The organism is Bradyrhizobium sp. CCBAU 11434 (assembly GCF_028128895.1).
Classification (GTDB): domain Bacteria; phylum Pseudomonadota; class Alphaproteobacteria; order Rhizobiales; family Xanthobacteraceae; genus Bradyrhizobium; species Bradyrhizobium zhengyangense.
The window spans coordinates 226,321-282,678 of sequence record NZ_LBJX01000103.1 but is presented as its reverse complement, the minus strand read 5'-3'; the positions used below and the strand labels follow the sequence as shown (position 1 = coordinate 282,678).

Annotated in this window: 57 protein-coding genes and 1 pseudogene (1 of these 58 only partly in view); 31 read left to right on the top strand and 27 right to left on the bottom strand. The window is 63.5% G+C overall.

Annotated features, from left to right (window positions below; genetic code table 11):
- Positions 1-107 carry the end of an ABC transporter ATP-binding protein gene (locus XI06_RS41460; protein ID WP_237863124.1) on the top strand. The gene continues 1,531 nt to the left of window position 1, outside the view, so the window shows 107 of its 1,638 coding nt (coding positions 1,532-1,638); its start codon lies beyond the left edge, outside the window; the stop codon is at positions 105-107.
- Positions 108-117: 10 nt separating this feature from the next.
- Here XI06_RS41460 and XI06_RS41455 read toward each other — a convergent pair whose 3' ends face one another.
- Positions 118-642 carry a hypothetical protein gene (locus XI06_RS41455; RefSeq protein ID WP_237863123.1) on the bottom strand — a complete coding sequence of 175 codons (525 nt, stop codon included), beginning with the start codon at positions 640-642 and terminating at the stop codon, positions 118-120.
- A gap of 61 nt (positions 643-703) precedes the next feature.
- Positions 704-1,474: an alpha/beta fold hydrolase gene (locus XI06_RS41450; protein WP_237863122.1), complete on the bottom strand. Its 771-nt coding sequence runs from the start codon at positions 1,472-1,474 to the stop codon at positions 704-706.
- A 215-nt stretch (positions 1,475-1,689) separates the two neighbouring features.
- Between XI06_RS41450 and XI06_RS41445 the strand changes: the two genes are divergently transcribed.
- From XI06_RS41445 to XI06_RS41425, 4 genes are all read left to right on the top strand, one after another.
- Positions 1,690-2,652, top strand: a complete 963-nt coding sequence (locus XI06_RS41445; protein ID WP_271608083.1) for an AraC family transcriptional regulator — start codon at positions 1,690-1,692, stop codon at positions 2,650-2,652.
- Between the two features lie 76 nt (positions 2,653-2,728).
- Positions 2,729-4,348 carry an MASE4 domain-containing protein gene (locus XI06_RS41440; RefSeq protein ID WP_237890274.1) on the top strand — a complete coding sequence of 540 codons (1,620 nt, stop codon included), beginning with the start codon at positions 2,729-2,731 and terminating at the stop codon, positions 4,346-4,348.
- 1,637 nt (positions 4,349-5,985) lie between these two features.
- A complete protein-coding gene (locus tag XI06_RS41430) occupies positions 5,986-6,228 on the top strand; it encodes a DUF6894 family protein (protein WP_271607910.1) in 243 nt (80 codons plus the stop codon).
- Between the two features lie 80 nt (positions 6,229-6,308).
- On the top strand, positions 6,309-6,488 hold the full coding sequence (locus tag XI06_RS41425) for a hypothetical protein (RefSeq protein ID WP_237863118.1): 180 nt from the start codon (positions 6,309-6,311) through the stop codon (positions 6,486-6,488).
- A gap of 83 nt (positions 6,489-6,571) precedes the next feature.
- Here XI06_RS41425 and XI06_RS41420 read toward each other — a convergent pair whose 3' ends face one another.
- Both XI06_RS41420 and XI06_RS41415 read right to left on the bottom strand, forming a co-directional pair.
- Positions 6,572-7,414: a C40 family peptidase gene (locus tag XI06_RS41420; protein ID WP_271607909.1), complete on the bottom strand. Its 843-nt coding sequence runs from the start codon at positions 7,412-7,414 to the stop codon at positions 6,572-6,574.
- Positions 7,407-8,780, bottom strand: coding sequence for a leucyl aminopeptidase family protein (locus XI06_RS41415; protein ID WP_271607908.1), 1,374 nt, complete (start codon positions 8,778-8,780; stop codon positions 7,407-7,409). Before XI06_RS41415 ends, XI06_RS41420 begins: the two co-directional genes overlap by 8 nt.
- Before the next feature lie 200 nt (positions 8,781-8,980).
- Here XI06_RS41415 and XI06_RS41410 point away from each other — a divergent pair, with 200 nt between their 5' ends.
- The 3 genes from XI06_RS41410 to XI06_RS41400 all read left to right on the top strand — a co-directional run bounded on the left by XI06_RS41410 (position 8,981) and on the right by XI06_RS41400 (position 11,853).
- Positions 8,981-9,184: a hypothetical protein gene (locus tag XI06_RS41410; RefSeq protein WP_237863115.1), complete on the top strand. Its 204-nt coding sequence runs from the start codon at positions 8,981-8,983 to the stop codon at positions 9,182-9,184.
- Between the two features lie 276 nt (positions 9,185-9,460).
- A complete protein-coding gene (locus XI06_RS41405) occupies positions 9,461-10,966 on the top strand; it encodes a metallophosphoesterase family protein (RefSeq protein ID WP_271607907.1) in 1,506 nt (501 codons plus the stop codon).
- A gap of 71 nt (positions 10,967-11,037) precedes the next feature.
- Positions 11,038-11,853: a tetratricopeptide repeat protein gene (locus XI06_RS41400; RefSeq protein ID WP_237863113.1), complete on the top strand. Its 816-nt coding sequence runs from the start codon at positions 11,038-11,040 to the stop codon at positions 11,851-11,853.
- Positions 11,854-11,983: 130 nt separating this feature from the next.
- Here XI06_RS41400 and XI06_RS41395 read toward each other — a convergent pair whose 3' ends face one another.
- From XI06_RS41395 to XI06_RS41350, 10 genes are all read right to left on the bottom strand, one after another.
- Positions 11,984-12,958, bottom strand: a complete 975-nt coding sequence (locus XI06_RS41395; RefSeq protein WP_237863112.1) for a type II secretion system F family protein — start codon at positions 12,956-12,958, stop codon at positions 11,984-11,986.
- A gap of 9 nt (positions 12,959-12,967) precedes the next feature.
- Positions 12,968-13,945: a type II secretion system F family protein gene (locus tag XI06_RS41390; RefSeq protein ID WP_237863111.1), complete on the bottom strand. Its 978-nt coding sequence runs from the start codon at positions 13,943-13,945 to the stop codon at positions 12,968-12,970.
- 16 nt (positions 13,946-13,961) lie between these two features.
- Positions 13,962-15,425: a CpaF family protein gene (locus XI06_RS41385; RefSeq protein ID WP_237863110.1), complete on the bottom strand. Its 1,464-nt coding sequence runs from the start codon at positions 15,423-15,425 to the stop codon at positions 13,962-13,964.
- 21 nt (positions 15,426-15,446) lie between these two features.
- Positions 15,447-16,712 carry an AAA family ATPase gene (locus XI06_RS41380; protein ID WP_237863109.1) on the bottom strand — a complete coding sequence of 422 codons (1,266 nt, stop codon included), beginning with the start codon at positions 16,710-16,712 and terminating at the stop codon, positions 15,447-15,449.
- Positions 16,709-17,443 carry a CpaD family pilus assembly protein gene (locus XI06_RS41375; RefSeq protein WP_237863108.1) on the bottom strand — a complete coding sequence of 245 codons (735 nt, stop codon included), beginning with the start codon at positions 17,441-17,443 and terminating at the stop codon, positions 16,709-16,711. The genes XI06_RS41380 and XI06_RS41375 overlap by 4 nt, the downstream gene beginning before the upstream one ends.
- 21 nt (positions 17,444-17,464) lie before the next feature.
- Positions 17,465-18,940, bottom strand: coding sequence for a type II and III secretion system protein family protein (locus XI06_RS41370; RefSeq protein WP_237863107.1), 1,476 nt, complete (start codon positions 18,938-18,940; stop codon positions 17,465-17,467).
- A gap of 11 nt (positions 18,941-18,951) precedes the next feature.
- Positions 18,952-19,743, bottom strand: coding sequence for a Flp pilus assembly protein CpaB (gene cpaB / locus XI06_RS41365; protein WP_237863106.1), 792 nt, complete (start codon positions 19,741-19,743; stop codon positions 18,952-18,954).
- Between the two features lie 125 nt (positions 19,744-19,868).
- Entirely contained in the window at positions 19,869-20,393 is a 525-nt protein-coding gene (locus XI06_RS41360) for an A24 family peptidase (protein ID WP_237863105.1), read from the bottom strand.
- Positions 20,394-20,515: 122 nt separating this feature from the next.
- Complete coding sequence (locus XI06_RS41355) at positions 20,516-20,656, bottom strand: hypothetical protein (RefSeq protein ID WP_237863370.1); 141 nt, start codon at positions 20,654-20,656, stop codon at positions 20,516-20,518.
- 78 nt (positions 20,657-20,734) lie between these two features.
- On the bottom strand, positions 20,735-20,899 hold the full coding sequence (locus tag XI06_RS41350; protein ID WP_129274995.1) for a Flp family type IVb pilin: 165 nt from the start codon (positions 20,897-20,899) through the stop codon (positions 20,735-20,737).
- 256 nt (positions 20,900-21,155) lie between these two features.
- On the opposite strand from XI06_RS41350, the gene XI06_RS41345 reads away from it, so the two are divergent.
- The 4 genes and pseudogenes from XI06_RS41345 (at position 21,156) to XI06_RS41330 (ending at position 24,029) form a co-directional block, all read left to right on the top strand.
- Complete coding sequence (locus tag XI06_RS41345; protein WP_237890279.1) at positions 21,156-21,983, top strand: sterol desaturase family protein; 828 nt, start codon at positions 21,156-21,158, stop codon at positions 21,981-21,983.
- Between the two features lie 143 nt (positions 21,984-22,126).
- The gene (locus XI06_RS41340; protein ID WP_237863103.1) at positions 22,127-22,630 is read left to right on the top strand and encodes a pilus assembly protein N-terminal domain-containing protein; all 504 of its coding nucleotides are present in this window, start codon (positions 22,127-22,129) and stop codon (positions 22,628-22,630) included.
- 224 nt (positions 22,631-22,854) lie between these two features.
- Positions 22,855-23,432 (top strand): annotated as a pseudogene (locus tag XI06_RS41335) (TadE/TadG family type IV pilus assembly protein).
- A 21-nt stretch (positions 23,433-23,453) separates the two neighbouring features.
- Entirely contained in the window at positions 23,454-24,029 is a 576-nt protein-coding gene (locus XI06_RS41330; RefSeq protein WP_237863102.1) for a TadE/TadG family type IV pilus assembly protein, read from the top strand.
- Between the two features lie 114 nt (positions 24,030-24,143).
- On the opposite strand, the gene XI06_RS41325 is transcribed toward XI06_RS41330, so the two are convergent.
- The 3 genes from XI06_RS41325 to XI06_RS41315 form a co-directional block, all read right to left on the bottom strand.
- Positions 24,144-24,356: a cold-shock protein gene (locus XI06_RS41325; RefSeq protein WP_057759442.1), complete on the bottom strand. Its 213-nt coding sequence runs from the start codon at positions 24,354-24,356 to the stop codon at positions 24,144-24,146.
- 268 nt (positions 24,357-24,624) lie between these two features.
- The gene (infA, locus tag XI06_RS41320) at positions 24,625-24,915 is read right to left on the bottom strand and encodes a translation initiation factor IF-1 (protein WP_008546913.1); all 291 of its coding nucleotides are present in this window, start codon (positions 24,913-24,915) and stop codon (positions 24,625-24,627) included.
- Positions 24,916-24,938: 23 nt separating this feature from the next.
- Entirely contained in the window at positions 24,939-26,492 is a 1,554-nt protein-coding gene (locus XI06_RS41315) for a DEAD/DEAH box helicase (protein WP_237863101.1), read from the bottom strand.
- 505 nt (positions 26,493-26,997) lie between these two features.
- Here XI06_RS41315 and urtA point away from each other — a divergent pair.
- The 16 genes from urtA (at position 26,998) to XI06_RS41235 (ending at position 42,314) form a co-directional block, all read left to right on the top strand.
- Positions 26,998-28,320, top strand: a complete 1,323-nt coding sequence (urtA, locus tag XI06_RS41310) for an urea ABC transporter substrate-binding protein (RefSeq protein WP_237863100.1) — start codon at positions 26,998-27,000, stop codon at positions 28,318-28,320.
- An 82-nt stretch (positions 28,321-28,402) separates the two neighbouring features.
- Positions 28,403-30,013, top strand: coding sequence for an urea ABC transporter permease subunit UrtB (urtB, locus tag XI06_RS41305; RefSeq protein ID WP_271607906.1), 1,611 nt, complete (start codon positions 28,403-28,405; stop codon positions 30,011-30,013).
- Positions 30,010-31,179, top strand: coding sequence for an urea ABC transporter permease subunit UrtC (gene urtC / locus XI06_RS41300; RefSeq protein ID WP_237863098.1), 1,170 nt, complete (start codon positions 30,010-30,012; stop codon positions 31,177-31,179). Before urtB ends, urtC begins: the two co-directional genes overlap by 4 nt.
- A 5-nt stretch (positions 31,180-31,184) precedes the next feature.
- Complete coding sequence (urtD, locus tag XI06_RS41295; protein ID WP_014498216.1) at positions 31,185-31,946, top strand: urea ABC transporter ATP-binding protein UrtD; 762 nt, start codon at positions 31,185-31,187, stop codon at positions 31,944-31,946.
- Positions 31,947-31,949: 3 nt separating this feature from the next.
- On the top strand, positions 31,950-32,645 hold the full coding sequence (urtE, locus tag XI06_RS41290; protein ID WP_237863097.1) for an urea ABC transporter ATP-binding subunit UrtE: 696 nt from the start codon (positions 31,950-31,952) through the stop codon (positions 32,643-32,645).
- 53 nt (positions 32,646-32,698) lie between these two features.
- On the top strand, positions 32,699-33,541 hold the full coding sequence (locus tag XI06_RS41285) for an urease accessory protein UreD (protein ID WP_237863096.1): 843 nt from the start codon (positions 32,699-32,701) through the stop codon (positions 33,539-33,541).
- Between the two features lie 40 nt (positions 33,542-33,581).
- A complete protein-coding gene (locus tag XI06_RS41280; protein WP_007605424.1) occupies positions 33,582-33,884 on the top strand; it encodes an urease subunit gamma in 303 nt (100 codons plus the stop codon).
- A gap of 113 nt (positions 33,885-33,997) precedes the next feature.
- Complete coding sequence (locus XI06_RS41275; RefSeq protein ID WP_237863094.1) at positions 33,998-34,303, top strand: urease subunit beta; 306 nt, start codon at positions 33,998-34,000, stop codon at positions 34,301-34,303.
- A gap of 26 nt (positions 34,304-34,329) precedes the next feature.
- On the top strand, positions 34,330-35,451 hold the full coding sequence (locus XI06_RS41270; protein ID WP_271607905.1) for a patatin-like phospholipase family protein: 1,122 nt from the start codon (positions 34,330-34,332) through the stop codon (positions 35,449-35,451).
- Positions 35,452-35,465: 14 nt separating this feature from the next.
- Positions 35,466-36,005 carry an HD domain-containing protein gene (locus tag XI06_RS41265; RefSeq protein ID WP_271607904.1) on the top strand — a complete coding sequence of 180 codons (540 nt, stop codon included), beginning with the start codon at positions 35,466-35,468 and terminating at the stop codon, positions 36,003-36,005.
- A gap of 37 nt (positions 36,006-36,042) precedes the next feature.
- Positions 36,043-37,758: an urease subunit alpha gene (gene ureC / locus XI06_RS41260; RefSeq protein WP_237863091.1), complete on the top strand. Its 1,716-nt coding sequence runs from the start codon at positions 36,043-36,045 to the stop codon at positions 37,756-37,758.
- Positions 37,759-37,898: 140 nt separating this feature from the next.
- A complete protein-coding gene (locus XI06_RS41255) occupies positions 37,899-38,198 on the top strand; it encodes a putative quinol monooxygenase (protein ID WP_271607903.1) in 300 nt (99 codons plus the stop codon).
- A 6-nt stretch (positions 38,199-38,204) separates the two neighbouring features.
- Positions 38,205-38,849: an urease accessory protein UreE gene (locus tag XI06_RS41250; RefSeq protein WP_237863090.1), complete on the top strand. Its 645-nt coding sequence runs from the start codon at positions 38,205-38,207 to the stop codon at positions 38,847-38,849.
- A complete protein-coding gene (locus XI06_RS41245) occupies positions 38,830-39,558 on the top strand; it encodes an urease accessory protein UreF (RefSeq protein WP_271608082.1) in 729 nt (242 codons plus the stop codon). Before XI06_RS41250 ends, XI06_RS41245 begins: the two co-directional genes overlap by 20 nt.
- 154 nt (positions 39,559-39,712) lie before the next feature.
- Complete coding sequence (gene ureG, locus XI06_RS41240; protein WP_237863089.1) at positions 39,713-40,336, top strand: urease accessory protein UreG; 624 nt, start codon at positions 39,713-39,715, stop codon at positions 40,334-40,336.
- 313 nt (positions 40,337-40,649) lie between these two features.
- Positions 40,650-42,314, top strand: a complete 1,665-nt coding sequence (locus XI06_RS41235; RefSeq protein WP_237890286.1) for a CHASE domain-containing protein — start codon at positions 40,650-40,652, stop codon at positions 42,312-42,314.
- Between the two features lie 21 nt (positions 42,315-42,335).
- Here the strand turns inward: XI06_RS41235 and XI06_RS41230 are convergent, their stop codons facing one another.
- The 6 genes from XI06_RS41230 to XI06_RS41205 all read right to left on the bottom strand — a co-directional run bounded on the left by XI06_RS41230 (position 42,336) and on the right by XI06_RS41205 (position 46,897).
- A complete protein-coding gene (locus XI06_RS41230) occupies positions 42,336-42,695 on the bottom strand; it encodes a RidA family protein (protein WP_237863087.1) in 360 nt (119 codons plus the stop codon).
- A gap of 56 nt (positions 42,696-42,751) precedes the next feature.
- Positions 42,752-43,360 carry a TetR/AcrR family transcriptional regulator gene (locus XI06_RS41225; protein ID WP_237871642.1) on the bottom strand — a complete coding sequence of 203 codons (609 nt, stop codon included), beginning with the start codon at positions 43,358-43,360 and terminating at the stop codon, positions 42,752-42,754.
- A gap of 103 nt (positions 43,361-43,463) precedes the next feature.
- Positions 43,464-44,606 carry an OpgC domain-containing protein gene (locus XI06_RS41220; RefSeq protein ID WP_271607902.1) on the bottom strand — a complete coding sequence of 381 codons (1,143 nt, stop codon included), beginning with the start codon at positions 44,604-44,606 and terminating at the stop codon, positions 43,464-43,466.
- A gap of 188 nt (positions 44,607-44,794) precedes the next feature.
- Positions 44,795-45,247: a hypothetical protein gene (locus XI06_RS41215; protein ID WP_237871641.1), complete on the bottom strand. Its 453-nt coding sequence runs from the start codon at positions 45,245-45,247 to the stop codon at positions 44,795-44,797.
- Positions 45,248-45,336: 89 nt separating this feature from the next.
- Positions 45,337-45,708, bottom strand: a complete 372-nt coding sequence (locus XI06_RS41210; RefSeq protein ID WP_271607901.1) for a DUF883 family protein — start codon at positions 45,706-45,708, stop codon at positions 45,337-45,339.
- A 76-nt stretch (positions 45,709-45,784) separates the two neighbouring features.
- Complete coding sequence (locus tag XI06_RS41205; protein ID WP_237863082.1) at positions 45,785-46,897, bottom strand: AI-2E family transporter; 1,113 nt, start codon at positions 46,895-46,897, stop codon at positions 45,785-45,787.
- A gap of 207 nt (positions 46,898-47,104) precedes the next feature.
- Between XI06_RS41205 and XI06_RS41200 the strand changes: the two genes are divergently transcribed.
- A complete protein-coding gene (locus tag XI06_RS41200) occupies positions 47,105-47,875 on the top strand; it encodes a L,D-transpeptidase (protein ID WP_237863081.1) in 771 nt (256 codons plus the stop codon).
- Between the two features lie 18 nt (positions 47,876-47,893).
- Complete coding sequence (locus XI06_RS41195) at positions 47,894-48,547, top strand: DUF2865 domain-containing protein (protein ID WP_237863080.1); 654 nt, start codon at positions 47,894-47,896, stop codon at positions 48,545-48,547.
- Between the two features lie 7 nt (positions 48,548-48,554).
- Here XI06_RS41195 and XI06_RS41190 read toward each other — a convergent pair whose 3' ends face one another.
- Entirely contained in the window at positions 48,555-50,648 is a 2,094-nt protein-coding gene (locus XI06_RS41190; RefSeq protein ID WP_237863079.1) for a methyl-accepting chemotaxis protein, read from the bottom strand.
- A gap of 271 nt (positions 50,649-50,919) precedes the next feature.
- Here XI06_RS41190 and XI06_RS41185 point away from each other — a divergent pair, with 271 nt between their 5' ends.
- Positions 50,920-51,075: a Thivi_2564 family membrane protein gene (locus XI06_RS41185; RefSeq protein WP_008546817.1), complete on the top strand. Its 156-nt coding sequence runs from the start codon at positions 50,920-50,922 to the stop codon at positions 51,073-51,075.
- Positions 51,076-51,146: 71 nt separating this feature from the next.
- Here the strand turns inward: XI06_RS41185 and XI06_RS41180 are convergent, their stop codons facing one another.
- From XI06_RS41180 to cysD, 3 genes are all read right to left on the bottom strand, one after another.
- Positions 51,147-53,312 (bottom strand): malate synthase G, encoded by a 2,166-nt coding sequence (locus XI06_RS41180; protein WP_271607900.1) that lies wholly within the window; start codon positions 53,310-53,312, stop codon positions 51,147-51,149.
- A 293-nt stretch (positions 53,313-53,605) separates the two neighbouring features.
- On the bottom strand, positions 53,606-55,522 hold the full coding sequence (gene cysC / locus XI06_RS41175) for an adenylyl-sulfate kinase (protein ID WP_271607899.1): 1,917 nt from the start codon (positions 55,520-55,522) through the stop codon (positions 53,606-53,608).
- A 20-nt stretch (positions 55,523-55,542) separates the two neighbouring features.
- A complete protein-coding gene (gene cysD / locus XI06_RS41170) occupies positions 55,543-56,337 on the bottom strand; it encodes a sulfate adenylyltransferase subunit CysD (protein WP_237863351.1) in 795 nt (264 codons plus the stop codon).
- Positions 56,338-56,358: the final 21 nt, after the last annotated feature.

Below are 56,358 nucleotides of genomic sequence, written 5' to 3'. Positions count from 1 at the left end.
GCCAGGCCGCGGAGCTGTTCAAGAACCCGAAGACGGATTACACGCGCGCGCTGTTCGCGGCAGCGTTCCGGCTGGAGACGGCGGGCAACGGCTCGGTCGCGACGTAGGTTTTCCTGGTCATTTCGCCGCGGGTACCGCTGGTACCGGCAAGATGATTTCGGACGCGATCTTCCAGTCTTTCCCGGCGCGAAGCCAATTGATGATCATGAGAAAGGGCCTCGCCGTTCCGTCCTGTCCCGCATAGGAGACGGTGATGTTCATCGGCACATAGGACTCGGCGACGTCGCGCGTCAGACCGACAACCCTGAGCTTTGAATAATCCGGCTCGATCACGACCGGACCCGAGCTGCCGATATCATGCAGTTTTTGATCGATCGCTTCGTTGCCCCAATAGCCGGCCCAGTTTCCTTCAGAAGGAATCGCGCTCTTGGCCACCAACAGGGTCGAAGGCGATTGCCAGAACATCCCATGCAAAGCCGTGAAATCGTGTTTGTTCGCCAGCTCCATCAGCCTGCCGAACTTCAATTTGATCGCGCCGAGGGTCGCCGCATCCAGCGGCGCGTTCCCGACGGCCGGAGCAGCTGCGACAGCTCCGGTGAAAAAAGCCGAGGCAGCGAGGGTGACAACCAATGTCTTATACATGCAGGAATGTCCCTTCCAGAGCCTGCGCGCTCCCGGCGCGAACACGCCGGGAGCGGCACCGTCACTTCGCGAGCGCGGCCTTTTCGATGACCTCGGCGACTTGCTTCGCATGAACGACGAGCGAGGCATGGCTGCCGGCGACTTCCGTCGTCTGAGCCTTGATCCTGGCAGCGAACGACTTCTGGGCCTCGGGCGCGAGGACCTTGTCCTTCGTGCTGATGACGTAGAAATTCGGCTTGTCGTGCCAGGCCGCAATGTCGACGGGGGCCTCGAACGCAACATGATTCAACGGAAGCTGAGTGTTGGCCAGGTGCGCCGCGATCTCAGGAGGAAGGTCAGCGGCGACGGCTGACGGAAACACCTTGGGGTCGATGTACAGATTGCCCTTCGCGTCGGGATGAATCGCATTGCCGCCTTCGGTCGGCGGACCGGCCTTGGCCAGCGATGCCAGGGATTCGCCGACGTCGGGCGCGAAGGCGGAGACGTAGACCAGCGCCGAGACCTTGGGATCGTTGCCGGCTTGCGTGATCACCACGCCGCCCCAGGAATGGCCGACCAGAACGGTCTTGCCGTCCTGCTTTGCGAGGGCCTGTTTGGTGGCGTCGACGTCGGCCGCGAGCGACGTCAGCGGATTTTCCACGAGCGTGACGTTGTAGCCTTTCTTCGAGAGAATATCGGCAACGGGCTGCCAGCTCGTCTGGTCCACGAATGCGCCGTGCACGAGCACGATGTTGTGGGCTGCGCCCTTGGGCGGCTCGGCGGAATAGGCGGAGCCGGCCAGCGCCGATCCGGCCAGAAGTATAGCGGCGGCTGAGAATAGAATGTTTCGCATTGATGGTTCCTGTGGGCATGTCGGACGAGCACGGTCCGGGGGAATGGGCAGGCGTTTCCATGGAGGTCGCGGTTCTTCCATCTGCCGTTGGCGAAATGGTTGCCGCACGTGACGGCGGCCCGCCGCAGCATCACCTAGTCCGCAGGCCTTTCGGACGATAGGGATCAATCGTCCGGATGTTGTGTCCGATCGTCCACGAGACTAACCTCGACAGCATGGACATCCTCGCCCAAGTGCTCGATCGCGTTCGCCTCGGTGGCACGCTGCTGTTTCACTTCGAGCTTGGCCATCCCTGGAATCTGGAGCTGCCGGCGCGTCCCTACGCGCTGTTTCACTATCTCAGCCGGGGCTCGGCGACGCTCGCGCTTGCGGACGGACAGGAAATCCAGATGACCGAGGGCGATTTCGTCGTGATCACGCGCGGCGATCCCCATGTGTTCTATTCGGATCGCCGCGCCAAGCCTTTGCGGATCATGGACATCGATCGCGCGTCGTCGCGGTTTGGTGTCATCAGTCACGGCGGCCGCGCAAAGCCGCTCTCGACCATGATTTGCGGCAATTTCACCGTGTCGCGGCCGATGTTTGGCAGCGTGCTCGAGTTGCTTCCGCCCGTCCTCCTGCTGAAGCCGGCAGCGGACGGTGGTTGGCTTGAAGCCATCCTGCGCCGCATGATCAGCGAGTCTGCGCTCGAACGTCCCGGGCAAATTGTCGCGCTGTCGCGACTGACGGAAGTGCTGTTTGTCGAGGTGCTGCGAAGCTGGATCTCGTCTCTCAGTCCCGGACAAGGTGGCTGGCTCGGAGCCATCTCCGACCCACATATCGGACCGGCGCTCAAGCAGATTCACGAGAACCCCGAGCGGCCCTGGACACTGAACGACCTTGGCCGTCGCGTCGGGCTCGGCCGCTCGGCATTTTCGGCGCGCTTCACCAGGCTCGTCGGCCAGTCCATGCAACGTTATGTGATCGAACGCCGGATGTCGAAAGCGGCGTTCCTGCTCGAGACCAGCGATGAGTCCATCGCACGCATTGCGAGCCGGGTCGGCTATGAGACGGCGGCGGCGTTCTCTAAACTGTTTCACCGGCATCACGGAGCGTCGCCAGGCCGCTACCGGGCCTCTCGACGCACCGACGCAGGCCATGCGCAGTTGGACGGCTCGGAATTGCAGATATCCGATTGACCTTGAACAAGCGGCGTCGCCGGGTCTGCAAGTGGCCCGTTTGCGACATGCCAGTATTGGTAACAGGGAGCCCACAATGCTGAAGGCAAACACCGGCCAGTTTGGGTTCAGTGCGGACCACGATCCTCCGATGGTGGTTGCCTTGATGCCGTCCACACAGCGACACCGAACCGTGGCTGCTGGTGTCGTGGTCGTCATGCTTGCCGTTTCAGCTCTCGTCGCTCCTTTCGAGAATCGACAAATCGGTAGAATCGACAGCTTTCTTCCGGTAGTTCAGACGGTCACCAGCGCAGCTGACCTGCTGACGGCGACCCTCCTGTTCGCTCAATATTCGGTGCAGCCTCACCGGGCGTTGCTCGTCGTCGCGGGCGGATACATCTTCGCCGGCTCGTTTGCCTTTCTGCAAACTTTGAGCTTTCCGGGCAGTTACGCCCCGAACGGGCTCATCGGTGACGTCTACAACACGCCAGCGTGGTTCTTCGTACTTTGGTACACCACTTTTCCGCTGAGCATCCTTGCCTATGCGCTGCTCAAGGACAAAGGAGGAGGCTCGAGGCTCTCGACGAGGGCAAGCATCGCAACCACGCTGATCTCGGTGTTTGCGGCAATAGCCTTTTTGTCGTGGTTGGCCATCGGCGAAACCAGGCACTTGCCGAGCTTTTTCACGACAGGTCTGATGCTGCAGACCCCGCTCAGCAATCAATTCAATATCGGCCTGTCGCTGTTGGGTTGTCTCGTGCTGCTGGTGCTGTTCGTCCGTCGGCGCACGGTGCTGGATCTGTGGCTGATGGTCACGTTGTTTGCGGCGCTTCCCAACTTTCTGGTGGCGGCTTACGCGGGCTCTTCGCGATTTTCCGTCGGCTGGTACACCGCGCGCGGATTTGCCCTGATCGCAAGTTGCATGCTGTTGTCCGTGCTGGTGACAGAGATGATCGTGCTCTACTCGCGGCTGGCCAGCGCCCTGGTCATGCAACGGCGCGAACGCTCCAATCGCTTCGTGAGCATCGATGCGGCGACTGCGGCAATCGCTCACGAAATCGGATCTCCGCTGGGGGCAATCACCCTGAACGCAAACACCGCTCAGCAGATACTTGTCGCGCAGCCTCGTCGGCTCGACGAGATCAATGCCATTCTAAGGAATATCGAAGAAGACAGCCTCAGGGTAAGCGAGACAATCACCAGCGTTCGTGGACTGTTCAAGGGGGCGGTTGATCAACCGGCCACGATCAGCCTCGAGGGCGTCGCGCGCCAGGTGTTACGGTTGTTGCAGCACGAAATGCAGTTCAACGAAATTCTCGTTGCGACCGATTTTCGGGTCGAAGTGTCTCTGGTGCGTGCCGATCCGATGCAGTTGCAGCAGGTAATTCTGAACTTGTTCAAGAACGCCATCGAGGCGATGGCTTCCGCCGGCCCCAACGGCCGCAGATTGAGTATTGCCACGCGGCTCGACGAACGAAACTCGTTTGTCCTGCTGTCTGTGCAGGACACCGGCCGCGGAGTGCCGCCGCAGGATCATGACCGCATCTTTGATGCGTTCTTTACAACCAAGCCAGCGGGCATGGGATTGGGACTGGCGATATGCCGAACGATCATCGAAAGGTACGGCGGCCGTTTGGTTCTTGCCAAATCGAGCCCTCAGGGTTCGACGTTCGAGATCGCGTTGCCTCTTGAAAGCGATAGGAGAGGCCGTGCGTAGGACCTCCTCGCCTCAGGGTCGGGCGGCGTGGGGATCAAATGGATCATTGTGCGAGCGGTATGCCTCGCACCGTTCGTCGGGACAGCGGTAGCCGTTTGCCTTGAACCCCCTGCCATTCTGATTGAGCGCAGGAGGCCTTGTATGGCAGGCGTTACAGGGTAGGCCGGTCTGCAGGGCGTATGGCGGCGTGGCCTGGCTTGAGGTCGTGGCGGCCCAGGCGAGGACGGCCGATACCCCAACCGTGAGGAGAACGATTTTCATAAACGCTCTTTCCTTCGCGCGAAAGACAGCCATCACCGGTACAACGCCAGGTTCGTCTTGGCTGTTCCCCGACCGTAGCCCTCTGGCGGACCATTGCCAATATCGCCGGTGGCCGTCGACATCTTGTTTGCGCGACTGTCGTGCAAACTCGGTTTTTGCGTAGGTGGGTTATCGGGAGGGGACGGCAATGCAATAGCTCAGGATAAAATCCGCTGATTTAGAATCCCTGATGCCGGGGCAGCAATCGTGAAACCGGAGATCTTCGTCCGCTTTCATGCAGCTGGGATAAACGCCAGTCACGAGACAAACCCTTCCGGTGCTGCACTTATGCGTGCCCGACGCAGAAAAGCGGGCCTCCTCGCCCAGAGCCGAGGTCGCTACCAGGACGATAGCTGCGGTCAACACGAGAGGTCGCGTGCGGCGTTCGTATCTGTACTTCGCTCGCCAGATCGATAGCCTCATTGTCACCCCGCCGTTTGTATGTTGGTCAGCCTTAACCCAATCAGACTGGGCGGGAATGTCTCCTCGGCGCCCAGATCATTCACCGGCCGTGCGCCGGGTCGCTCATGGCCGTGGCGGACCCGCCAAGCGCTTCTCAGGGAAGACCGCTTATGACCCATAGCACTTTGGAACTGAAGCCACCCCGCCTGCGTATTAAGATTTGCGAGAACTCAAACCCTGCGGTTAGGACCCGTAACGACGAGGTTGTGTCATGCAGCGGCGCCGCCGATTCAAGCAAACCCGATCCCTTGAAGAACGCCTCACCCAAGAAGCCGAACGCCTCCGTGAAGAAGCCAAATCCCTTCCCCCAGGTCCTCAACGTGAGTACGCCCTCCGCAAAGCCAGACATGCAGAAACCGGCGTGCACATGAGCGAGTGGCTCAGATCGCCGAGGCTTGAGCTGCCAGAGTAGCGCACCGAATCTGCTAGTAACCAGTCGAGAATAGGAACATTGTTCTGGCATCACCGACCTGGGGCCTGCCCGTAGGCGTCGGTGGCAGAGAGAGACGCGCGCTCCCGCCTTTATAGGAGTGAGCTTTGAGTGCGTCGCAAAATCCGTTGTCACCGCAAGAGCCGCCAAGCCAGTGTCCCGTCTGCGATGCCATTCCGTGCCATTATCTAACGGTTCCGGACACGGCTAAAGGTCGCGTAGCAAACGTCTATCGCTGCAAAGAGTGCCATAACCTGATCTGGCAGGGCTAAGGCCGCCTTCGTCGAATCTCGCTGCATCGACCATCAGCTGGAGGGCGGTGTCCGAATTCGATAGCAACGAATACTGCCGAAGCGTATTGTTCTCACATCATCGGCCTAGGCCCTGCCAGTAGGCGTCGGTGGCTGAGAGAGACGAGCGCTCCCGCCTGCATTGGGAGCGCGCCATGGCCGTGTATTATTTTGACCTCCGCGACGAAGACGCTCTTCTTCTAGACGAAGACGGCCTGGAATTCTCAAATCTACGGGACGTGCAAGAAGAAGCCGCCAAGTCCTTGGCCGACATGGCTCGCGACGCTGTGCATGGCGCCCGCCATTTTTCGACGCGATACATGGCGATAGAAGTGAGGGATGAAGAGGGGCCGGTCATGCAGGTCCGGGTTAATTTCGAGGTCACCCGGTGGCAATAGGCCGACCTCCTCAAGTGGAACTCCTTCCGTACTGGCGTGGGGGCGTGTTCGCCAACGGAGCGCCAACCTGGAGCATGCCAATGATGAGCGCCATTGAGTGTCGGGTGGCCGCCGAAGCCTACAAGGCCGAAGCTAGCGTCGCTGGGACCGCCACCAAGAAGGTCACCATACTCACCAATATCGTGCATACGCTCGGCGGCTTAGCGAGCCAGTTAGAAATGCTCGATAACTACGAGCGGGAGCATGAGCGAAAGCACTAAGGGCTCTCAGTTGGCGGCCTCTTTCATCTGAAGAGGTCAGCTTGTGGATCAAAGCAGACGCGAGGTATTCTCGACGACGCGTGCTACAGCCGCTTGATCGCAACGACCTCGCTGCCGGCCGTCTTGATCCGCGCGACCGCCGGCTCGATCGGCTCGATCACGGTCGCCATGTGATACGCGTTGGCGTGAACCATCGTGCTGCCATCACGCACGATGGCGACATGGCCCTTCCAGAAGATCAGGTCGCCGCGTTGCAACTTGCTCTGCTCGTGCCGCTCCAGCGCGCGACCGAGGCCCGCCTGCTGCATGTCGCTGTCGCGCGGGCAGCCAATCCCGGCAGCCGTCAGCGAGGCCTGGACCAGACCGGAGCAATCGATGCCCAGGCTGCTCTTGCCGCCCCAGAGATAGGGCGTGCCGAGGAAGCGCTCGGCGACCGCGACGAAATCAGGCTCGCGATGGTCGAGCGGCGAAAGATGGGTCTTCGGCACGAATGTACCCTCGCGCGTGACGGCGAACATGCCATCCTCGCGCGCGATCGTGAGCTGCGATCCCAGCACCAGCGTATCATCAGGCGGCAGCTTGATCGACGCACCGGGAAAGGCGAGCGTCCGCAGTGCGGTCACCTTGTGCGTTGGCGCGGCCGCGGGCTTCATCAGCGCCGCATCCGGCAGCCAGCCGACATAGCCGTCGCTGCCGAGCTGGCTCCAGGCCCAGCCCTCGCCGTTGCGATCGTAGACAGTGACGCGCTCGCCGCGCAGTGCTTCGGTCATCAGCATCGCGTTCGACGACGGCTGCTCGCGGACCGGCGCGATCGGCGCGATCACCTCGAACTCCTCGCCGGTGACGAAGCGATCGGCCTGCACCTTGCCTTCGAGATATTTCGCGGCGAGGTCGCTCCGCGCCGGTGTCAGCCTGAGATCATGCATAGCGCTCGCTCAGCACCTTGTAGATGGCGCGGGCGGCCTGGCACTCGCCGCCCTCGGGCCGCGCCGGCTTCGCCGACGGTGTCCAGCCATAGATATCCACGTGAAGCCAGCTCCTGGCCTGCTCGACGAAGCGTTGCAGGAACAGAGCGCAGGTGATCGAGCCGGCAAAGCCGCCCGACGGCGCGTTGGTGATGGTGGCGGTCTTGGAGTCCAGCCACGCATCGTAAGGCGGCCACAGCGGCATGCGCCACAAGGGATCGTTCTCCTGCGCCGCGCAGCGCGCGACGTCGGCGGCCAGCGTCTCATCATTGGTGTAAAAGGGCGGTAAATCCGGCCCCAGCGCAACGCGCGCAGCGCCCGTCAGCGTGCCCAAATCAATCAGCAGCTCGGGCTTCTCCTCGTCGGCCAGCGCCAGTGCGTCGGCGAGCACCAGCCGGCCTTCCGCGTCGGTATTGCCGATCTCGACGGTGATGCCCTTGCGGGAGGTGAAGATGTCGAGCGGACGGAAGGCATTGCCGGCGACGGCATTCTCCACCGCCGGGATCAACACGCGCAGCCGCACCTTCAGCTTCGCATCCATCACCATGTGCGCCAGCGCCAGCACATTGGCGGCGCCGCCCATGTCCTTCTTCATGATCAGCATGCCGTTCGACGGCTTCAAATCCAGCCCGCCGGTGTCGAAGCAGACGCCTTTGCCGACCAGCGTCACCTTGGGATGGGTGAGGTCGCCCCACCCGATATCGATCAGCCGCGGCGCGCGATCCGAGGCCATACCGACCGCGTGGATCAACGGGAAGCTCTTTTCCAGCTCCTCGCCGATGGTGCAGGCGTAGCTGGCGCCGTACTCGGCCGCGAGCGCTTGCGCGGCGGCGGCCAACTGCTCCGGCCCCATGTCGTTGGACGGCGTGTTGATGAGGTCGCGCGCCAGCATCGCAGCTTCCGCCATACGATCGATCTCGGCGACGTCGATGCCATCGGGCGGCACCAGGCGGACGTCGGGTCTCTCGGCCTTGCGGTAGCGGGCGAAGCGATAGCACCCCAGCGCGAAGGCGAGCGCCGCCAGTCGTGCATCGTGCGGTGCATTGGCAAAGCGATAGGTGCCTGCCGGCAGCAGGCCTGGCAGGGCGCCGGGCCGGAACAGATCGCGCGATTTCGCGCCGTCGTCATCGAGGCCGAACAGCACCTGCGCAATCGCGCCGTCGGGCGCGGGCAGCGCGAGATAGCCGCCCGGCTTGGCGGCAAAGGCGCTCGCAACGGCGAACTGGCGCCGCGCCGGCGGTAGCGTCTCGCGCACGGCTTCCCAGCTCGATTTGGTGACGAAGGTGATTGGGGTGGCGGTCGAGGACGTCTCGAAGACGGAAGGCATTGGGGGGTCCGCAGGTCATTCGGTTGGAGGAGACTTCGCAGAGTTTTGCGGTGGCTGCAATCGGCTTTGCGGTCACCGTTCAGCGAGCCGCTACTCGCAGAGAAAGACCCATGCTAGGTTCCGGCAGTGGTCGCCAAGCAGGTCATCAGGGGCGCAGAGAACGCCCATGACCGACGACAATGCGTGCCGGGAGGAATGCGATGGAATTTGTGTGGAGCGGGATCACATTCATTGGCCAGGCCATCGAGGCCGTCTTCGGCTATGTCGAGCATCACCATTGGGTCTTCGCATTCCTCGCCGGCGGCTACGTCTTCTATCTCCACGATCGCTCGGTCCACGCGCGGTTCGACGCGCTCGACAAACGCATTGACGAGATCCGCAAGCGTCTCGCCATCGAATATTGATCGAGCTTCCCGAAACAATCCGCGGCCGGCGCTCGTATCTTGGTCGAGAACCGCGGTTCATGCGTGCGTTGCCGCAGGGCTTTACTAGCGTTTCGGTTGTGGCATTATTGACAAATACTTTTTAGGTTGTGTGATGCGTTTCTGCACGTACCGAGCGCAACAGCGCCGTTGAATTCCTGATGATACCGATCCGGGTTGTGACCTGACTGAGCTCTTCGTCGTAGGCATTTCTCTCAATCGTTTGGGCGACGCAGCATTCGCATTGAGCGGCGCAGTATGGATAGATCGTTTGTCATTGCGCAGATCTCCGACCTGCACCTGGACGGGTCAGGCCGGCTGCTTCCGACAATCGAGGCGCTCACCGCCGCCATGCGCGAGCGGATGGCGCGCTTTATGGATGTGCCTGATCGGGTCCTGCTGATCACGGGGGACATCGTGAATGATCCGACGCCGCGTTCGCTCGAGGAGGCGGTCGCTGTCATCGCGTCGTTCCGGCAGAGCGGCCTGTTCACCGACATCCAGGCCGTTGCCGGCAATCACGACGCCAAGCGTCCGAGTAAGCCGGGCGGCCGGCACGATGCCTACGACTATCTGCATCTGCCGCGAACCTCGAAGAGCGTCTATTACCGTCAGGCTGGACTCGACCTGATGCTGCTCGATTCCAACAGCGCGAGCCTGACGGCGCTCGCGAGCGGCCATGTCGACGAGCAGGCCTATCATGCGATGGTCGCACGGTCTGCTAGGCTCAGCGTCGAGCTCGCGGGGACCGTCGGTTCAGCCGGGCGGGCGGATTATTCAGAGCCGACGGAGAACCTGGTCCGTGTGCTGGCGCTGCATCATCATCCGCTGCCGCAGGCGACCGGCGAAGGCAAACGGTTCCTCGGTGCCGCCGACGAGCCGCTGATGTATCTCGCAGCGCCCGCCACCTTTCTCGAAGCGGCGACCTCGCTCAATGTCACCATGGTGCTGCACGGGCACCGGCATGTCGAGGGGCTTACCCGCTATTCGATTCCCGATCCGCGTGCGACGCGAAGGGGCAGCGAGGATTTCTGGCGCACGATCTACGTGCTGTCCTGTCCGTCCTCGACCGGGCAGGGTGGCGACGATGCCGGCTTCAACATCATCCATTTCGGCGCGGCGCCCGCGGCGGACCGGCCCGACTACCTGATCTCGATCGCCCGCTATTCGCGGCCGCGCAACGATAGCGCCTTCAGCCCGCTCGATTCGAACATGCCGGATGGGCTCATCAGCCTTCCGGTCGGGCGAGATCTGTCCCGAGATCCCGCCATTCAGTCGGCGATCGAGATTGCCTCGTGGGCGTCGCTGGATTGGGATCAGGTTCTGCTGCTCGCACGCCGATTGCTGTCGCGCTCTGCCTTCTATGATGACGGAGGGCAGGGCTGGACGGATTGTCTCTATACCTACCTCGTGACGTCCCATGCCTTGGCCGACCTCGATCGCAAGCTCGACAGGTCTGTCCAGAGGCGCCATGTCGCGGCGCTGGCAGAAGCAAGAGCTTTGCTTCGCGAACTGATCGGATTATCCGCCGACATACTCGACATCGACCCCGCCACGCTCGACGAGCTCCGGGCCGTCAGGCTGATCAGTCGTGATGACCTCAAGCGCCGATGGCCGGCGCTGCCGCGCGAGGATGGCGACGTCGAGGAGAGGGCGCGGCAGCGGCTGCAAGTGCTGCGGAGCTTGAACGACCAGGTGAAGCTGCTCGGTCTCGATCTGGACCTCGGCGGTGAGGCGCCGCCGCAGGCCAGCATACCGCGTTAACCGGCCATTAGGGTTAACAGTCTATTGCTGGCGCGTTCGGCTCGATCAATCCGCTCGAGAGTCAAGGCGTCATGCGTCAACGGTTCCGTCCTGTCCGGCTTCTTGCGTCAGCCTCGCTGATCGCGCTGGTGGCCGCCAGCCTCGGCGGCTGCACGGCAATGTCCAAGCTTTCCGACGTCACCGGCTCGATCGGGCCGAAGGCGGAGGCTGCTGCGCCGGCCGATCCTGCGCGCGCCGTCGAGGTCTATGGCGAGCGCTATCGTGCCAATCCGAAGGATGCCGACACGGCGCTGGCCTATGGCCAGGCGCTGCGCGCCAACGGCCAGCACGCCCAGGCCGCGGCCGTGCTGGAACAGGCGACTCTCGCCAATCCCGGCAACAAGGCGCTGCTGGCGCAATACGGTCGCGCGCTCTCCGACGTCGGCAATTTCCAGCAGGCCTTCGACGTGCTGTCGAAGGCACATTCGCCCGACAATCCGGACTGGCGCCTGCTCTCGGTGCAGGGCACCTGCCTCGACCAGCTGGGCCGTCACGACGAGGCGCGCGCCTATTATGCGAGCGCGCTCAAAATCGCGCCTGACGATCCCGGCGTGCTCTCCAATCTCGGCCTGTCCTACATGCTGTCGCGCGATCTGCCCAAGGCGGAAGAGGCGCTGCGGCAGGCTTATGCCTCGCCGCGGGCGAGTTCGCGGGTGCGGCAGAATCTCGGCCTGGTGGTCGGCCTCCAGGGCCGCTTCGCGGAAGCCGAGACCATCGTGAAGGCGGACCTGCCGCCGGACCAGGCCGCGGCCAATGTCGCCTATCTGAAGGAGATGCTGAGGCGCAACGACAATCCGCGCGGCGCGCCGAAGCGGACGCCGGTCGCTTCCCTCAGCCAGCCCGGCTGATTCGCCGCCTTTGGCGCGATGATGTGAATTTCATCCGATAATTCAGACGTTTGCCGCAAACCGCATGCCACCGGGCCGGCGATCGGCCGGCTACTGTGCATGGGGTTGTCTTCGCGGTTTTGTTTCGGCGTCAGTGCAATTCGGAGATCTTGATGCCGGTCGGTCCGAGAATGACGACGAACAGCACCGGCAGGAAGAACAGGATCATCGGCACCGTCAGCTTCGGCGGCAGCGCGGCGGCCTTCTTCTCGGCTTCGTTCATGCGCATGTCGCGGTTTTCCTGCGCCATGACGCGCAGGGATTGCCCGAGCGGGGTGCCGTAGCGTTCCGCCTGCTGAAGTGCCAGACAGACCGACTTGACGCCTTCCAGCCCGGTGCGCTTGGCCAGGTTTTCGTAGGCGACCTTGCGGTCCTGCAAATAGGACAGCTCGGCGGTGGTCAGGGTGAACTCCTCGGACAGCGCGATCGACTGGCCCACGATTTCGGTGGCGACCTTGCGGAACGCCATTTCCACCGACATGCCGGATTCGATACAGATCAGCAGCAGGTCGAGCGCATCGGGAAAGGCGCGCTTGATCGAGAGCTGGCGCTTGGAGATCGCATTCTTCAGGAACAGCATCGGCGCCTGGAGGCCGAGATAGGCCGCGCCGACGCAGATGCCGATCTTGATCGGCATCGGGCGGTCCATATGGGCGATCAGGAAGACATAGACGATCGAGCCGACGAACAGCACGATAGGGGCGACCAGGCGGGCGAACAGGAACGTGACATAGGGCGCATGGCCGCGATAGCCGGCCATGATCAGCTTGTCGCGCGCGGCCTCCTGCGCCAGCCATTTGGTGAGATTGAAATCCTCGACCACCTTCGAGACGAGCTGCTTGGGGGTCTGGCGTAGCGAGACCTTCTCGCTCTTGTTGAGGCGTTCGCGCTCGCGCTGCCGGATGCGCTCGCGTTCGCTCGCCACCGCCTTCATGCGCTTGGCAAGGCCCTCGCCGGCGAACATCGGCATCACCAGCGTGTAAACGGTGGCGCTGGCAGCGATGGCTGCCAGGAGCATGGTCATGAAGTGGGCGTCATGCAGTTTCGTAACGAGGAACTCGACCATGCGGCACCGTTAGAAATCGAAGTTGATCATCTTCTTCATCACCATGATGCCGACAGACATCCAGACGACGCACCCGACCAGCATGAGCTGGCCGGTAGGATGGGTCCACAGCAGGGAGATGTAACCGGGGGTCGTGAGATAGACGAGGAACATCACGATCGGCGGCAACGAGCCGATGATGCCGGCCGAGGCCTTGGCCTCCATCGACATCGCCTGGATCTTTTCCTTCATCTTCTTGCGGTCGCGCAGCACCTTGGAGAGGTTGCCCAGCGCTTCGGAGAGGTTGCCGCCCGACTTCTGCTGGATCGACACCACGATGCCGAAGAAGTTGGCCTCCGGCAGCGGCATGCGATCGTAGAGCCGCGAGCAGGCCTCGCCGAGCGGCATGCCAATCGCCTGTGTCTCGATGATGGCCAGGAACTCGCTGCGTAGCGGCTCCGGCGCGTCGGCCGCGACGACCTTGATGGACTCGAACAGCGGCAGGCCGGCCTTGATGCCGCGGACGATGACGTCGACGGCGTCGGGAAGCGCCGCCAGGAACTTGTTCTCGCGACGCTTCTTCAGGAAGCCCAGCGCCCAGCGCGGCAGGCCCAAGCCGCCGGCAAAGGCGAGTCCGGCCGCGCCGAGCAGGCCGCCGCCACCAAACAGCGCGCCGAAGAAAAACACACCCGCCACGACGCCGGATACGATCCAGAATTTCTGTGTGGTCCAGTCGAGCCCCGCCTGCGACAGGCGAATGTTGAGCGGGACGCTCTTCTCCTGCGCCCGCCTCGCCTCGAGGTCCTTGAGCGAGCTCTCGACCTGCTCGCGGCGTGAGCGCTGGCTCTTCTCCGCCTGCTTGGCAGCGGGCGCATCGGCGCGCGCGATCGAGGCGCGCCGACCTTCGGCCTTTCGCTCGCCAGACAGCAGCGGATAGAGGAAGACCCAGGCGATGCCGCCGACAGCGGCGGTGGCGAGGAAGGCGAGGGCGAGGACCTGAATGTTCATGGCTGCGCCGGCCTGCTCACGTGTTCGGTTTCTTTTCCGCGGCGTCGAGCGCAGCGGCAAGGCGTTTCTCTTCGCCGTAGTAGCGGGCGCGTTCCCAGAATTTCGGGCGACCAATGCCGGTCGAGCGATGCTGGCCGATGATCTTGCCGTTGGCGTCCTCGCCGATCAGGTCGTAGAGGAAGATGTCCTGGGTGATGATGGTGTCGCCTTCCATGCCCATCACCTCGGTGATGTGGGTGATGCGGCGCGAGCCGTCGCGCAGACGCGCGGCCTGGACGATGACGTCGATCGAGGCGCAGATCATCTCGCGGATCGTTCGCGAGGGCAGGGAGAAGCCGCCCATCGTGATCATGGATTCGCAGCGCGACAGCGCTTCGCGGGGATTGTTGGCGTGCAGCGTTCCCATCGAGCCGTCGTGGCCGGTGTTCATGGCCTGGAGGAGGTCGAAGGCCTCCGGGCCGCGGACTTCGCCGACGATGATGCGTTCGGGCCGCATACGCAGGCAGTTTCGCACCAGCTCACGCATCGTGACCTGGCCTTCGCCCTCGATGTTGGGCGGGCGGGTTTCGAGCCGCACCACATGGGGCTGCTGCAGTTGCAGTTCGGCCGCGTCCTCGCAGGTGATGACGCGCTCGTCGTGCTCGATGTAGTTGGTGAGACAGTTGAGCAGGGTGGTCTTGCCCGAGCCGGTACCGCCCGAGATCAGCACGTTGCAGCGGACGCGCCCGATGATCTGGAGGATCTCCGCGCCCTCAGGCGAGATCGCGCCGAATTTGACCAGCTGATCCAGCGTCAGCTTGTCCTTCTTGAACTTGCGGATGGTGAGCGCGGGGCCGTCGATTGCGAGCGGCGGCACGATGGCGTTGACGCGGGAGCCGTCGGCAAGGCGCGCGTCGCAGATCGGCGAGGATTCGTCGACGCGCCGGCCGACCTGGCTGACGATGCGTTGGCAGATGTTGAGGAGCTGCTGGTTGTCGCGGAAGCGGATACCGGTCCGCTGGATCTTGCCGCTGACTTCGATGAAGACCGTACCGGCGCCGTTCACCATGATGTCGGCGATGTCGTCGCGGGCGAGCAGCGGCTCGAGCGGGCCGTAGCCGAGCACGTCGTTGCAGATGTCGTCGAGCAGCTCTTCCTGTTCGGCGATCGACATCACGATGTTCTTGATCGCGATGATCTCGTTGACGATGTCGCGGATTTCCTCACGCGCCGATTCGGAATCGAGCTTGGCGAGCTGGGCGAGGTCGATGGCCTCGATCAGCGCGCCAAAGATGGTCGCCTTGACTTCGTAATAATTGTCCGAGCGGCGGGTTTCCATCACCGGCGGAGGCCGGGAGGGGGCGAGCGGCGGGGACGCGACCACCGGCGGGGGCGGCGCGCGCGACACCGTCGGCGCCGGAGCCGAGGCAGGCTCTGGCGACACGGCGCCGGGCTTGGGAGCCCGAAAGTCGGTGTCTGTTCCGCTACGCTTACCGAACACTTAACAACTCCATGCGGCGGCTTATCTTCCCCGCAACTTCTCAATCAGCGGTGAAAGCAAGGACGACTTTTGTTTCTTCGTCTCGCTCCGGCCGGTCAGGCGCTGGGCGATCTGGAGGAACATCTCGATAGACTTATGGTTCGCGGAGATTTCCGCGATCATCTGGCCGTTGTTGGCGGCTGCGCCGAAGATTTGCGGCTCGAACGGGATCGAGACGACCGGCTGGCTCTCGATCGCCTTGGCGAATTCGGTGGCGGCGATCTCCGGCCGCTTGGGAACGCCGACCTGGTTGAGGCAGTACAGCGGCGGGCGGTCGTTGGGACGGGCGGCCTTCAAGAGATCGAACAGGTTCTTGGTATTGCGCAGATTGGCGAGATCGGGCGCCGCCACGATCAGGATGTCATCGGCGCCGATGAGGGCGCGCTTGGTCCAGCCCGACCATTGATGCGGGATGTCCAGCACGATGCAGGGCATGGTCGAGCGCAGCGTGTCGAACACGGCGTCGAAAGCGTCGGTGCCGAAATCGTAGACCCGGTCGAGCGTCGCCGGCGCCGCCAGCAGGCTGAGATGGTCCGTGCATTTCGACAGCAGGCGGTCGATGAAGGCGGTATCGACGCGATCCGGCGAGAACACGGCATCCGCGATGCCCTGCGGCGGATCCTGGTTATAGTCGAGCCCGGCTGTGCCGAAAGCAAGGTCGAGATCGGCGACCACGGCGTCCATCGCGAGGTCGCGCGCGATGGCCCAGGCGACGTTGTGGGAAATGGTGGAGGCGCCGACGCCGCCCTTGGCGCCGACCACGGCGATGATGCGGCCGACCGCCTTGGCTTCCGGCGCCGAGAACAGATTGCAGATCGAGCGCACGACGTCGATCGCACCGACCGGTGCGAGCACGTAGTCGCTGACGCCGCGGCGCACCAGCTCGCGATAGAGCATGACGTCGTTGATGCGGCCGATGACGACGACGCGGGTACCGGCGTCGCAGACGGTGGCGAGCTGGTCCAGCCCGGCCAACAGATCGTTGCGGGCGTCGCTCTCGAGCACAATTACATTCGGCGTGGGTGCCGAGCGGTAAGCTTCGATTGCAGCCGCCATACCGCCCATCTGGATCTTCAGATGGGCCTTGCCGAGGCGGCGATCCTCGCCGGCCGATTGCACGGCTGCGGCGGTCTCGACGGTTTCGCAAAAGGCCTGGACCGAGACGCGCGGCGCAGGCGCAATATGCTCCTCGACCGGCGGTGGGATCTCCGGCTGCTCTTCCTGAGTCTGGCGCGCGTAGTTGATCATTTGCCGGTGTCGCTGAGTTTGGCCTTTTCGGCCTCGGGATAGGAGATCGCCGTCGGCGTGCCCTTGCGGTATTTCTCGAAGGCGGCAGTGCGTCGCGCGGTGTAAACAGGAGTTTCAGGCCGCGGCTGCTCGAGGTCCGACGGATTGTCGACCATGGCCGCCATGTTGCGCTGATAGGCGCAGCCGAAATTGTAATAGTCCTTGTTCTCGAACCAGCTCTTGTTCTTCATCGAGGGGCCGATGTCCTCTGGCCAAAGGCCACACGGGCCTGCGACCGCCGCAACCTTCGAATAAGTCAGTCGGATCGGCGGCAGGAAGCGCTTGTCTTCGGGCTGGTAGGGGCGGGCGATGATGCCGCGCGGGGGGACGCCCCCGGCCGCCAGCATCGCCTGAATCTCACGCATGGATTCTGCGACCGGGCGCGCATTGGGCGTTCCCGTGGGCACGTCGATATGAATGGCGCCGGTACCCTCGTGCATCCAGGTCGACGCCAGGCCCATCACGTCGGCGCGCTGGGCCGCGGTCAAGCCGCCGCGGGCGTGACCGACGAAAACGACGATCGAGCGGTTCTGCTCCTCGATCGCGATAGGGTGACGTTGCTTGTAGTCGTCGGGAATGGACGCCGTTGCCACCTCGTCATGCTGGCAGCCGCCGAGCGCAAGCGCGATACCGACGAGCACGCCACCGAGGCCGGCGGTGCGGCGGCGGTTCTGGGGTCGTGTTGTGATCATGACTTAAGTCCCCGTTCCGCCTCAGTCGGTGATGAAGCCGTAAGTGCCGCGGTAGTTCTTGGCCGGCTCGGTCCGGCCCGGCACGCCATAGATGCGGTTGATATTGCCGATCAACTCGGCCTGCGGATCGGCTGGCGCCGAGAAACCGTCATCCGGCCGCGAGAGGTCCTTTGGCGACGTCGCGCGCACGATGTAGGGCGTCACGATCACGACCAGCTCGGTCGAGTTGTTGACGAAGTCGCGGCTGCGGAACAGCGTGCCGAGAATTGGCAGCTGCATCAAACCGGGCAATCCGCTGACCGCCTGCTTGGTCTGCTGCTGAATCAGGCCGGCCATCGCCATGGCGCCGCCGGAGGGAATTTCGAGCGAGGTCTCGGCGCGGCGGGTCCTGATCGAGGGGACGGTCACCGAGTTCACCGAGGTCGAGGTGACGGCCTGCGACAGCGTGATCGCGTTGTCGTTGGAGAGTTCCGACACCTCGGTCATCACCCGCAGGCTGATCTTGCCTTCGGTCAGCACCACGGGCGTGAAATTGAGCGAGATGCCGAACTTCTTGAAGCTGATCTGGGTGGTACAGACATGCGTGGTGGGATCGCAAGCATAGCCTGCCGGCACCGGGAATTCGCCGCCGGCGATGAACGTCGCGGACTCGCCGGAGATCGCGGTCAGGTTCGGCTCGGCCAGCGTACGGATCACGCCTGCGGTTTCCATCGCACGCAGGGTGGCCTGCACGGAGGGGCCTCCGCCGAACTTTGCGCTCAGGCTGTTGCCGTCCACGAGATTGTGGCCAAGCGCGGTGAACGGGTTCGAGTTGGTGAAGCTCACCACCGAGGTGCCGTAGTTGAGGTTCGCGGTGAGATCGATGCCGAGCTGCTTGACGATGGTTCGCGCGACTTCCGCAACGGTCACCTTCAGCATGACTTGGTCGCGGCCGCGGACAATGATTGAGTTCACCACCTTGTCGGCGCCCCCGGCAAGGCGCGCGGCGAGGTCGTTGGCCTGCTGTGCTTCGACCGGGTTGGCCGCGGAGCCGCTCAGGACCACGCCGTCGCCGAGGCCGTCGATCTGGATGTCGGAATTGGGCAGGATCTGCTTCAGCGCTGCGCGTACGCCGTTAAGGTCGCGCTTGACCGCGATGTCATAGGCGGCGATCTGCTGACCGGCGGAATCGAAGAACACGATGTTGGTCTGGCCGACCGTGGCGCCGATGATGTAGGCGCGCTGGGACGAGCGGACCACCGCATTGGCGATCTTGGGATCAGCGACGAGCACGTCCTTGATGTCGCGGGGCAGGTCGATCACGATCGACTTGCCGACGCCGAGCGAAAGGAAGCGCGCGTTCATCTGGTCATCGGCCGCAACCTGTGCCGCCGGACGGTAGTCCGCGGCGATCACGGGCGTCAGCGCGGGGTTGAGCGTCAGCGCGAGAGCGGCCGAGAACGACAGGGCGCGGACCATGGAGGTCCGCATCGTCGCCAGATTTGCCCTGCATTTCATATCGACTGTCCTCATCGTGCCTTCGCAGCCTGACTTTGAATGCCGTAGCGAATGATCGAAACGCCGTCGCGCTGCTGCGCGGATTCATCAAGCGTGATCTCGGTCGTCTTGACGTCGGCAATGCTGCGCAGCGCCAGCGACAGTGTCCCGGCCTGGCGTCCGGAGGACAGCACCTTGGTCTGCGCGGAATCCAGTTCCAGGGTCACGGTCTTGCCGACCACCGCGTTCTGGCCGTCTTTCTCCTTCGGCGCCTGGTCAATGGCCAGCACGCGGACATTGGTCAGGAGGATCTCGGACGTGACGATGTCCTGTCCGCCCGGGTCCGGGTTCTTGAGGCGGCGCGTGAGCAGCACGTCAACGCGATCGTTGGGCAGGATGAAGCCGCCGGCGCCGGTCTCCGGTGAGATTTCGGTCGAGATGGCGCGCATGCCGGTCGGCAGGATCGCAGCCATGAAGCCGGAACCATCGGCTTTGACCAGCTTCTGGTCGCGGATCGGTTCACCCTGGATGAAAGGGGCGCGCGCAATCGAACCAGTGACTTGGGTCGCGCCGTCGGGGCGCTCGTTGCGGCGAATGAAAGTGGCGCTGGCGGTCGCCGTCGGCCAAGTCTGCCACTGCACGTCGTCCGGCTTCAGGGTCTGTCCGAGGCCGATGTCGTTCTTGGCGACCAATACGTCGGTGGTGGGAAGCTGCGCGACCGGAGCCGCCGGAGGCGGGGCAGAGTCCGAGCCGCTCGCCAGGTACGCAGCGATGCCGCCGGCGCAGATGGCGACCGTCAGGACGACTATGCGTGCCCTATTCATACGCTTCACTTTCCACAAAACGCTGCGACGCTGCCGCCGCCGTAATCGGCAGTTGACCAGCTATTCGTCAAAGCATGGTTAATGAGGCGTATCTAAATCGCCTTAACGCCGGGTTATCGCGGCGTTCAGCGCAGTGCGAGGTGAGCGAGGTCGATCGCTCTCACCCATTCGGTCTCGGGGTAGACCAACAGCGCGCCAAGCGCGAGCGCGATGCCGTAGGGAATGCCGGTCTGCTTGTCGTGGAGCCGTGCGAGCCAGGCCTGGCCGGCAAGTCCGTAAGGGAGTGGCCATTGCCGGAACTGAAGCAGGAGCAGTGTCAGCGCCCCGCCGAACAGCGAGGCGTAGAGCAGGAAGTCCATCAATTGGGCGAAGCCGAACCACAGCGCCACGGCAGCTGCGACCTTGGCATCGCCCCCGCCCATCCAGCCCAACGCAAAGCAGGTAAACGCCACGACGAGGAGCAGCGCGCCGGCGCCGACATGGCTCAGCATCTCGTAAGGTGCCATGCCACCGGCGAAGGCGAGCATGAAGAAGCCCGCGACCAGCGTCAGCGACACCCGGTTCGAGATCGTCATCGTGAAAAGATCGCTGGCGGCCGCGAACGCCATCAGGGCCGGGAAGAGCAGGAGGCGCGCGAGGTCGAGTGTCATGGGCTGCGTCTGGAGGCCTGGGTCCTTCGCCGGATCGGGCGTCGGCGCATGCTAAAAGGCAGTGTTAAACAAACCGACAACAGGCGCGGAAGCCTCGGAACGACAACCGCGTGCCGGCGGTCTCACCATATGCTGGCGACGCGCATCGCCAGCATGACCGTGGCGAGCAGCAGTGCAAGGCAGACCCAATAGGCCGAGGCATCGCCGCGCGCCGTGCCCGTCTCGGTCGCCGCAATTGCGGCATCGGTTCTGTGTTTACGCAACGCCACTGGAACTCGCCGTGTCCTTAAAAAACAAAGGCCCCGGAAGACCGGGGCTTTTGCCGTCGTTCGTCGCTCGGCTTACTTCAGCGAGGTGCTGATCGAGCCGAACTTGGTGTTCAGCGTGCTGCCGAGGTTGTTGACGACGGTGATGATGGCCAGCGCGATGCCGGCGGCGATCAGACCGTATTCGATGGCGGTGGCGCCGGATTCATCCTTGGCGAAACGCGCAATCAGGTTCTTCATGAACTAAACTCCATCTGGTTGAGGTCGCCTCGTTCGGCGCTGTCTTGACGCACCGACCATGTGAGCCGAGCTCTTTCGGCGGGGTTAATTCAATCGCTCAAACCCGTCGCGTGCGCGATGCTTTTGGCCAGAGTGAATTTCACCTTAAGGCGCTCGCTGTAATTCGTTCCAGTTCCAAACGCGGCGTCAACTTCACCCTCCTTTAAATTTCGCGGCGTAGTCATAAGTGGATCAGCAGACCGGAAGAGACGCGATGATGTCGAGCCTGCCCATGCAAGTCGCCTTGATGCTCGGCGAGACCATAGAGAAGGTGATCCCGGTCACCTTCATGCTCGCGGTGGTCTTCACGGTGCTCGAGCATTTCTGGGCGTGCAATTCCGGTCCGGCATGGTGGCGCAAGCGCGAGATCGTGACCGATATCTGCTACTGGTTCTTCGTTCCGGTGTTCGCCCGCACTATGCGGATTGGTCTCCTGATCGTCACCGCCGGCGTCGTCTTCAACATCCACGATGCGGACGAGCTGATCGCCTTCTACGACAACGGCCACGGCCCGCTGTCGCAACTGCCGCTCTGGCTGCAGGGCGTGCTGTTCCTGGTCGCGTCCGACTTCATGCTGTACTGGCTGCACCGGCTGTTTCATGACGGTGGGTTCTGGAAATACCATGCGATCCACCACTCCTCGGAAGAAATCAGCTGGATTTCGGCGGCCCGCTTTCATCCGGTGAATCTGATGCTCGGAACGATCGGCGTCGACGTTGTGCTGCTGATGGCCGGCATATCGCCGAACGTGATGATCTGGGTCGGCCCGTTCACGACCTTCCACTCGGCCTTCGTGCACGCCAATCTGAACTGGACCTTCGGTCCGTTCCGATACGTGCTGGCGACGCCGGTGTTCCACCGCTGGCACCATACGGCGCTCGAAGAGGGCGGTGACACTAATTTTGCCGGCACCTTCCCGATCTGGGACGTGCTGTTCGGCACCTTCCGCATGCCGAAGGGCGAGCTCCCGCAGGATTATGGCAAGGACGAAGCGACCATGCCGAAGGAGATCGCCGGCCAGCTCGCCTATCCGTTCCGCCACTAGGCTGGCGATAAAACGCAAGTCCGTTAGAACAATAGTCGGCGAATTTGCGGAACGTTCACGAATTACAGGCAGGTTAACCGGGTCGGGCGCCGGCTCCGCTCTCTGATCGATTCTGCCGGTTTGTGACGTCCCGGGGTAAGAGTATGCGTAAAGAGTTTCTGCGCCGCCATGCGCGCGTCTGTTTCCTGGCTGCGGCTGCGATGCTGGCATCGCCGGCGATCGGCCTCGCCGAGCCTACCGTCGACACCATCGCCGTCAATGTCGACCAGGCCAAGCTGGTGCGCTTGCCCGGCAAGGTCGCCACGATCGTGGTCGGCAATCCCCTGATCGCCGACGTGACGCTGCAGGCTGGCGGGATGATCGTGGTAACCGGTAAGGGTTACGGCGCCACCAACTTCATCGCCCTCGATCGCGGCGGCGAGATCTTGGTCGACCGGCAGATCCAGGTCGAAGGCCCGAGCGACCGGCTCGTCACCGTCTATCGCGGGATCGAGCGGGAGTCCTATAGCTGCATGCCGCTCTGCCAGCGCCGCGTCACGCTCGGCGACAGCGACCAATACTTCAACACCACGATGAACCAGGCCGGCACGCTGAGCAGCAATGCCAGCGGAAACGCCAGCGCGGCTGCGGCTGCCAAGACAAATTAACAAGACGACCTAATACGGCGACTGACACCACGGACGGGACCATCCGGTCCCGCCCGCCGTCGTCGGCGACGTACTTTCTGCTTTCCCCCTCTCCGCGCTCCCGGCGTGGTTAACCAGATGTTAACGACCCGGTCCCGTTCGGCTCGAATGTCAGAAACATTTAGACAATCAGCTTCCGATATTGATCGAAGCGGTTGATCGCTGCCGCCGGGGAATTCAACGCGATGCCATCGCCCGTAGCTTCGAGATTCGCGTTCCGGACTGCACTGCGACGGTTTCGCGGCAACCGCGGTGGATCGGCGGCGGTCGAGTTCGCGCTGATCGCACCGATCTTCTTCGGGCTGCTGTTTGCCATCATCGAGACGGCGCTGGTTTCTTCTCGAGCCAAGTGCTCGAGACCATCACGCAGAATTCCGCGCGCGTGGTGCTGACCGGTCAGGCGCAGTCGGGTTCGGTGGCGGCCTGCGCGGTGAGCGGCGTCGCTTCGCCTTGCACGCAGGCGACGTTCAAGACCTACGTCTGCAGCCAGATCCCGGCGCTGTTCGACTGCAACAGCCTGTATGTCGACGTCACGAGCTTCTCGTCCTTCTCGGCGGTAACGCTGCCGACGCATCTCGATGCGGCGTGCAATTTCAACACCAACATGAGCTACAGCGCCGGCAACGCCGGCGATATCGTGGTGGTCCGGCTGTTCTATCAGTGGCCGCTGTTCGTGGCCGGGCTCGGCTACAACATCGGCTGCGGCGGCACGAAGAAGCGGCTGCTCGTGGCAACCGCCGCGTTCAAGAACGAGCCTTACTAGGACAACGGATCGGGCAGGGCGATGCGGGCGATTGCAGGATTCTGGCGGACGGCCCGCTTCTCCGCGTACGAATTCCTGGTCGACGGCAGAGGTCTTGCCGCGACCGAATTCGCGGTGATCGTTCCGCTGATGCTGGTAATGCTCTTCGGTACCGTCGAATTCTCGTCAGCCATAGCGATCGATCGCAAGGTGACGCTGATGGCGCGGACGCTGTCGGACCTCACCTCGCAGTCGACGACTGTCGCCGACACCGACATGACCAATTTCTTCGCGGCCTCGACCGCTATCATGACGCCTTATGACGCGACTCCCGTGTCCGCGACGATCACCGAACTGTACGTGGATTCGACGCAGACGGCGCATGTGCAGTGGAGCAAGGGGTCGGCTCCGCGGGCGCAGAGATTCACCGTCTCGATTCCCACGACACTCGCGATCGCCGGCACCTATCTGATCTTCGGCGAGGTCAGCTACACCTACACGCCGTCGGTCGGCTACGTGCTCAAGAATTTGATCACCCTGAGCGACGTCGCCTACACGCGCCCGCGGCGGTCCGCCTGCGTCTATTACAGCCCGGACACGTCCTGCACGACCTATTGAGCTCATCTGTTCTTCGGGCATGAAAAAAGGCCGTGCAGTCCGCACGGCCTTTTCCGTTGTTTGCTTGCGTTCAAGCTGATCCGGTAGCGCGCCCCTCAGGGCACGCATTGGATGTCAGCCTGCATCGCGGAGATTGTCGGCAGCCGACTTGCCGGACCGGCGATCGGCGACGATCTCGTAGGAGACCTTCTGGCCTTCGCGCAGCGAGCCGAGGCCGGCACGCTCGACGGCGCTGATGTGAACGAACACGTCCTTGCCGCCGTCGTCGGGCTGGATGAAGCCATAGCCCTTGGTCGCGTTAAACCACTTCACGGTTCCCATGCTCACGGGGGTAGTCCCTTCTCAGATACACAATGGTCGAGCCCGCTCACGCAGGCAGGTTAGATCGAATTTTTGGAAGGGTCGTCAGCGTGTCTGAACCGGCTGTACCGGTGGATGCTAATGTCGTCCGGCCGAAAATCGATTGATTCATTTTATTGGAATCAAGGCCTCAAAACAATCCGGACGTGCACGATTTTTTGATCCGCCGTGATGTCCACGGCGGATCAGCATACAGGTCAGCATTTTAATTCCGCGCCCAGGCGGGCGAGGCCGATCAGCGGCGGCGGAACTGGCCGCCGCGCTGGGGGCCGCCGCGCGGCGGTCCACCGGCGGTTGCCGGCCGTTCGTCCTTGTGGCGGAAAATCAGCCGGCCCTTTTCGAGGTCGTAGGGCGACATTTCCACCGTCACGCGGTCGCCCGCCAGCGTCTTGATGCGGTTCTTCTTCATCTTGCCGGCAGTGTAGGCGACGATCTCGTGCCCGGCGTCGAGCTGCACGCGGTAGCGCGCGTCGGGGAGGATTTCGGTGACCAGTCCTTCGAACTGGATCAGCTCTTCCTTAGCCATGAATTTCTCCAGGTCGTGGACGGCTAGTGCGAATGGGGTTTGCGGTTCGGGTGGCCGTTCGGCCGACTCTCACGGCGCAAAAAGGCCACGCCTTGTATCCCATCGGACGCTCCCGCGCTATGCGCGGAACGCTGTTCCGGGCGTTCGTTTGGCGAAGAATGCACCTTACCACCGGAGCGGCGACGGCGGGACCCCTTCGAGCCGTTTCCGGGCCTTCCGTCCACATGCCGCGCCTCGCCGTGACGGCCTTCGCCGGGCCGCCCGTCGCTCGGCTTGCCGGAGCTGTGATGGCGTCCGTCGGCATGTCTCTCATCGCTACGCCGTCCGTCGCCATGCCGTGCGCCTTGCGGACGCTGGCCCGGGCGGCCGCCCGGCCGGCCCTGACGTTGTTGCTGGGGCGGAGGAGCGCCCGCGTCGCGGCGGCCGGCATCTGTGCGGAGATCCTCGCGCGGCAGCGCCACCTTGATCAGCCGTTCGATGTCACGGAGATAGCTGAGTTCCTCGCCGCCGGCGACCAGCGAGATCGCGGTGCCGTCGGCGCCGGCGCGCGCGGTGCGGCCGATCCGGTGCACATAGGTCTCCGGGACGTTGGGCAGGTCGTAGTTGATGACGTGGCTGATGCCATCGACGTCGATGCCGCGAGCGGCGATGTCGGTGGCGACCAGGGTGCGGATTTCGCCGGAGCGGAACTGCGCGAGCGTGCGCTCGCGATGGTTCTGCGACTTGTTGCCATGGATGGCGCTGGCGGGGATGCCGGCCCGCTCCAATGTCTTCACCACCTTGTCGGCGCCGTGCTTGGTGCGGGTAAAGACCAGCGCGCGGTTGATCGGCTCGTCCTTCAGCAGCTTGGTCAGGAAGGTGGCCTTGGCCGAGAAATCGACCTGGATGATGCGCTGGTTGATGCGCTCGGCAGTCGAGGAGACCGGGGTCACAGCGACGCGCGCGGGATCACGCAGCATGGAATCGGCGAGCTCGGCGATGTCCTTCGGCATGGTGGCGGAGAAGAACAGCGTCTGCCGCTTGATCGGGAGTTTCGCAACGATTTTGCGGATGTCGTTGATGAAGCCCATGTCCAGCATGCGATCGGCTTCGTCGAGCACGAGGAACTCGACGCTGCCAAGCTTCAGTCCGTTGCTCTGCACGAGGTCGAGCAGGCGGCCTGGGGTGGCAACCAGCACGTCGACGCCCTGCATCAGGGCGCGGACCTGGCGGCCCATCGGCACGCCGCCGATGGCGAGCGTCGAGGACAGGCGGATGTGGCGGCCATAGGCGTTGAAGCTGTCGAGGATCTGTCCCGAAAGCTCGCGGGTGGGCGACAGCACCAGCACGCGGCAGGTCTTGGGCTGCGGCTTGATGCGGTTCTCGAGCAGGCGGTGCAGGATTGGCAGCGCGAAGGACGCGGTCTTGCCGGTGCCGGTCTGGGCGATGCCGACGACATCGCGGCCGGTCAGCGCCGTCGGGATCGTCTGGGCCTGGATGGGGGTGGGAGTGACGTAATTCTCTTCGGCGAGAGCACGTGCGATGGGTTCGGCGAGGCCGAAGTCCTGAAACGAAGTCAAAAGATGGGTTCTTTCCATGTCAAATGCGGTCGGCCCGACGCAATCAGCGGGGCGCGCGCATAAGGGTGTCGAGAAGACACCTGCGTGTTTGGGGTGTCGGATGGCTTGGATGATATGGGGCAAGCCAGAGGCCCGGAGGGGGCTTAAGAACACGCGGCTCGCAACGACCGCTCGATTCGCGAGCGATCTCGTCACCTATATGGAACATTGACGGGGCGCTTTCAAGGCGGACCGTCTACTGGCGTCGATTGCGGTGCAAAAATAGTTATGCCGGAATTTTAGCCAGCGGCCCTATTTTGCTCAAAAAATGGACTGACTGCCGCATAAGCATACATTTTATTCGCTCAAGTTTTGAGCAGCCGGACTGCGGCTAAAGTTTGATTGCGGCAAAATTATCTAGACTGACCAAACACTTGGCAGGTGCCCAAGCCATGGCACGGTTCTTGCGATTCCGTTAATCGCAGGCGGCCGTGGGGCCGTTTCGCAGCGTTTTTCACGTCTGCGTCAGGGAGATGATAGATCCATGCCTACCAAATCCATTCACGATATAGCGGCATCATTTAGCCGCCGCGGCGTGCTCGCCGCGACCACCGGACTGTTGCTCGGTCTGGCGTCCATTTCCGGCGCAAAGGCCGCGGACGACACCATCAAGGTCGGCGTCCTGCACTCCCTTTCCGGCACCATGGCCATCAGCGAAACCACGCTGAAGGACACCATCCTCTTCCTCATCGACGAGCAGAACAAGAAGGGCGGCGTGCTCGGCAAGAAGCTCGAGGCCGTCGTCGTCGATCCCGCCTCGAACTGGCCGCTGTTCGCCGAAAAGGCGCGCGAGCTGATCACCAAGGACAAGGTCGCGGTCGTGTTCGGCTGCTGGACCTCGGTGTCGCGCAAGTCGGTGCTCCCGGTATTCAAGGAGCTCAACAACATCCTGTTCTACCCCGTCCAGTACGAGGGTGAAGAGTCCGAGCGCAACGTGTTCTACACCGGTGCTGCGCCGAACCAGCAGGCGATCCCTGCCGTCGACTACCTGATGAAGGAAGAGAAGGTGAAGCGCTGGGTGCTCGCGGGCACCGACTACGTCTATCCGCGCACCACCAACAAGATCCTGGAAGCCTACCTGAAGTCGAAGGGTGTCGCCCAGGAAGACATCATGATCAACTACACGCCGTTCGGTCACTCCGACTGGCAGACGATCGTGGCCGACATCAAGAAGTTCGGCTCGGCCGGCAAGAAGACCGCGGTGGTCTCGACCATCAACGGCGACGCCAACGTCCCCTTCTACAAGGAGCTCGGCAACCAGGGCATCAAGGCGAAGGACATCCCGGTGGTCGCGTTCTCGGTGGGTGAAGAAGAGCTCGCCGGCATCGATACCAAGCCGCTGGTCGGCCATCTCGCCGCCTGGAACTACTTCGAGTCGATCAAGACCCCGGCGAACGAGAAGTTCATCAAGGACTGGCAGGCCTACACCAAAAACCCGAAGCGCACGACCAACGATCCGATGGAAGCCCACGTGATCGGCTTCAACATGTGGGTCAAGGCCGTCGAGAAGGTGAAGTCGACCGATCCGGACAAGGTGATCGACGCGCTTCCCGGCATCGAGGCTGCGAACCTGACTGGTGGCACCTCGAAGATGCTGCCGAACCACCACATCACCAAGCCGGTGTTCATCGGCGAGATCAAGGGCAACGGCCAGTTCGACGTGGTCTGGAAGACCCCGGGTCTCGTGGCGGGCGACGCCTGGTCGAAGGAGCTCGATGGCTCCAAGGACCTGATCGGCGACTGGGTCGGCAAGAAGTGCGGCAACTTCAACACCAAGACCAACAAGTGCCTCGGCTCCGGCTCCTGATCCGGATCTGACGTTCGACTGCACGACGGGAGAAGACGGTTATTCCGCCGTCTTCTCCCCACTTCTGCCGGGGTGATCCACAGTGCCAACCAAATTGTCCGCCCGTTTCTGCAGCTTTGTCCTTTCGCTGTTTCTGATCGCGTTCGCAGTGCCGGCCTTTGCCGGTCCGTTCGAGGATGCGGTCGCCAAATTCGCAAACGACGATTTTTCCGACACGGATGAGGCAATCGGCGTGGTCGCAGGCAGCGGCAACAAGCTCGCCTTTCCGATCATCAGCGCGCTCCAGGACGGCCGTCTCATGGCCGATCCTGACACCAAGAAAGTTTACGTCACCGGCACCGACGGCAAGTCGATCGACGCCGCGACCGGCGAGGCCGTCGCTAGCGTGCCTGACAGCGCCAGCGCCGTCCGCCTCAACAACCGTCTGCGCCGCAGCGTCGATGCTGCGCTCGGCAGCCTGACGCTGCAGTCGCCCGATCTCATTGCGCGCCTGCAGGCCGCGCAATCCGTATTCAAATCGCATGAAGAGACCGCGCTGGATCCGGTCGAAGGCGCGCTTGCCAAGGAAACCAATAAATCGGTCAAGACCGCACTCGGCGAAGCGCGTGCGGCGATCCTGCTGTTCAAGTCCGACGCGACCGAAGTGCAGAAGCTCGAGGCGGTCGCGACCATCAAGGCGCGTGGCGATCAGGACGCGCTGGCGCTGCTCTCCGACATCGGCACCGATCAGCCGGCCTCCGTCGCAAAGGCGGCGACGAGTGCGATCGGCTCGATCCAGAGCTCGCTGGCGGTCTGGTCTTCGGTGCAGAATGCCTGGTACGGGCTGTCGCTCGGCTCGGTGCTGCTGCTCGCCGCGATCGGGCTTGCAATCACCTTCGGCGTGATGGGCGTCATCAACATGGCCCATGGCGAGATGGTGATGATCGGCGCCTACACCACCTTCGTGGTGCAGGAGGTGATCCGCACACGCTATCCCGCTTTGTTCGACTATTCGCTGCTGATCGCCGTGCCGCTCGCCTTCCTCGTCGCCGGTGGCATCGGCGTGCTGATCGAGCGCAGCATCATCCGCTTCCTCTATGGCCGGCCGCTGGAGACGCTGCTCGCGACCTGGGGCCTGTCGCTGGTGCTGCAGCAGGCGGTGCGCACCATGTTCGGTCCGACCAACCGCGAGGTCGGCAATCCTTCCTGGATGAGCGGTGCGTTTGAGCTCGGCCAGATCACCATCACCTATAACCGGCTCTGGATCCTGTGCTTCACGCTGGCGGTATTCGTGATCCTGCTCGCAATGCTGCGCTACACGGCGCTGGGCCTCGAGATGCGTGCCGTGACGCAAAACAGGCGCATGGCGGCCTCGATGGGCATCGCCACGTCTCGCGTCGATGCGCTGACCTTCGGGCTCGGCTCGGGCATTGCCGGCATCGCCGGCGTTGCGCTGTCGCAGATCGACAATGTCAGTCCCAATCTCGGCCAGAGCTACATCATCGACAGTTTCATGGTCGTGGTGTTCGGAGGGGTCGGCAATCTCTGGGGCACACTGGTCGGCGCCTTCACGCTCGGCATCGCCAACAAGTTCCTGGAGCCGGTCGCCGGCGCCGTGCTCGGCAAGATCGCGATCCTGGTCCTGATCATCCTGTTCATTCAAAAGCGGCCGCGCGGCCTGTTCGCGCTCAAGGGCCGTGCGGTGGAAGCATGACCCCTCACATGCTGACGCGATCGCTGGACCGCGGCGCGACCATATTCCTGTTGGTTGTTGCCGCGCTGGGCGTGCTGATCCCGCTGTCCAACCTGCTGCTGCCCGCAGGCTCGTTCCTGCAGGTGCCGACCTATCTGGTCGCGCTCTGGGGCAAATATGTCTGCTACGCCATCCTGGCGCTCTCGATCGACCTGATCTGGGGCTATTGCGGCATTCTCTCGCTCGGCCACGGCGCTTTCTTCGCGCTCGGCGGCTACGCGATGGGCATGTATCTGATGCGGCAGATCGGCACCCGCGGCGTCTACGGCAATCCGATCCTGCCTGACTTCATGGTGTTCCTGAACTATTCGAAGCTACCCTGGACCTGGTACGGCTTCGACATGTTCTGGTTCGCCGCGCTGATGGTGCTGTTCGTGCCGGGCCTGCTCGCCTTCTGCTTCGGCTGGCTAGCCTTCCGCTCCCGCGTCACCGGCGTGTATCTGTCGATCATCACCCAGGCGATGACCTACGCGCTGCTGCTCGCCTTCTTCCGCAACGACTTTGGTTTTGGCGGCAATAACGGCCTGACCGACTTCAAGGACATTCTGGGCTTCAATGTCCAGGCCGAAGGCACCCGCGCGGCACTGTTCGCGCTGAGCTGTCTGGCGTTGATCCTCGCCTTCCTGATCTGCCGCTCGGTCGTGTCCTCCAAGCTCGGCAAGGTGTTGATTGCAATCCGCGACGCGGAATCGCGCAGCCGCTTCCTCGGCTACCGCGTCGAATCCTACAAGCTGTTCGTGTTCACGCTGTCGGCCTGCATGGCCGGCGTCGCCGGCGCGCTCTATGTGCCGCAGGTCGGCATCATCAATCCGAGCGAGTTCGCGCCGGGCAACTCGATCGAGGCGGTAATCTGGGTCGCGGTCGGTGGGCGCGGCACGCTGGTCGGTGCTGCGCTCGGTGCCATCGTCGTCAACTACGCCAAGACGTTCTTCACCTCAGGCGTGCTGGCGCCGTACTGGCTGTTCATGCTGGGCGCGCTGTTCATCCTGGTGACGCTGCTGTTGCCCAAGGGCATCGTCGGTACCTTCAGCGCCTGGCGGGAACAGGCGAGGGAGAGGCGCCCGGCCGCGACGACTGCGAGCGCGGCGGCCGAAGACGGCATCACCGAACCAAAGATGGCGGAGTAGCGGTCATGAACGTCATGGATACCCGCGCGACCTCCGCGATGCTCTATCTCGACGGCGTGCACGTCTCGTTCGACGGCTTCCACGCCATCAACAACCTGTCGCTGACGCTTGCGCCCGGCGAAATGCGCGCCATCATCGGTCCGAACGGCGCCGGCAAGACCACGATGATGGACATCATCACCGGCAAGACCAAGCCGGACGAGGGCACGGTGCTGTTCGACGGCGTCACCGATTTGACGCGTCTCGACGAGACCCGCATCGCCGAACTCGGCATTGGCCGCAAATTTCAGAAGCCGACGGTGTTCGAGAGTCAGACGGTTCAGGACAATCTACTGCTGGCGCTCAATGTCGACCACAGCGTCAAGGGCACGCTGTTCTGGCGCGGCAGCAGGGCCGAGTCCGAGCGCATCGACAAGGTGCTGGAGACGATCCGCCTCACCGACGCCCGCAACCGCCTGGCCGGCAGTCTCAGCCACGGCCAGAAGCAATGGCTCGAGATCGGCATGCTGCTGGCGCAGGACCCGAAGCTGCTCCTCGTCGATGAGCCGGTCGCCGGCATGACCGACGTGGAAACGCACCTCACCGCCGAGCTGCTCAAGGAGATCAACAAGACCCACACCGTCATGGTGGTCGAGCACGACATGACGTTCGTGCGCGAGCTCGGGGTCAAGGTCACCTGCCTGCATGAAGGCACCGTGCTCGCCGAAGGAACCATCGACCAGGTCTCGTCCAACGAGCGGGTCATCGAAGTCTATCTGGGACGCTGAGCGATGCTTGAGGTCAAGGACATCAACCTGTTCTACGGCGCGGCGCAGGCGCTGCGCGGCGTCTCGATCGCGGCCGAGCCGGGCAAGGTTACCTGCGTGCTCGGACGTAACGGTGTCGGCAAGACGTCGCTTCTGCGCGCCATGGTCGGGCAGTATCCGATCTCCTCGGGCGCGATCCTGTTCGACGGCAGCGACATCACCGGGCTGAAGCCCTATGAGCGGGCGCGCAAAGGGATCGGCTTTGTGCCGCAGGGCCGCGAGATCTTTCCGCTGCTGACGGTCGAGGAAAATCTCAAGACCGGCTTCGGTCCGCTCAAGCGTCAGGACAAGAACATTCCGGACGATGTGTTCTCGCTGTTTCCGGTGCTGCAATCCATGCTCGGCCGGCGCGGCGGCGACCTCTCCGGCGGCCAGCAGCAGCAGCTCGCGATCGGGCGCGCGCTGGTGATGCGGCCAAAACTGCTGCTGCTGGACGAGCCGACCGAGGGCATCCAGCCCTCGATCATCAAGGACATCGGCCGCGCCATCTCTTACTTGCGCAACCTCGGCAACATCGCCATCGTGCTGGTCGAACAATATCTCGACTTTGCCTGCGAGCTCGGCGACAGCTTTGCGGTGATGGATCGTGGTGCGGTGAAGTTCACCTGCGACCGCTCCAATCTCGACCCAGGCGAGATCAGCCGCCAGATGGCGCTGTAAGTCGGGGCACTGTAGGCTAGCGAAATCCTGCCGCGGCCGGCTGGGGGAGACGGATGCGCAGCGACGCCTTGGTCACATCTTTGACGACATCTTCGGTGTTCGAAGCCAATCGCGCGCGCGGTGCCGTGCGTTTCGACGTCCACGCCCGCGACGGCGTGACGCGACGCGGCGCCTTGCATGAATCCGGCTCGCTCCGTGTGCGCTTTCCTTCGCCGGAGGATGAGGGCCTGTCCGGCGTGTTCGTCAACACGGCCGGCGGCGTCGCTGGCGGTGACCGGTTCGACATCGAGATCTCGGCCATCGATTCTGCCCGCCTGACGCTGACCACGGCGGCCGCGGAAAAGGTCTACCGCGCGCCGGGGGCGGCAGCGCAGCTCAGCATTTCCCTGAAGGTTGGCGCTGGGGCCCATCTCGGCTGGCTGCCCCAGGAGACGATCCTGTTCAACCGCGCGCGGGTCCATCGCCGCTTCGACATCGAGCTCGATGAAGCCGCCTCGCTGCTGTTGTGTGAAATTGTCGTATTTGGCCGCACGGCCATGGGCGAGCGCATGGAGCAGGGCGAATTTGTCGACCGCTGGCGGCTCTCCCGTGGCGGCAAGCTTGTCTTTGCGGAGACCGTCAGGCTGGACGGCGATATCGGTGCGAAATTGGCGCGGTCGGCAGTCGCGAGGGGCGCTGCGGCGATCGGCACGGCCCTGATCGTGCCGGGCGACGAGGCATTGGTCGAGCGCCTCCGCGAGGCGTCGGACTCTTTCGCCGGCGAGGTCGGGATATCCGCCTGGAATGGCTTTGCAATGGCACGGTTCTGTGCCCAAGATGCGGCGCGTTTGCGTGCCGACATGATGGCCGTGCTGGCGCGCACCGGTGCGGCCTTGCCGCGACTCTGGCTGAATTGACGACCGGGTGAATTGAAGTGTTGAACCGAAGAGATTTTGCATGAACCTGTCTCCCCGCGAAAAGGACAAGCTTCTGATCTCGATGGCCGCCATCGTGGCGCGCCGCAGGCTGGATCGCGGCGTCAAGCTCAACCATCCCGAGGCGATCGCGATCATCTCCGATTTCATCCTCGAGGGCGCGCGCGACGGCCGCACCGTCGCCGAGCTGATGCAATCAGGCGCGCAGGTGCTCACCCGCGACCAGGTGATGCCCGGCATCCCCGAGATGATCCACGACATCCAGGTTGAGGCGACGTTCCCCGACGGCACCAAGCTCGTCACCGTGCACGAACCGATCAGGTAGCTTTCAATTCGTCATTCCGGGGCGCCCGCAGGGCGAACCCGGAATCCAGAGATTGTTGATCGAGATTCCGGGTTCTCGCTTCGCGCGCCCCGGAATGACAAAGGAAGATAGACATGATCCCCGGCGAACTCTTCATCCAGGGCGGCGAGATCGAGCTCAATGCCGGCCGCAAGACCGTGACGCTGACGGTGGCCAATACCGGCGACCGTCCGATCCAGGTCGGCTCGCACTATCATTTCTTCGAGACCAATCCTGCGCTGAAATTCGACCGCAAGAAGTCCCGCGGCATGCGCCTCGACATCGCCGCCGGCACCGCCGTCCGCTTCGAACCCGGCCAGACCCGCGAGGTCCAGCTCGTCGCGCTCGCGGGCAAGAAGACGATCTACGGTTTTCGCGGCGACGTGATGGGGAAACTATAGGCAGGGAATCTACAGGAAGGTTCGCCATGGATGCGCTCGCGAAGGACAAGGTCGAGGTTGGACTCGTGCTCCAGGGCGGCGGTGCACTCGGCGCCTATGAGTTCGGTGCGATCGAGGCGCTGCTGGAATTGATGGATACGGTCGATCGTGCGGGCCGGACGATCACGCTGGCGGCGGTCACGGGTGTGTCCATCGGCGCGATCAATGCGGCCTGTGTTGTTGGCGCCGCTGATCGGGCCGACGCCAAGCTGCGTTTGAATGGCCTTTGGTCCGAGCTTTCGCTGGGAAACCATTGGTGGGGCATTGCCGATCATGATCTCGCGCTGTTCGGCGTGCATGGCTTCTACAAGCAGCGCTACGACTATTGGGATGTCCTAAACTGGAAGAACTTCTACGATACCTCGCCTATGCTCGAGACGCTGAAGAACCACGTGGATTTTGCGGCGCTGAATGCCAGTCCGACCGCCTTCGTCGTGACCGCGGTCGATGTGGCCTCCGGCGAGCTGACGCGCTTCCGCAACCATCCGCGCAAGGATGAGCAGCAGATCGCGATCAAGCCTCAACACGTCCTGGCCAGCGGGAGCCTTCCACCCGGATTTCCGGCGACCCCGATCGATAATAGGACGTTCTGGGACGGCGGTATCGTCGACAATACACCGCTCGGCGATGCGATCGAGGCGTTTTCAGGGGCGGCAGATGTCGATCGCATTCTCGTGGTGATGAACCTCTTTCGAAACAAGCGCGCCGCGCCGAAGAACATGATCGAAGTGAACGACCGCCTGAGCGAGCTGCGCTATGGCAATCGGCTTCGCCAGGATGGCGCCAATGCCGCTGTCATCAACGAACTGCTTCAGACCATCGAGGCCCTTTCCGCAGCCGTTCCCGAAGCGGCGCGGACGCCGGACCTCGACCGGCGGGTGACGCAGGCGCAGCGCTTCAAGACGCTGGGCGCGATCACCAACATCGACCTTGCCGATTCCGATCTGGTCAAGGCCGCCGGCCTGTTGGAGGAAGCCGAGGACTCCGGAGCCTTTCGCGATTTTTCCGCAGGGGGCATCGAGCGACGCCGCAAGGCCGGCTATCGGCTTGCCCAGGTGAAGCTCGACGAAGTGTTCAAGGCCCGCGGCCTGCTGCCGGCGTTGCACTGACCAGGAGTGTTGTGGTGATCCCCCCGGTCCGCCTCGTCTCCCAAGCTGCTGAGCTGGCTGCGCGCCGGCACAACGGCATGGCGCGCAAGGGGCGGGGGAATGAGCCTTACATCAATCATCTCGCGGAAGTCGCGTGCCTGCTGGCAACGGCGACTGATGGCGCCGATGCTGAACTCGTTGCGGCCGGTTGGCTGCACGATACGATCGAGGACACCGAGACCACGCGCGAGGAGCTCGCGCAAAAATTCTCCGAGCGTGTCGCTGCGCTCGTCGTCGAATGCACGGACGACATGAGCCTGCCGAAGGCCGAGCGGCGACGACGGCAGGTGATCGATGCGCCGAAGAAGTCGCCAAGCGCAAAACTGATCAAGATTGCCGACAAGGTCAGCAATATCGGCGCGCGCATTCATTCCGATCCGACCGGGGAAGAGCGTGACGACCTCGTCGATTACACCGGCTGGGCCGAGCGGGTCGTCGCCGGCTGCAGCGGCGGCAGCGTCTGGCTCGATATGACGTTCGACGACATGGTGCGAAAAGCGAAGGCTTCGCTGTGAGCACTGACCAGGAATTCAAACGCAAACGGGGCTTGTGATGTCCGTCAAGATGAAACGTTCCGTCTACGCCGACATGTTCGGCCCGACCACCGGCGACAAGGTGCGGCTGGCCGACACCGATCTCATCATCGAGGTGGAGAAGGATTTCACCACCTACGGCGAAGAGGTGAAGTTCGGTGGCGGCAAGGTGATCCGCGACGGCATGGGGCAGTCACAGGTCACCAACAAGCAGGGCGCGGCCGATACGGTCATCACCAATGCGCTGATCGTCGACCATTGGGGCATCGTCAAGGCCGACGTCGCCATCAAGGACGGCATGATCGCAGGCATAGGCAAGGCCGGCAATCCCGACATCCAACCGGGCGTCACCATCATCATCGGCCCCGGCACCGACGTAATCGCGGGTGAGGGCAAAATCCTCACCGCGGGCGGCTTCGACAGCCACATCCATTTCATCTGTCCGCAGCAGATCGAGCATGCGCTGATGTCGGGCGTCACCTCGATGCTCGGCGGCGGCACCGGTCCCTCGCACGGCACCTTCGCCACCACCTGCACGCCGGGCCCCTGGCACATCGCACGGATGATCCAGTCCTTCGATGCTTTCCCGGTCAATCTCGGCATATCAGGCAAGGGCAACGCATCGCGCCCCGCCGCACTGATCGAGATGATCAAGGCCGGTGCCTGCGCGCTGAAACTGCACGAGGATTGGGGCACGACGCCGGCCGCGATCGACAATTGCCTGTCGGTGGCCGATGACCACGATATCCAGGTCATGCTGCATTCCGACACGCTGAACGAATCCGGCTTCGTCGAGGACACCATCAAGGCCTTCAAGGGCCGCACCATCCATGCGTTCCATACTGAAGGCGCCGGCGGCGGTCATGCCCCCGACATCATCAAGGTCGCGGGCCTGAAGAACGTGCTGCCGTCCTCGACCAATCCGACGCGTCCCTTCACCCGCAACACCATCGACGAGCATCTGGACATGCTGATGGTGTGTCACCACCTCGATCCCTCGATCGCGGAGGACCTCGCGTTCGCGGAAAGCCGCATCCGCAAGGAGACCATCGCGGCCGAGGACATTCTGCACGATCTCGGCGCGCTCTCGATGATGTCCTCGGATTCGCAGGCCATGGGCCGTCTCGGCGAAGTGATCATCCGCACCTGGCAGACCGCGGACAAGATGAAGAAGCAGCGCGGATCGCTGCCGCAGGACAAGGGCAAGGACAACGATAATTTCCGCGTCAAGCGCTACATCGCCAAGTACACGATCAACCCTGCGATCGCGCATGGCGTGTCGAAGCTGATTGGGTCGGTCGAGAAGGGCAAGCTCGCCGATCTCGTGCTGTGGTCGCCGGCCTTCTTCGGCGTCAAGCCTGATTGCATCGTCAAGGGCGGCACCATCGTCGCAGCGCCCATGGGCGATCCCAACGCCTCGATCCCGACGCCGCAGCCGGTGCACTACCAGCCGATGTTCGGCGCCTTCGGCAAGGCGCGCACGGCGTCTTCAGTAGTGTTCACCTCGAAAGCAGCCGTCACCGGTGGCCTCGCGCGAAAACTCGGCATCGAGAAGAAGCTCTATGCGGTCCAGAACACCCGCAGCAAGATCTCGAAGAAGAGCATGATCCACAACGACGCCACGCCCAATATCGAGGTCGATCCGGAGACCTACGAGGTGCGCGCAGATGGCGAGCTGCTGACCTGTCCGCCTGCAGAGGTGCTGCCGATGGCACAGCGATATTTCATGTACTGAAATAGCGCCTCAACGCATGTCCCCGGCGCATGCCGATTGCATGTCCCGGGACGGCTTTTCCGGTTTTGCGTTCGATCCCGGCTGGTCTAATGTCCCGCCCGGTATCAAACCCCTCAGAAGAAAAGCCGGGAGGATTTCTCGTGATCTACGTCGTTGCCACCTTGATCATCAAGCCCGAAACGCGCGCCGAATTCATCGCGGCCGCCACCGCCTGCATCAAGGAGACCCGGAAGGAGCCGGGCAATATCGCCTACGATCTGCACGAGAGCGTGACTGATCCCAGCAAGATGGTGTTCGTCGAGCAGTGGGAGAATGCCGAGGCGCTGGTGCCGCATCGGGGCCAGGAGCATATGAAGACGTTCGGCCGTGTCGCGGTGAAGTGCTTTACCGCGCCACCGAAGATCGAAGTGATCACGCCCGAGAAGGTCGAGACGAGGTAACAGCGCATGATCCGGGCGACGCAGGTTAAGGGACAACACCGCTTCACGGAAACGCCGGCCGATACGGTCGTGCTCGATTTCGACGATCGGCACCGCCGCCGCATGGCGATGACCGGGACGCGAGGACTCGAATTCCTGCTCGACCTGGAGAATGCGGTCGCGCTGCGTGGCGGCGATGCGCTCGTGCTGGAGGACGGTCGGCTGGTCGAAGTGGTGGCGGCGCCCGAGCCGCTGCTCGAGATCCGCGGCCGCGATCCGCACCACCTCGTCCGCGTCGCCTGGCATCTCGGCAACCGGCATCTGCCGACGCAGCTGATGACCAAAGCCTTACGCATTCGCCGCGATCACGTGATCGAGGCGATGGTGAAGGGGCTGGGCGCGAAAGTGGTCGAGATCGAGGCGCCGTTCGATCCCGAAGGCGGCGCTTACGCCGATGCCGGTCATGCGCACGGGCATGATGATCACGCGCACCACGATCACGGTCACCACGACCATGCTCATCACGATCATGGTCATGATCATCACGGCCACGATCATCATCATGATCATGCCGCTCATGAGCACGGGCATGATGACCACCATCACCACGACGAGCATTGCGACCATCCCGACCATCATCACGGCCACAAGCATGCTCATGACCACAAATGAGCCTGACGGTGCCGACGACCTCGCCGAACGCGAGGCAGCGGCGCTGTACCGGCTGATGACCTGGCTATCGCCGGCGTTTCCCGTTGGCGGCTTCTCCTATTCCAGCGGTATCGAATGGGCGGTCGAAGTAGGAGATATCACCGACATTGTGACGCTGGCCGATTGGCTCGACGCGATGCTCGGTGAAGGTTCCGGCTTTTGCGATGCGACTTTCCTGGTGCAGGCCTATCGTGCCGCTGAGGCTGGCGAAGATGCTTCTTTGAGCGACATCGCCGAGCTCGCTGCCGCCTTCGTGCCGTCGCGCGAGCGGCAACTCGAAACCACCTCGCAAGGCCGCGCCTTCATCGATATCTCGCGCGCGGCGTGGAATGCCAAGGGCCTCGATGCCATGGTCGCGGCATGCTGTACGCCAATGGTCTATCCCGTCGCCGTCGGCGTCGTCGCCGCAACGCACGGCGTGCCGCTTGCGCCGACGCTGCACGCCTTCCTGCATGCGCTGGTCTCGAACTGGATTTCCGCGGCAAGCCGACTGATTCCGCTCGGCCAGACCGACAGCCAGCGCGTGCTGGTGAGGCTGGAAACCGCCGTCGCCGCGACCGCGAGTCGGGCGCTGAACGCGACCCTGAATGACCTCGGCAGCGCGACCTTTCGCGCCGATCTCGCCAGCCTGCGGCACGAGACGCAATATACGCGGCTGTTTCGGTCATGAGGACGAGATCCAACCGATCGTCGTCCCGGCGAAGGCCGGGACCCATAACCACAAATGTGCGTGGTTATAGAAGGATGCGCCCACAGCCCATCCCATCAACTGAGTTCGTTGGCTATGGGTCCCGGCCTTCGCCGGGACGACACTAGGAGAAAGTATGTCGAAATCTCACGGCCCTTTGCGTGTCGGCGTCGGCGGTCCCGTCGGGTCGGGCAAGACCGCGCTGATGGACCTGCTCTGCAAGACCATGCGCGAGCGTTACGACATCGCAGCGATCACCAACGACATCTACACCAAATGGGATGCGGAATTCCTTGTGCGCTCGGGCTCGCTGACGCCGGACCGCATCGCCGGCGTCGAGACCGGCGGCTGCCCGCACACCGCGATCCGGGAGGACGCCTCGATGAACCTCGCGGCGGTCGCCGACATGCGCGCGAAATTCCCCGGGCTCGATCTCGTGCTGATCGAATCCGGCGGCGACAATCTCGCTGCCACCTTTTCCCCGGAGCTTGCCGACCTCACCATCTACGTGATCGACGTTGCCGCCGGCGACAAGATCCCGTCCAAGGGCGGCCCGGGCATCACCCGTTCCGACCTTCTGGTCATCAACAAGATCGACCTCGCGCCCCATGTCGGTGCGTCCCTGGAGAAGATGAACACGGATGCCAAACGCATGCGCGGCGAGCGCCCCTTTGTCATGACCAATCTGAAAAAGAGCGACGGGCTCGACCGCATCGTCAGTTTCATCGAGACCAAAGGCGGACTGAAACAAGCGGATTGAAGCGGGCGGGCTGACGGGCCGCGGCGACGTGGCGCAGCCTTTTCCGCCGTTAACGCCTAAGGCAAAGCGGGGCCAACGGAACAAATTTCGGACACGGCGATTACCTACCTCCGGTGCCCGGGGCAAAGCCACAGATGGCCAGACGATCGGCCGGGCGGATTAAGCTTTTTGGGCGACCCAAGTTGCGTACAGATGCCTCCTCCGTCATTATCCCCTGCCACTGGGCTCACCCTGTTTCGGCACATGGCCGTTCGAGCGGCGTTGATATGCTCCGTTTTTATTGCCGACCTCCCGCTTTAGCCTGAGTATTCGCGTGGTCCGGCTGGGTTTCATCATCGGCTTCATCGCACTGCTCGGGGCCTTGCTCTCGGGGCTTGCGGCCTATCGTGTGCACGATCAGGAGCTGGCGCTGGACCGGATCGCGCTGGCGCGCGCGATCGACGTTCATGCGAGCCTCGTCCAGGATCGGTCAACAGAGCGTGAGCTGCTGGCGCGTGTCGCCTCAGGCCTGTTCCGCGCGCCATCGGTGCTGAAGCCCAACATGCTGGAGCCGCTGCGCTCGGCGATCTACGCCTTCAAGACCGACTTCGTGGTGGCTGGCTGGGTGGCCCGGCTTCGGCCAGGCGAGCTCGCCGCGGCGCAGAACGCCATCGCGGCCGCCGGCTTCCCGAAGCCACAGATCCGAGATTACAACGACAAGCCGATCGATCCGGCAAGCCTGACGCAGCCCATCGACGTGCTGATGGATCTGGAGCCGCGCAGCGACGAGACCAAGACGCTGCCAGGCCGCAGCTACGATGACGAGCCGGTTCGCAGTGCGATGCTGACCCGGGCCAGGGTCGAGAAGCGGTCGGTTGCCTCCGACCCGATACCGTTGTTGCGTGGGAACGGGCCGATCGGCGTCATCGTAGCGGCCCCCGTCATTCCCGAAGGCGCAACCGAGCCGGCCGGCTTCATCACGTTTTCCTACGAGCTGGCCTCGCTGATGCTGACCAACGACGATCTGTCGTTGTTCTCGGTCGCGCTCAAGGACCCGCGCAAGGAGAACAGCGAGCTCGTCGCCAACGATCAGGGCGTCGTCTCGACCCGCATGACGACGCCGGACGGTCCGGCGCCGTCGGCGACGCGCACCATCAGCTTCGGTGGCCGCGACTGGCAGCTCGGCTATTACGCCAAGACCAATTCGGCGCGCCGCGCCGAGCAGACCGCGATCATCGTGGCGGCGATCGGCTTCGCCATCACCGCGATGGTGTGCGGCCTGTTTGGTTACGTCGCCTACAACAATCTGCGGCTGAGCCGCGAAATCCAGGTGCGGATCGGCTTCGAACGGCGGCTGACGGCCGTGATCGACGAGCTGAATCATCGCGTGAAGAACATCCTGGCGGTAATCCAGTCGATCGTGACGCGCACGCTGCGCCATGGCTCCGACATCGACGTCGCCCGCGAGCTGCTGATCGGCCGCATCCACGCCATGTCCAACGTGGTCTCGCTGCTCAGCGAGAGCCAATGGCAGGGCGTCAAGCTGAAGGGCCTGTTCGAGGCGCGCGCAATTCCGCACGCTGACCGCATCGCCGTCAGCGGCCCCGATATCGCCGTGAGCGCGCGCGCCGCGCAAAGCCTGTCGCTGCTGTTCTTCGAGCTCGCCTCGCATTCAGATGAAGGCCTGTCGCTGGTCGGCAAGCATCCGCACATTACCGCGAACTGGACCGTGACGGGCGAGGAGCCCGAGACTGTGTTTCATTTCCGCTGGGAGGAGTTCAACACCAGCGAGGCGACGCGTCGCCCGGATTCGGATTTCGGCCTGATCCTGCTCGACCGCGTCGCCCCCGAAGCGCTCGGCGGCAACGCCAAGCGCTATTTCACCGACGTCTCCTATGTCTACGAGCTGACGGCGCCGATGGAGACAGTCGTCGACATGACCGAGCGCGACCGCACGGACAAGATTTCGGCGCCGGTACGACCGACGAAGTCGCCTTGAAGTCGGCATGGCGCTCGCGCTTCAGACAGCGCTCACGCGAGCCGCGATGGCGGTCATTTCGAGTTTGACGTTCGGGCCAAGATCGGCCACGCCGACGGCGGCACGGGCCGGCAAGTGAGCTCCCGCAAAGTGCGCCTTCCAGGCCGCGTTGAACGCAACCTTCTCGCTGAGGTCGGTCATGAAGATGGTCACCTGCAGGACATTGGCCATGTCGGATCCGAGAGTCTCGAGCAGACGCGACAGCTGCCCAAGCACATCATTTGCCTGACCCGACATGTCCTGGCTCGTGTCCTCCGGCACGATTCCGCCGATGTAGAGAACGCCTCCATGCTCGACCACTTCGTGGAGCAACCCTTCGTAGGGCAAGATGCGCTTGATCATGATGAGAACGATGCTCCTGTCGAAATAGGCAGATTGGCCGTATCCTACGCCGGTTTTTAGCCTTTCGGCCGCAGCACCAGATCGACCAGGGACCGCGCATAGGCCGGGGTGATCGGCGCGATACCGAAGACGTAGCGATAGAACAGGCTGCCATAGATGGCGTCGTAGAGATCTTCCGCCGGCGCTTGCGCGAGAATGCTGCCGTCGCGCTGACCGGCCGCGATCATCTCCACCAACGCGTCGCGGCGGAATTGCAGATAGCGGGCATAGAACAGCTCGGCCGAGCCGGTCTTGGAGATGCATTCGGAGATGACGGCAAGCTGCACCTTGCCGAATTCGCCCTGCAAGGCTTCGGCATAGGCCGCGGCATGACGGCGCGCGCGCACGGCAGCCGTGCCCGCGCTCGCCGGCGGCAGTGGCAGCATTTGGGCGGCGTGATGGAGAAAGGCGTCGATCAGCAGCGCCTCCCGCGATGGCCACCATTTGTAGATGGTCATCTTGGAGACGTTGGAGTGGCGTGCCACCGCATCGATCGTGGTCGCGGCAAGGCCGGTCGTGGCCATCAGCGCATAGGCGCTTTCGAGGATGGCGTTGGTGGACTCGATCGAGCGCGGCCGGCCGCGCCGGGGCGCGCCCTCGGCCGCATCGCTCGTGCTTTTCCCCATGACCAAGCCGGTCTCTCCTTGCGCAGAGGCCGCCATTGCCACAGGGCCACCTCATTCCGCATAGCGCAGCGGAGGTCCCTGGCCTAGCAAAATCGCACGATAATTAGGCCCGTTGCCGCAAGGCCGCCGGCTCGTCCTGGCGCTTCGACCAGGAGATATAATACGCCACCGCCGTCATCACGGCGAAGCCGGCCAGGCTCACCCCGATCTGCATCACGACCAGATTGGCGCCAGTGATCAGGACGAGATGGCCGGCGAAAGACAGGAAGACGCCGATGCAGAACACGGCAAGCCACTCCTCGCCGCATTTGATCACCATCTGGAGCGACTTCCATTGCAGCCCCGGATGGTTAGACGGAATGAGATGGGTCGCAAGGAAGGCGAGCGCGAGGAAATGGATGACTCGATACGGCGCGAGATTTTCCTTGTCGGTCGGCGAGATGCCGTTGAGCACGATGTCAGGCAGATAGGTGGACAGAGCAGGCGAATGGCGCATCAAGGTGACGGCCATCGCGAGCACGAGGTAGGCGCCGGCGAGCACACGCAGCCAGGAGATCTTGTGAAGCTTATGGCCTGACGCGCCGGTGACGGCGAACCAGCCGCCCAGCACCATCAGCATCTGCCAGCACAGCGGATTGAATGTCCACTCCAGGTCGGGATAGGCGTGAAACGTCCAGCCGAACCATCGCGCGGCGAGATACAGCGCGATCGAAGCGGCCAGAGTCACGTTCGGACGTCGCAGCAGGCCCCACAAGGCCAAGGGAAAGAACGCCATCAGCGGAATCATCAGCTGCAGAAGGTCGAGATTGAGCGGCTCTTCCTGGAGCACCAATCCCTGGACCAGGATGCGCAGCGGGTGCTCGAGAATCCCCGAGATGTTGTACTCGCTGATGATCTCCGGCGCCATCGATTGCGAGGCGACGTAAGCAATGGTGTCGATGTAGATCACGAACAGGACCACATAGGCGGCATAGAGCCGCCAGACGCGACGAAAGATGCGGGTTGCCGCGACGACATAGCCGCGCTCCAACGCCATCCTGCCGTGGATGATGGCAACGCCATAGCCGACCACGAACACGAACAGGTCGGCGGCGCCGCTGAAGCCGAAATTGCGCAGCGTCAGCAGGTTGACGACATTGTTCGGGATGTGGTCGACGAACACCGACCAGTTGGCAATGCCGAGCGTCAAATAGAGCCTGGCGTCGTGTTGGAATGCGGCGAGGTTCGCCTTGACGGACGGCTTCATTGCTAATTATTTCATTTGGAATCAGGGCGATGCTTTTAACGGCAACGACCTGCCTATCCGAGTAGCGATTACGTGAAGCCACAAGGATTTTTCCACGTCTGATGAAATATTGCGCAGAGGCGGCCCGTCGAGTCGCCGCGAGCCTTCCTGCTCGGTGGACGGCGCAACTTTCTTAGCGCAACGCGATCCTACTCGGCAGGCTCGGCCGGCGCCTCGTCAGGGACGCCGACGCGGCTTGCCATGATTCCAAGCGCAACGCCTCCGATCGCCAGGATCGGCAGCAGCCGTTTGACCCCGATGGCGCGGACGATCTGCAGGCCTGTGGCGATCAGCATGGGATCGGCGAGCATGCTCGGGGCTGCCTTCGCGGCGCGCTCGGCCGCGATACGTGCGCGAGTCCGGATTTCCCGTTTATAGCCCCAATAGCTTCCCGCGGCAGCGAGCGTCAGCAGGAAGAAGATGCCGGCGCCGGCAAGGCAGGCCTGAACCGGGCCGTATTTGTCGAGGACGGAGATGAAGGCCGCGGCGCAGAGGAAGCATGTGGTGATGAACAGCGCGAGCGCCGCACCTGCCGCCAGCGAGGTCAGCCGCACAGTCGTGCCCGTCGATGCGCTGATGCCGTCGATGATGCGCTGAAACACAGCCTTGCTCCTCAGATGCCCACAAGCCAATTCGTGACCCGCCGGTCACGGCAGGAAGACTGTCGTGACCTCACGATCAATCGCGCGCCTCAGCGGCGCCAGGCGAAGCCGATCAGGAAGCCGATGCCGAGCGCGACACCGACGGTCGCCAGCGGCCGCTGCGTGATCGCGTCTTCCAGCGTCTCCTCGATCGAGCCATAGGCATCCTGCGCCGCGTCCATCATCGCGCTGCCGCGCTCCGAGAAATCGTCGAGAGTCGAATCCATGTTGTCGCGCGCCTGTTTGTAGCCGCGCCGGGCCTGCTTGCCCGTGGCGTTGGCGAAGGTGTTAAGGGCGTCGGTGATCTGATCGGTGAGGGCGGCGATATCGCTTTTCACGGCTGCTACATCCTTCTGGAGGCGTTCTGCGTTGGCTTTGTCGGTCCAGTCTCTCGTACCGGTTTCGCCAGTGGTCATTGACATCACAAGCTCCGAACTGTTGGCGGTGACCTGGACGGAAAACGTTCGGTTGTGGCCGAAGTTCCGTCTGCGGAGCCCGTCATTCCTGCGGCAATTGCGGCGAATTCTCCGGCAACAGATGCTCCTTCAGAATCAATCCTACGATCAGCAGCGGAGACGACAGGAACGCGCCCATCGGTCCCCACAGCCAGGTCCAGAACGCCAGCGCGACAAAGACGGCGAGCGCGTTTAACGACAGCCTTCGGCCGATGATGGTCGGCGTGACGAAGTGCCCCTCCAGAAAGGTGACGCCGCCGAAGGCGAGGGCCGCCATCAGGCCGCCGCCGATGGTTGGGAATGCGACCAGCCCGACCACGGCCAGCACGACGAACATGGCGACCGGTCCGATGATTGGAATGAAGTTAAGCGCAGCCGCAAGCCCGCCGAGCCCGGCCGGATTGGGCATGCCGGTGGCCGCACAGACAATGCCTGTGGCGATGCCGACGCCGATATTGATAACCGTGACGGTCAGCAGATAGTTGCCGAGATGAACCTCGATCTCGTTGAGAATCCGCAGCGTCCGCAGCCGCGCGTCGCGGTCGCCAAAATTCATGATCATGGCGCGCCGCAGGTCGCGCCAGCTCGCGATGAACAGGATCAGCGTGGCGAAGAACAGCAGAAATTCAGCGAAGGTCGGCGACACGAATTCCAGCGCGGGCTGCACCCAGTCCACTTTCGGCAGAGGGACACTCGGCAACCCGTCGGACCCGCCGACCATGGTCTGCAGCTCCTTCCACAGCGCGAGCGGTCGGTCGAACACATGCGCCTTCTCCCTCAACTGCGCACCCAGCTCCGGGAGGCGTGAGCTCCACTCCATTGCGGGTACCGCGATCAGTGCAACGACGAAGGCGACCACCGTCGTGACCGCGATCACGATCAGCACCGCTCCAAGCGCGCGCGGCACCCGACGCTTCTCCAGGAAGGTGGCGGCCGGCGACAGCATGGTGCCGGCGACAACGGCCATCACGACCGGGAGGAAGAACGCCTTGGCGAAATAGAGCACGGCGATGACGGCGATCAAAAGCAGGCCGGCAAGCGCAAAGGCGACGAACTCGGTGCGCCTAATCACCGGCGGCAGCTCGACGTGGCTGTCTGGGAGTGGAGAACTCTCGTCGTTGCCGGAGATCAGACGTTCACTGGGAAGGACGCGCACAATTTCTCTCCCCGCACGGAGGTTTCCGGGCGCCCATTGGTCAACGGAGAACGCGTGAGGGGTGTCGGGGTTCCATCGCGGCTTCGTGAAGCCGTGCTCGCTTGACTGTGACACAGCTGCCGCAAACGGCGGCGGAACTTGAGTCGGCGCTGCCGCGTTTACAAGCCAGCAGCATCACCCAGATGCGCACATCCAACGGGGCAGCACATGACAAAGTTCTCCGTCGTCCGTCGCAGCTTCTCGCCGCGCGCCGTCACCGCTTGTGCCTTTGCGACAGCTTTGCTGACAGTGCCGTTCGCGGCTCAGGCGCAGACATTCGGCTATGCGCCAATGCAGCTGCAGGCCTATCCGCAGGACCAGACGTATTCGCAGGGCTATGCCAACGTGGCACCCGAGGCCACCGACGAAGACGCGGTGCTGCCAGATCGGTTGCGCCGGCAGATCGTGAGCTTTGACCGCAATGAGCCCGCCGGCACCATCGTGATCGATACCGCCAACACCTACCTCTACTACGTGCTGGGTAACGGGCGCGCGATGCGTTACGGCGTCGGCGTTGGCCGTGAGGGCTTCACCTGGTCGGGCGTGCAGAGCATCAGCCGCAAGGCGGAATGGCCGGATTGGCATCCGCCGGCAGAGATGATTGCGCGCCAGCCTTATCTGCCGCGCTTCGTCGCCGGCGGCCCCGGCAATCCGCTTGGTGCGCGCGCGATGTATCTCGGCTCCAGCGAATACCGCATTCATGGCACCAACGATCCCACCACGATCGGCAAATTCGTCTCGTCCGGCTGCATCCGCCTCACCAACGAGGACGTCACCGACCTGTTCAGCCGCGTCAATGTCGGCGCCAAGGTCGTGGTGCTGCCGAAGAATGCGCCGCTGATGGCGCGCGGCGGCGATCCCGTCCGCAAGCGGCCGGCGGCAACGACGCTGCCGTCCGGACGCCAGGCGCTCAACGTCCCAGCGTCGTCGGTGGACTAAGCGTTTGAGTGAGGTCAAATGATGAGACGTTCGATCAGCAAGCTCGCTGGCGGAGCGGCCGCGTTCGTCGCGGTTGCCTCCCTCAGCCTTGCGCTCGCGCCTGCAGTGCATGCGGAGGACTTCTTCTCGGCGCTGTTCGGCGGCTTCCGCATGCGGCCGCCGCCGGAGGTTCGCGTGCCGTTCCCGAACGACGACATGCCGCGCTACGATGCGCCGCGCCAGCGCGCATCCTACGGCGGCGGAACGGCCTACTGCGTGCGTGGTTGCGACGGCCGCTATTTCCCCGCGCAAGGTGCGGATGCCGAAAGCAAGGCGCAATCCTGCAAGAGCTTTTGCCCGGCTTCAGAGACGTCGCTGGTCTATGGGAGCAACATCGACGACGCCACCACGGACAAGGGCAAATCCTATTCCGATCTGCCCAACGCTTTCCGCTATCGCAACGAGATTGTCGCGGGCTGTACCTGTAACGGCAAGGACCCCGTCGGGCTTGCGCAGGTCAAGATCGAGGACGACCCGACCTTGCGCAAGGGCGACATCGTAGCGGGTAGCGACGGCCTCGTCGTCGCCAATCGCAACGCCAACGATCGTCGCGGCGTCGCGATGAACTTCTCGCCACTGCCGGAGTCCATGCGCGCGAAGTTCCGCCAGGTGCCGGTGATCGCGAAGGAGTAAGGCAGGCCTACGCCGCGCGGATCTTGCCAAGGAAATCGGAGACGTCGTGGCCGAGCTGATTGCTCTGGGCTTCGAGCATCTCGGAGGCACTCTTCACATTGTCGGCCGCCGCGGCTGCGGCATCCGCATCGGCCTTCACGCCGGTGATGTTGTCGGAGACGTTCCGGGTGCCCTGCGCCGCATATTGCGTGCTGCGTGTGATTTCCTGCGTGGCCGCACCCTGCTCCTGCACGGCCGCGGCGATCGCGGTCGCGACCTCGTTGACCTCGCCGATGATGCCGCCGATCGTCTGGATGGCGTGGATGGCATCGCCTGCGACCTTCTGGATGTCGGCGATCTGTTCGGAAATCTCTTCGGTCGCCCTCGCGGTCTGGCTCGCCAGCGACTTCACCTCCGAGGCGACCACGGCAAAGCCGCGGCCCGCTTCGCCGGCGCGTGCGGCCTCGATGGTGGCGTTGAGCGCGAGCAGATTGGTCTGCGCGGCGATGGTGTTGATCAGGCCGACGACCTCGCCGATGCGCCCGGCCGACTTTTGCAGGCCCTGCACCGTGCCGTCGGTCTCGCGCGCCTGCGTGACGGCGCGGCCGGCGATGCCGGCAGCATGCGCGGCCTGCTGACTGATATCGTTGATCGAGGCCGAGAGCTCTTCTGCTGCCGCGGCGACGCTGTCGACGCTCATCGAGGCGTCGCTGGAAGCCTTGCCGGCAATTTGCACGCGGTCGTTGGTCTGGCGCGACACGGCGGAGAGATCGCCCGAGGTCTTGCGCATCTGCCCGGAGGCATCGTTCAGTTCACCCAGCGTCTTGCGTACCGCGCCTTCGAACTCCCCGACATAGGCCTCCACGGCGCGCTGGCGGGCGGCGGCGCCCGCATTGCGCTCGCGCTCGTGCTCCTCGATCCTGAGCTTGTCGCTGGCCTGCTGCTTGAAAGTCTCAAGCGCGCCGGCGAGCGCACCGATCTCGTCGTTGCGATCGAGATAGCCGCTGTCGACGGCGAGATCGCCACCGGCGACCTTGAGCATGGCATCGCGGATGGTGTTGAGCGGATTGATCACGCGGCGGCTGATCAGCACGTTTGCGCCGACGGCGAGGCCGATGGCGAGCGCCAGCAGCACCAACTGCACGGTCAGCGCACGCTGCGCGGCAGCGCGCTGTTCCAGTGTATGGCTCTTGGCGGCATCGAGAGCGGTCTCGGCTACGGCCACAGCGGCGGACAGGCGGCCCACCGTGACGGGGGTCCATTGGTTGGCGGTCATCTCGGCCTTTTCACCATTGGCGAGCGCGCCCACCAGACGATCGCGAAGGGCCAGATATTGCGGATCGAAATAGGCGCTCTGGACCGCGGTCAGAGCGGATGACAGCGCCTGTGGCAGCTGCATCCCCAAGGTCGACAATTCCACCGCCTTCCACGCTGCGGCCGTTCCGCCGACGAACTGGGTATAGGCGAGGCGCGCCTCCGGTGCGATACGGCCGGCGCTGAGCCCGGTCGAGACGATCAGCGAGGCTTCGCCGCCGGTGTTGCGGAGCAGCCAGGCATTCTGCTTGATCGAGAGCAACTGATCGATTGCAGCGTCCTGATGATTGACGGCGGCGGCCAGCGTGTTCGAGAGCTTGTCGAGCGTGTCGAGCAGCCCCTGCGTCGTCTCCATATATTCCTTCGGCAGGCCTGAGCGGCGCTGCTCCTTCGGCTTGGCGACGTCCTCCCAGAACTGCTTCTGCTCATCGGTCAGCAGCTTGTAGAGACGGGCGAGTTCCGGCACCATCGTCCCAGATTGCGGGAAGTCCATCGCGGGCAGTAGCTCGAGTGCATGCGCCATGGCGGGCATCTCGGCGTCCCGGATCGCGCGCAGATATTTCTCGATCTCGGCATCCACAGGCCCGGTCGAGTTGAGGAGCCGGTTGGTGGTCGAGCGGTCGGTGCGCAGATTATGCATCGCCTTGAACAAATCGGCGGAGGCGTCGGCGATCTGCGAAATGCGGTTGGCGGTCCTGAGGCGGTCCCATGAGTCCCAGGCGGTGAGCGACAGCGCAATCACCACAGAGATCGACGTGATCGCGATCACGGCCTTCAGCAGCGCGGACACGGTCAGACGATTGAGCATCGAGGTCCCCCAATTCCCATTTCAAGGTTCGGTAGCGATGCCCCGGCAAAATCAAGAACGATGGGGCATGACAGGATCGGCAATCACATACCGTTCGCGGCGCGGAGCGGACGGTTTCGGCATCTGAAACGAAAAGGGTAAAGTTTTAGGCAGGTCGTCTGCCGGTAGAATTACGCATTTACCAGAAGTTGCAATGGGTTGCCTGCATGGAACCAGCGCGCGAGACAGGCGTTAGGACCTCGTTAGCAATTTGCCTGAAGGGGGCCCTGCGATGCTGGTCGGCGTACTCGTCACCTTTCTCGTCGTCATTCTCGTGCTCTATCTCATCAACATGCTGCCGATGGACGGGCGCGCCAAACAGATCGCGCGCGTCATCGTCATCATCATCGGCATCGTCTCGCTGCTGAAATACCTCGCAGTGTTTTAGCGGGGCTACGGATGCCCAACAAAAAAGCCCCGGTTCACACCGGGGCTTTGATGTTCGCGTAAGCCGACGTATCAGCCCAGCGCCTTCGCCTCGCGACGGCGCGCGGTGAGGATGTATTCGGTGTAGCCGTTCGGCTGCTCGCGGCCCTTGAAGATCAGGTCGCAGGCGGCCTTGAAGGCTGTGCCGTCGAACGCGGGCGCCATCGGCTTGTAGATCGCATCGCCCGCGTTCTGCTTGTCGACGACGACGGCCATGCGCTTGAGCGATTCCATCACCTGCGCTTCGGTTATGACGCCCTGGTGCAGCCAGTTGGCGAGATGTTGGCTCGAGATGCGCAAGGTCGCGCGGTCTTCCATCAGGCCGACATCGTGGATGTCAGGCACCTTGGAGCAGCCGACGCCCTGGTCGATCCAGCGCACGACATAGCCGAGAATACCCTGACAGTTGTTGTCGATCTCCTGCTTGACGTCGTCAGGCGCCCAGTTCGACTTCGACACCGGAATGGTGAGAATGTCGGAGAGCTTGGCGCGCGGGCCGCCCTTGGTCAGCTCCTGCTGACGCGCGATGACGTTGACCTGGTGGTAGTGCAGGGCGTGCAGCGTGGCTGCGGTTGGCGATGGCACCCACGCCGTGGTGGCGCCGGCCTGCGGGTGCGCGAGCTTCTGCTGCAGCATGTCGGCCATCTTGTCGGGCGCCGCCCACATGCCCTTGCCGATCTGGGCGTGGCCGGGCAGGCCATCGATCAGGCCCATGTCGACGTTCCAGTCCTCATAGGCCTTGATCCAGGCCTGCGCCTTCATCTCGTTCTTGCGGATCATCGGGCCCGCTTCCATCGAGGTGTGGATCTCGTCGCCGGTGCGGTCGAGGAAGCCGGTGTTGATGAACATGATGCGCTTGGAGGCGCGCTGGATGCAGGCCTTGAGGTTGACGGTGGTGCGCCGCTCCTCGTCCATGATGCCGACCTTGAGCGTGTTTTCAGGCAAGCCCAGCATCTTCTCGACGCGGTCGAAGATCTCGCAAGTGAACGAGACCTCGTCCGGGCCGTGCATCTTCGGCTTGACGATATAGGCAGAGCCGGTGCGGCTGTTCTTGACCTTGGAGTTGCCTTTCAAGTCATGAATGGCAAGAAGCCCGGAGACGGCGGCATCGAGCAGGCCTTCGGGCACTTCCTCGCCCTTCTCGTCCAGCACCGCGTCGGTGAACATGTGGTGACCGCAATTGCGCATCAACAGAAGGCTGCGGCCGTGCAGCTTCACTTCGCCCTTGCCGTCCGGTGTCTTGTAGCTGCGGTCGGCATTGAGCGAACGCGTCAGCGTCTTGCCGCCCTTCTCGAGGTCGGCGGACAGCGTGCCGTTCATCAGGCCGAGCGTGTTGCGGTAGACCAGCACCTTATCTTCGGCGTCGACCGCGGCGACCGAATCTTCCATGTCGAGAATGGTGGAGACTGCGGCCTCCATCATCATGTCGGCGACGCCGGCCGGATCGTCCTTGCCGATCGCGCTGCCACGATTGATCGCCACCTCGACATGCAGGCCGTTATTGACGAGCAGCACGGCTGATGGTGCCGCCGCATCGCCCTGGAAGCCGGCAAATTGCGCGGCGTTCTTCAGCGCGGTGGCGTTACCGCTCTTCAGCTTCACCGCGAGCTGGCCGGCGACCACGCTGTAGGCGGTGACGTCGGTGTGGCTGCCGGTTGCCAGCGGCACGGCGGTATCGAGGAACGCCTTGGCCTTGGCGATCACCTTGTCGCCGCGCGCCTTGTTGTAACCCTTGCCGCTTTCGGAGGGGTCATGCGGAATCGCGTCGGTGCCGTAGAAGGCGTCATAGAGCGAGCCCCAGCGCGCATTCGCCGCGTTCAGTGCGTAGCGCGCGTTGGTGAGCGGTACGACCAGCTGCGGGCCGCAGATCTTGCCGATTTCCTCGTCGACATTGGCGGTCTCGACCTTCTGCGTCGCCGGCTCCGGGACGAGATAGCCGATCTCCTTCAGGAAGGCGGTGTAGGCGTCGAGGTCGAACGCCTTGCCCTTGTGGGCCCGGTGCCAGTCGTCGATCTTGGCCTGGAGCTGATCACGGAAGGTGAGCAGCGAGCGGTTCTTCGGCCCCAACTCCTTGATGATGGCGGCAACCCCTGCCCAGAACGCATCCGGCGCGATCCCCGTTTTGGGGGCGGCTTCCTTGGCGATGAAATCGAAAAGGACGGGGGCGATCTTCAATCCGTGGGCGTCGACGCGTTTCATGATGGTCTTTCTTGTTGGAAATGGCTGTTTTTGGCTGCTTTTGACCCGGCAGCAGCAAAATGCGCCCACGCGGGGGCGGCTTTCGGGACCTATTAGCCTCAAAATCGGGGCGGTGAGAAGACCCCCAGGGATCTGTCAAAATGTCAAGGAGATGTAGGGGCGACGCGCGCCCCCGTCATTCCCCGCGAAAGCGGGGAATCCAGTACGCCGCGGCTTCTCCGTATCCCAACGCTGTCTCTGGGATACTGGGTCGCCCGGTCAAGCCGGGCGACGACAGCGGGGCCAGGGCGGCCTCAAATATTCGCGGCGAGGTCCACGAGCTCGTCGAACAGCACGCCGGTCGCCTTCAGCATCTGCTCGATCTCATCCGCCGCATCGGCAACCGTCCGTGTCGACGTGTCGATCACGAGTTCAGCCGCCTGCGGAGCCTCATAGTCGTTGCCGATGCCGGTGAACGAGGCCAGTGAGCCCGCGCGGGCCTTCTTGTAGTGGCCCTTGGGATCGCGCTCCTCGCACACCCCGGCCGGCGTCGCGACATGGATCTCGCGGAACGTGGTGTCGGCGATGCGGCGTGCGGTGGCGCGGTCCTCGCGCGACGGGGAGACCGCCGCGACGATCGCGATATGGCCATTACGCGCAAGATGCGTCGCAACTTCGGCGAGGCGACGGATGTTCTCGCTGCGGTCGGCGGCGGAGAAGCCGAGATCGCTGTTGAGCCCGGCGCGCAGCGTGTCACCGTCGAGCAGGATCGGCGAGCCGCCATTGGCGAAGAGACGCCGCTCCAGTGCCTTCGCCAGCGTCGACTTGCCGGAGGCCGGCAGGCCGGTGAGCCAGACCACGGCGCCGTTGTGGCGATAGCGCGCGGAGCGCTCATCCAGGCGCAGCGCCGATTCCACCGGAACGATGTCGACAGGCACGGCACGCTGGCCGGCATCGACCGACAGCACGAGACCGCCGCCGGCAATACGCCCGGCGACCTCGATCACAAGGCGGCCGGTGCGCGGGTTCTCGGTGTAGGGATCGGTTGCGATCGGATTGGACAGGGAGATGTCGATCTCGCCGACATGGTTGCGGCCGATCGCCTTGTTCTCGCTGCTCGAGAGCTCGCCGGGATCGACTGCCTTTTCGATGGCAACGACGGTGGCGCGGCTTTCCTTCGGTCCGCAGCGGACCAGCAACTGATCGCCCTTGGCGAGCGGCTTATCGTGCAGCCAGAAGATGCGCGCGCGCAGCCGCCGCGTCTCGCGCGGGGCGGTGCTCGCATGCGCGATGATGTCGCCGCGCTCGATGAACAATTCGCGGTCGAGCGTGATGCCGACCGAGCGGCCCGCGCCCTGGCGCGTTGCGACCGGCGTCAGCGGCCAGCTCTCGACCGACTTGATCTTGGCGATCTTGCCCGCGGGCATGATGACGATCTCGTCGCCGGCAATCAGGCTGCCGGATTCGATACGGCCGGCGACGATGCGGCGATCGTCGAACTTGTAGATCGCCTGCACCGGCAGGCGCAGTGCCAGCGCTTCCAACGGCCGCGCCGGCTCGAGCCGGTCCAGCGCCTCGACCACGGTCGGACCCTTGTACCAGCCAATGCGGGCGGTGCGCTCGGCAACGCCGTCGCCATCGCGCGCGGAGATCGGGATCACGGCGGTCGGCGTCACGCCGAGGCCGTTGAGATGCGCCGAGATCTCGTCGCTGATTTCCTTGAAGCGATCGGCGCTGAAATCCACCCGATCCATCTTGTTGACGACGACAGCGACCTGCTTCACGCCGAGCAGATGCAGGAGATAGCCGTGACGGCGGGTCTGGTCGCGCACGCCTTCCAGCGCGTCGATGATCAGCACCGCGCCGTCGGCCTGCGAGGCGCCGGTGATCATGTTGCGCAGGAACTCGGCGTGGCCGGGCGCGTCGATCAGCACGATGTCGCGCGAATTGGTGCGGAAGCGGATCTGCGTGGTGTCGATGGTGATGCCCTGGTCGCGTTCGGTCTGGAGCGCGTCGAGCAGGAACGACCATTCGAACGGCATGCCGCGCCGCGCGCTGACGGCCTTCAGCATCTCGAGCTTGCCGTCGGGCAGGCTGCCGGTCTCATGCAGAAGACGGCCGACCAGCGTCGACTTGCCGTGGTCGACATGGCCGACGATGACGATGCGAACTTGCGGACGCGTGGTGCCGTTCGGCGTGGCGGGCGAAGTGGGGGTGACGAGCATGTTCATGACCGCGATGCGTCCTTGAATCAGAGGTAGCCGGCGACGCGCAGGCGCTCGAAAGCGTCCTCGGTCTCGTGGTCGAGCGCGCGGCCGGCACGCTCCGGCACCTTGGTCTGCTCGAGCTCGGCCAGGATCTCGTCGATGTTCGACGCGTTTGAAGCGACCGGATTGGTGATGTCCTGATCGCCCAGCGAGCGATAGCGCTTGCCGTCCTTGGCGAGATAGAGCGGGATGATCGGGATGTTCTCGCGCTTGGTGTAGGCCCAGATGTCGGCCTCGGTCCAATGCAGGATCGGATGGATGCGCAAATGCGCGCCTTGCGGCGGCGATGCGTTGAAATGATCCCAGAACTCCGGCGGCTGGTCACGCACGTCCCAATTGCCTTCGAGACCGCGCGGCGAGAACACGCGCTCCTTGGCGCGGGTGGCTTCCTCGTCGCGACGAATGCCGGCAATCAGGCCGTCAAAGCCGTATTTGGCCAGCGCCATCTTGAGACCTTCGGTCTTGCGCGCGGCGGAACGGGCGGCCGGCGGCAGCGTTGGGTCGACGGCATCGATGGGCGGGCAGGGCTCGACGCGCAGATCGAGCTCCCACTCTTTGCCATAGTGATCGCGGAAGCGATACATCTCAGGAAACTTCTTGCCGGTGTCGACATGGAGGGCCGGGAACGGCACGCGGCCGAAGAAGGCCTTGCGCGCCAGCCAGATCATCACGTTGGAATCCTTGCCGAGCGACCACAGCAGGGCGATCTTCTTCAGACGCGCAAACGCCTCGCGGAAAATGTAGATGCTCTGGGCCTCGAGCTGGTCGAGATGGTCCATGCTTGGCGCAACATCAGCGGA

Bases quoted from the DNA above. Each gene is read 5' to 3' on its own strand.
- XI06_RS41420 (WP_271607909.1), bottom strand. From the start codon at position 7,414: ATGCATGATCTCAGGCTGACACCGGCGCGGAGCGACCTCGCCGCGAAA.
- urtC (WP_237863098.1), top strand. From the start codon at position 30,010: ATGACCCCTCACATGCTGACGCGATCGCTGGACCGCGGCGCGACCATA.
- XI06_RS41315 (WP_237863101.1), bottom strand. From the start codon at position 26,492: ATGGAAAGAACCCATCTTTTGACTTCGTTTCAGGACTTCGGCCTCGCC.
- XI06_RS41410 (WP_237863115.1), top strand. From the start codon at position 8,981: ATGGAATTTGTGTGGAGCGGGATCACATTCATTGGCCAGGCCATCGAG.
- XI06_RS41280 (WP_007605424.1), top strand. From the start codon at position 33,582: ATGAACCTGTCTCCCCGCGAAAAGGACAAGCTTCTGATCTCGATGGCC.
- XI06_RS41350 (WP_129274995.1), bottom strand. From the start codon at position 20,899: ATGAAGAACCTGATTGCGCGTTTCGCCAAGGATGAATCCGGCGCCACC.
- XI06_RS41250 (WP_237863090.1), top strand. From the start codon at position 38,205: ATGATCCGGGCGACGCAGGTTAAGGGACAACACCGCTTCACGGAAACG.
- infA (WP_008546913.1), bottom strand. From the start codon at position 24,915: ATGGCTAAGGAAGAGCTGATCCAGTTCGAAGGACTGGTCACCGAAATC.
- XI06_RS41370 (WP_237863107.1), bottom strand. From the start codon at position 18,940: ATGAAATGCAGGGCAAATCTGGCGACGATGCGGACCTCCATGGTCCGC.
- XI06_RS41230 (WP_237863087.1), bottom strand. From the start codon at position 42,695: ATGATCAAGCGCATCTTGCCCTACGAAGGGTTGCTCCACGAAGTGGTC.
- XI06_RS41190 (WP_237863079.1), bottom strand. From the start codon at position 50,648: ATGCTCAATCGTCTGACCGTGTCCGCGCTGCTGAAGGCCGTGATCGCG.
- XI06_RS41450 (WP_237863122.1), bottom strand. From the start codon at position 1,474: ATGCGAAACATTCTATTCTCAGCCGCCGCTATACTTCTGGCCGGATCG.
- XI06_RS41455 (WP_237863123.1), bottom strand. From the start codon at position 642: ATGTATAAGACATTGGTTGTCACCCTCGCTGCCTCGGCTTTTTTCACC.
- XI06_RS41375 (WP_237863108.1), bottom strand. From the start codon at position 17,443: ATGATCACAACACGACCCCAGAACCGCCGCCGCACCGCCGGCCTCGGT.
- XI06_RS41405 (WP_271607907.1), top strand. From the start codon at position 9,461: ATGGATAGATCGTTTGTCATTGCGCAGATCTCCGACCTGCACCTGGAC.
- ureC (WP_237863091.1), top strand. From the start codon at position 36,043: ATGTCCGTCAAGATGAAACGTTCCGTCTACGCCGACATGTTCGGCCCG.
- XI06_RS41210 (WP_271607901.1), bottom strand. From the start codon at position 45,708: ATGTCAATGACCACTGGCGAAACCGGTACGAGAGACTGGACCGACAAA.
- XI06_RS41285 (WP_237863096.1), top strand. From the start codon at position 32,699: ATGCGCAGCGACGCCTTGGTCACATCTTTGACGACATCTTCGGTGTTC.
- XI06_RS41345 (WP_237890279.1), top strand. From the start codon at position 21,156: ATGTCGAGCCTGCCCATGCAAGTCGCCTTGATGCTCGGCGAGACCATA.
- XI06_RS41400 (WP_237863113.1), top strand. From the start codon at position 11,038: ATGCGTCAACGGTTCCGTCCTGTCCGGCTTCTTGCGTCAGCCTCGCTG.
- XI06_RS41245 (WP_271608082.1), top strand. From the start codon at position 38,830: ATGCTCATGACCACAAATGAGCCTGACGGTGCCGACGACCTCGCCGAA.
- XI06_RS41185 (WP_008546817.1), top strand. From the start codon at position 50,920: ATGCTGGTCGGCGTACTCGTCACCTTTCTCGTCGTCATTCTCGTGCTC.
- cpaB (WP_237863106.1), bottom strand. From the start codon at position 19,743: ATGAATAGGGCACGCATAGTCGTCCTGACGGTCGCCATCTGCGCCGGC.
- urtD (WP_014498216.1), top strand. From the start codon at position 31,185: ATGAACGTCATGGATACCCGCGCGACCTCCGCGATGCTCTATCTCGAC.
- XI06_RS41440 (WP_237890274.1), top strand. From the start codon at position 2,729: ATGCTGAAGGCAAACACCGGCCAGTTTGGGTTCAGTGCGGACCACGAT.
- XI06_RS41180 (WP_271607900.1), bottom strand. From the start codon at position 53,312: ATGAAACGCGTCGACGCCCACGGATTGAAGATCGCCCCCGTCCTTTTC.
- XI06_RS41330 (WP_237863102.1), top strand. From the start codon at position 23,454: ATGCGGGCGATTGCAGGATTCTGGCGGACGGCCCGCTTCTCCGCGTAC.
- XI06_RS41390 (WP_237863111.1), bottom strand. From the start codon at position 13,945: ATGAACATTCAGGTCCTCGCCCTCGCCTTCCTCGCCACCGCCGCTGTC.
- XI06_RS41425 (WP_237863118.1), top strand. From the start codon at position 6,309: ATGATGAGCGCCATTGAGTGTCGGGTGGCCGCCGAAGCCTACAAGGCC.
- XI06_RS41275 (WP_237863094.1), top strand. From the start codon at position 33,998: ATGATCCCCGGCGAACTCTTCATCCAGGGCGGCGAGATCGAGCTCAAT.
- cysC (WP_271607899.1), bottom strand. From the start codon at position 55,522: ATGAACATGCTCGTCACCCCCACTTCGCCCGCCACGCCGAACGGCACC.
- urtE (WP_237863097.1), top strand. From the start codon at position 31,950: ATGCTTGAGGTCAAGGACATCAACCTGTTCTACGGCGCGGCGCAGGCG.
- XI06_RS41380 (WP_237863109.1), bottom strand. From the start codon at position 16,712: ATGATCAACTACGCGCGCCAGACTCAGGAAGAGCAGCCGGAGATCCCA.
- XI06_RS41270 (WP_271607905.1), top strand. From the start codon at position 34,330: ATGGATGCGCTCGCGAAGGACAAGGTCGAGGTTGGACTCGTGCTCCAG.
- urtA (WP_237863100.1), top strand. From the start codon at position 26,998: ATGCCTACCAAATCCATTCACGATATAGCGGCATCATTTAGCCGCCGC.
- XI06_RS41415 (WP_271607908.1), bottom strand. From the start codon at position 8,780: ATGCCTTCCGTCTTCGAGACGTCCTCGACCGCCACCCCAATCACCTTC.
- XI06_RS41225 (WP_237871642.1), bottom strand. From the start codon at position 43,360: ATGGGGAAAAGCACGAGCGATGCGGCCGAGGGCGCGCCCCGGCGCGGC.
- XI06_RS41340 (WP_237863103.1), top strand. From the start codon at position 22,127: ATGCGTAAAGAGTTTCTGCGCCGCCATGCGCGCGTCTGTTTCCTGGCT.
- XI06_RS41200 (WP_237863081.1), top strand. From the start codon at position 47,105: ATGACAAAGTTCTCCGTCGTCCGTCGCAGCTTCTCGCCGCGCGCCGTC.
- XI06_RS41395 (WP_237863112.1), bottom strand. From the start codon at position 12,958: ATGGTCGAGTTCCTCGTTACGAAACTGCATGACGCCCACTTCATGACC.
- cysD (WP_237863351.1), bottom strand. From the start codon at position 56,337: ATGGACCATCTCGACCAGCTCGAGGCCCAGAGCATCTACATTTTCCGC.
- ureG (WP_237863089.1), top strand. From the start codon at position 39,713: ATGTCGAAATCTCACGGCCCTTTGCGTGTCGGCGTCGGCGGTCCCGTC.
- XI06_RS41220 (WP_271607902.1), bottom strand. From the start codon at position 44,606: ATGAAGCCGTCCGTCAAGGCGAACCTCGCCGCATTCCAACACGACGCC.
- XI06_RS41360 (WP_237863105.1), bottom strand. From the start codon at position 20,393: ATGACACTCGACCTCGCGCGCCTCCTGCTCTTCCCGGCCCTGATGGCG.
- XI06_RS41445 (WP_271608083.1), top strand. From the start codon at position 1,690: ATGGACATCCTCGCCCAAGTGCTCGATCGCGTTCGCCTCGGTGGCACG.
- XI06_RS41195 (WP_237863080.1), top strand. From the start codon at position 47,894: ATGATGAGACGTTCGATCAGCAAGCTCGCTGGCGGAGCGGCCGCGTTC.
- XI06_RS41430 (WP_271607910.1), top strand. From the start codon at position 5,986: ATGGCCGTGTATTATTTTGACCTCCGCGACGAAGACGCTCTTCTTCTA.